The organism is Mycobacterium sp. ACS1612, from assembly GCF_001667505.1.
Lineage (GTDB): Bacteria > Actinomycetota > Actinomycetes > Mycobacteriales > Mycobacteriaceae > Mycobacterium.
Window position 1 is genome coordinate 57,672 of the sequence record NZ_LZHZ01000074.1, and the last position, 57,671, is coordinate 115,342.

A 57,671-nucleotide genomic window follows, 5' to 3' on the forward strand; every position below is an offset into this window, starting at 1 on the left:
CAGGCTGGGGTGTGACAGCAACGATCACGGCGGGCGTCATGCTCGTGTCGGCAGGAATCGCTGCGGCGGAGCCCACCCAACAGGGCAACGCGTACCAGACGATCGGCCAACTCGAGGACGAGGGCTACGACGTCATCATCGACCGCGTCGGAAATGCGCCGCTGAACCAGTGTCTGGTCACCAGTGTTCGCAATCCGCAGACCCAGACCCGGACGTTCTGGGTCGATGAGGGAAAGCGGCGTCGACTCGTGACGGTCGTCGTCAGCAGGTCCATCAACGTCACCATCAATTGCGACGTATAGACGTATAACGGACTCATGCGAGCGGCATTTCTAGCGCCGGCGCTCGCGTTGGCACTCACGCCGACCGGTGTCGCGTCGGCCGACCCAACGCCTTCAGGCGGGGCCGAAGAGACAATCGCGCGACTGGAGTCGGAAGGTTATCAGGTGATCGTCGATCGGGTCGGCGATGGAGATCTGTCACAGTGCCAGGTGACAGACGTCCGCCATCCGCAGACGCTGACCCAGACCATTGTCACCGGTCACGATCACAACCGCGACGTCGTCACCGTTGTCACAAGCAAGTCGATCCATGTGACGCTCGATTGCGGCGCCTGAGGGTGTTGGAATCAATCTGCGCGACTGCAGGTTTGGCCAGGTGTGAAGCACGGCGGATCAGCGCGTTGACTTCTGCCGCGATCGCAGGAGGGGCGTTCGTTGCGCCGGCCCTTGACCTTCCGGCGGGTGGGACGGCGGCGCCGTCGGGTATCGGTTCAACGAACTGTTGAACAACGGGTTCAAGGTCGTCCTCAACAAACTGGGCGCCGCACCGCTGGATCATTGCACGGCCGACTCGGTGCGCCCCGGTGAAAGGGTCACCCAACCGGTCTGGGAGGGCACCGCCGCGGGCGACCAGATCGTGTTTCAGATGGTTTACCTGACCGCGAGGTGCTAGCCGCTTTGCCGGGTCTGACCTGTCGATTTTGATGCGGTCGATGTTTGCCGACCGTAGGCTACGCCCGAGATTTCCAATCGACAGGAGACCCAATGTCACGTTCACTTCGGGCCGGCCTGATCGCCGTGGCGGCGATCGCAGTCGGTGTAGGGCTATCCGGCTGCGGCTCGGATACCAAATCCGAGCCCTCGTCAGTAGCGGAAACCTCCAGTTCCGCCTCGGAGACCAGCACCACCAGCAAGGCGGCACCGTCGACGTCGGCGCAGGCTGCCGGGCCGAACAAGACGATCGTGGACTACATCAAGGAAAACGGCATCGTCGAAACCCCGGTGCACCGGGGAGATGCCGGCACACCGACGATCGACCTACCGGTCCCGGCTGGGTGGGAGGACGCAGGCAACAAAGCGCCAGAGTGGGCCTACGGTGCGATGCTCGCATCCGATCCGGCGTTCGCCCAAAATCCGCCGACCATCATCGCGCTGGTGTCGAAGCTGGCAGGCAACGTCGACCCGGCGAAGATCCTGGAGTTCGCGCCGGGTGAGATCAAGAATCTGCCGAGTTACGAAGGAGCGGCAGAGGGCAGCCCGAGCACGCTCGGCGGATTCGACGCCACGCAGATCGGCGGCACGTACACCAAAGAGGGTGTCAAGCGGGCGATCGCCCAGAAGACCGTCGTGATCCCCGGTCAGGACGGGCTGTACGTGTTGCAGCTCAACGCCGATGGCACCGAGGACCAGATGGGCGCGTTGATGGATGCGACGTCCGTGATCGACGAGCAGACGACGATCACGCCTTAACCCGTCAGGCCCGTGAAACCGCCGACGCCTCTTTGATCTGGTCGGCGGTGGGCCGCACCCCGGTGTAGCGCTCGAACTGCGCCGCGGCCTGCAGCGCGATCACTTCTGCGCCGGTGACCACCTTGACGCCTGCCGCGCGAGCGGCCTTGATCAGCGGCGTCTCGGCCGGCAGCGCCACCACGTCGAAGACGACGGACGCCTTGGCGATCGTCGCATCGTGGAACGCCTGCTCGTTTTCCTCTGGGCCGCCTGCCATTCCGATCGGCGTGACGTTGACGACAATCGGTGCGGAACGGTCCGCGGCGTCGGATGTGAAATCATAGTCCAACCGGCCAGCGAGGGCGCGTCCCGCCTCGAGGTTGCGCGCCACGACGATGCCCGAATGAAAACCGCTGTCGCGGAACGCGGCTCCGACCGCGTTGGCCATGCCGCCGCTGCCGCGGATCAGCACGGTGTCGTCGGGGTTCAGCCCGTTGTCGCCGATGAGTTCCTGCACCGCAAGGTAATCGGTGTTCGACGCGGTCAACCGGCCGTTGTCGTTGACGATCGTGTTGACCGAGTGGATCGCCTGCGCGGACGGTTCCACCTCGTCGACGAGCGGTATCACCGCTTCCTTGAACGGCATCGACACCGAACAACCGCGGATACCGAGTGCGCGCACCCCGCCGATCGCCGCGGCGATGTCGGTGGTGGTAAATGCCTTGTAGATGAAGTCGAGGCCGAGTTGCTCGTACAGATGATTGTGGAACCTGGTCCCGATGTTGCTCGGCCTGGCCGCGAGCGAGATGCACAACGTGGTGTCCTTGGACAGCGGCGGTCGCATCAGCCGATCACCTTGACAACCTGTGCGGTCATGTTGCGAATCTGTCTCGTCAACTCAGGTGTGAACGGCGGATTCGGCGCCCTGGGCACGTCGATGTCGGTGGTGACGACGCCGAGGTCGTCACGGTGCCATTCGGCGCCGAAGCGGTCCAGGATCGCCCTCATCGCATAATTGTCGCTGAGCACTCGTGCGGTAAAGCGTTGCACGCCATGGTAATCCGCCGCCACCGCGAGCGCGCCCATCAAGAAGGTACCGATGCCCCTGCCCTGGTAGGCATCGCCGACGATGAACGCGACTTCCGCGGTGGTGGGGTCGACCTCATCACGCACGAAACGTGCATCGGCGACCACGGGACCATCGAAACCGTCGGTCATCACCCACACGAAGTGGTGGATGTAGTCGACCTCGAACAGGTACCGCATCAACGACTTCGTCGGGTTACGCGGCGTCTGGAAGCGGCGGTACAGCGTCTCGCTGGAGAACTCGACCTGGCCGCTGGCGGTGCGCTCGTTGTCGCCCGGCAGCACGGGCCGAAGATGCAACTGCGTGCCGTCGCGCATCCGCACCGGAATCGGCGTGATGTACGCCGCCAGACGCTGACGTCCGATGCGCAGCAGCTTGTCGAGCATGCCGGGTAGCTCGAGCATCGTGGCGAACGCGTCGCGATCGCCCACCCAACCGGTAAGCGGCTCCTTCGCGATCACGGTTGCCGTGCGGGGACCGTTGCGGAGCAACGCGATCTCCCCTGCGATCAGACCCGGCGCGATCTCGGCCACCGTGTCGTGGCCGTCGACGCCTGCGTGGGTCACCTCGGCACGTCCGGATCCGATGATCAGGAAAGAAACCGCGAGTTCGCCCTGCTGCATCAGCACCTGGCCCGCCGCCGCGACCAGCGGGCGCAATTGCGCGGCCAGCGGGACGAGAGCCTCGGTGGTGCAGCCCGCAAAGACTTCCAGCGCGGCCAGTTCGTCCGCGCGGACATCCGTCAGGCCTGACACCTCACGAGGCTACGGCGTGCGCCGCGCGACGGGCAACAGAGCGCAACCGACGGGTTTGCAGGACGAATCGTCGCTTTAATTACCCAACCGTCGAATCTGCGGATAGTGTGGCGTTGCTCGAATTCACGCCTGGCGCTGGCCAGAAGGAAGGTAACGCCCACAACCATGAGAAACTTCTCACTTCCGGCTGTCATTCGCGAGCGTGCCAGCCTGCAGCCCAATGACACCGCGTTCACCTACATCGATTACGAACGCGACTGGGACGGGTTTGCTGAGACCCTCACTTGGTTGCAGTTGTACCGGCGAACGCTCAATGTTGCGCACCAGTTGAGGTTTTGCGGCACCACTGGCGACCGGGCGGTGATCCTGGCACCGCAGGGCCTCGACTACATCGTGGCGTTCCTCGGTGCCATGGAGGCAGGGCGCATCCCCGTGCCGCTGTCGCTGCCGATGGGCGGCGCCACCGACGAGCGCGTGACTTCTGTGCTGGCCGACGCGACGCCGACCGTCGTGCTGACGACATCGGCCGTTGTCGACACCCTCGCCAGCCACATCCAGTCGGACACCGGGACGCCCGCGCCGTCGATCATCGAAGTCGACCAACTCGACACCGCGAACGCGCCGAGTCGCCGCGTCAACGGCAACGGCGATCCCAGCATCGCCTACCTGCAATACACCTCGGGTTCGACGCGGATGCCTGCGGGCGTCATGGTCACCAACGAGAACATCCGGGCGAACTTCGAGCAGATCTGCGCCGCCTACTTCCTGGAGTACGGAAAGGTCGCCCCGGCCGATACGACCTTCGTGTCGTGGCTGCCCTTCTATCACGACATGGGCCTGTTCGTCGGTGTCCTCATGCCGATCCTGACCGGACGTCCGGGTGTGCTGTTCAGCCCGGCGACGTTCCTGCAGCGGCCTGCGCGATGGGTTCAGTTGCTGGCCAAGAACACTCGCGCATTCTCGGCAGCCCCGAACTTCGCCTTCGACCTGGCGGTGCGGCGCACCACCGACGACGACATGGCCGGCCTCGACCTCGGCAACGTGTTGACCATCCTCAGCGGCAGCGAACGGGTGCAGCCCGCGACCATCCGGCGGTTCACCGAGCGGTTCAACCGCTACAACCTGCGCAGCAGCATGATCCGGCCGTCGTACGGAATGGCGGAAGCCGCCGTGTATCTGGCCTCCCGCACACCGGCGCAGCCGCCCGAAGTCGTGCACTTCGACGCGGAGAAGTTGTCGGCGGGCGAGGCGATCCGCACCGATATCACCGGCGGCGCAACACTTTTGGCTTATGGGATGCCCGATTCGCCGCTCCTGCGGATCGTCGACCCTGAGACCGGTGCCGAATGCCCACAGGGCAAGGTGGGCGAGATCTGGGCGCACGGTGAGAACATCGCCCCCGGCTACTGGGAAAGGTCCGAGGAAACCAACCGCGCGTTCGGGGCGACGATCTCGGCCCTGTCGCCCGACACTCCCGAAAAGCCCTGGCTGCGAACCGGCGACCTCGGCTTCGTGTCGGAGAACGAGCTGTTCATCATCGGCCGCATCAAGGACCTGCTGATCGTCTACGGGCGCAACCACTCCCCCGACGACATCGAAGCGACCATCAACGAGATCACCCGGGGGCGGTGCGCGGCGATATCGGTGCCTGGCGAGCGATCAGAACAGCTCGTCGCGATCATCGAGGTGAAGAACCGCGCCGAATCGTTCGACGACGGGATGGAAGCCTTCGGCATGGTCAAGCGCGAAGTGACCTCGGCGATCTCGAATTCGCACGGTCTTTCCGTCGCGGATCTCGTTCTGGTTCCCCCGGGTTCGATCCCGACGACGACCAGCGGCAAGGTCAGGCGCGCAGCGTGCGTCGAGCACTACCGGCACGGGCGCTTCGCACGCCTGGATGCATAGGCTGGGCCGGTTGGGTCCGCACCGATGAGATTCGCGCTGGCGATTCATGGCAGTCGCGGTGACGTCGAACCCGTTGCCGCGGTGGGTCAGGAGCTACAGCGCCGGGGACACGAAGTCCGGATGGCGGTGCCGCCCAATCTCGTTGGGTTCGTCGAATCGGTCGGCCTTCCTGTGGTCGAGTACGGACCCGACTCGCAGGAGCTGATCGACGACGATTTCGTGCACAACTACTGGAAGATGCAGCCGTTGCGGTTCGTGCGTGCGTTCTCCGAGTACGTCAGCCGCGGCTGGCAGGAGATGGGCGCGACGCTGAAATCGCAGGCCGATGGCGCCGATCTGGTGTTGACCGGGACGATCTATCAAGGCGTCGCCGTCAATGTCGCTGAGTACTACGGCATTCCGTTGGCGGCGCTGCACTTCTTCCCGCAGCGGGCCAACGGCCACCTGATTCCGCGCGTGCCCGCTGTCCTGACCCGGTCGGCGATTTCCGCCGTGTGGTGGTGGTACTGGCGCATGACCAAGAACGCCGACGACACGCAACGCCGGGAACTCGGCTTGCCGCCGGCCGTCGACTCGTTGTCGAAGCGGATCACCGGCAGCGGCGCGTTGGAGATTCAGGCCTACGAGCACCTGTGCTTCCCCGGCCTTGCGGCCGAATGGCAGGGCCGCTGGCCGTTCATCGGTGCCCTGACGCTGCAGTTGCCGACGGCCACGGACTCCGATGTGGTGTCGTGGATCGGTCGCGGTGACCCGCCGATCTACTTCGGCTTCGGCAGCATGCCGGTCAAGTCCGCGGCCGGTACCGTCGCGATGATCAGCGCGGCGTGCGCGGAACTCGGTGAGCGCGCGTTGATCTGCTCGGGTTGGGCGGACTTCGGCGACATTCCGGAATCCGACGATGTGAAGGTCGTGCCGTTGGTCAACCACGGCGCCGTCTTTCCGCTGTGCCGCGCCGTCGTCCATCACGGCGGCGCCGGCACCACCGCCGCGGGACTGCGGGCCGGTGTGCCTACGCTGATCCTGTGGGTGACCTCGGATCAACCGATCTGGGCCGCGCAGGTCAGTCAGTTGAAAGTCGGCCACGGACACCGCTTTTCCAGCGTCAGCAAGAAGTCGCTGGTTTCCGACCTGCGCCGGATCCTCGCACCGTCATACACGGAAAGGGCCCGCGCGATTGCCCGTGAGATGACCACACCGGCGACCAGCGTCGCCGCCGCCGCAGACCTTCTCGAAGAGTCTGTTCGGATGAAACCTGTCAACACGATGAGTGAGGCTTGAGTGGCTACACAACGCCCAATTGAACTGATGAAGCAGGGATTACAACTGCCCATGGTGCTGAAGTACCGGCTGCAGTCTTCGCCGCTGATCGGGAAGATCACGACGAAGTACCTCCTGCCGTACGGCACCCGCCAGGTCGGCAACGACGTGGTCTTCTTCAACTTCGGGTACGAGGAGGACCCGCCGATGGCGCTGTCCTTGTCGGCGTCCGACGAGCCGAACCGCTACGGCATCCAGCTCTACCACAAAACGGCCAGCCAGGTTGACCTCACCGGCAAGCGGGTGCTCGAGGTCAGTTGCGGCGCAGGCGGTGGGGCGTCGTACATCGCCCGCACGTTGGGGCCGGCGTCGTACACAGGTCTGGATTTGAACCCGGCCAGCGTCGAACTCTGCCGGAAACGACACCAGGTGCCAGGCCTGGATTTCGTGCAGGGCGACGCGCAGGACCTGCCGTTCGCCGATGAGACCTTCGACGCCGTGATCAATGTTGAAGCATCCCACCAGTATCCGGACTTCGCGCGCTTCCTCTCCGAAGTGGCCCGAGTGCTTCGGCCCGGCGGACACTTCCTCTACACCGACAACTGCAGACAGCGCTATGTCGGGATGTGGGAAGCCGCGCTGGCCGAAGCCCCGCTGCGGCGCATCTCGGAGACCGACATCAACGCCGAGGCGTTGCGCGGGTTGAAGGAGAACACGCTGCGTGCGCAGGCTCAGCTCGGCAGCCGCATGCCTGGGTTCATGGCCGGCATCCTCGGGCGCGGCTTCAACGTCATGGACTGGGACCTGCGTCGCGGCGGTGGCATCTCCTACCGGCTGTACTGCTTCACCAAGGACTGAGTCAGTTCTGCGCTAGCGCGCGGTCGGCCAGCGCCTCCAGCGCCGGTGCCAGCACCCGGGAGTACTCCAGCGTCAGGTGTCCGGCGTCGACGTAGACGAGGGTGTTGCCGATGATGACCGGGCAGCGATTCGCGGTGCAGAACAGGTCGGTCAGGTCGGCATACTGGCCGCCGCCTGCCTTGACGGCCGCCTCCTCGGCGGCGATGCCGGGTCGGTTGAACGCGGTCGACATCGGCGGTGAGCAGGCCGTCGCGTCGTCGAGGTGTTCAGACAGGCAGCCCGGCACCGATGTGTTCAGCGCAGGCAGCGGGCCGAGCACCAGCACCTTGGCGCCGGTTTCGCGCAGTTGACGCACCAGGCGGGTCAACGCGTTGTTCCACGCCGGATCGTATGACGTGAAGCCGGACAGGAATCCGTGGCTGTTGGTGGCGGTGTAAGACCGGAATACGCTCACCATGACCAACTTTGGATGTTCGGCGTTCAATCGGGCGATGATCTGGCGGCGCCAGTCCTCGCAGCGTTGCACGTATTCGACCAGTCGGCTGACAAGCCGATTGGCGATCGGCAAGTCCATCATCGGGCAGGCCGCCTTGGCCATCGCCTCCATCCGCCATGGCCGCTGCGTGCCGATCTGCTGGAACGCAGGGATCCACATCGAGGCGTGCGAGTCGCCGACGATGGCCACCGTCGCCTTGGAGGCGGTATCGCCCATCGCGCACTCGGGTTGGCCGCTCTGAAAAGGCGCCCGCAGGCACCCGTTGAACAGCATGGCCCCGACTTCGCCAGGCGCATCGGCAAGCGGCGGACTCAGGTTCGACGGAACGGCTTTCAGATCGGCAGATGCCGCGACCGCAGCCTGCACCTGGCTGAATACGTCTTGCACCGACCCCGGCCGCACGGTCAACGGCGTGGTCTGCGCGCCGCGGCTCACCGGAACAGGCAGGGGGATCGACGAAACCCACAGCAGCAGCACCACACTCACGCACGCCGCCAGCGCAGAGCAGATACCGCCGACGGCAAGACTCTTTCCTGGCGACTTGCGAAAGATCGCGGCGTATCGCAACGGGTTCTCGACGAAACGCAGTGTGAGCACCGCCAGCACGCCGGACAGACCGAGCACCACCAGGTTGCCCACCAGCCCGAGTTTGTGGCCCAACAGGATCGGCGCGAACACCAACGCAGGCCAGTGCCACAGATACCACGAGTACGACCACCGTCCGAGCGCCCGCATCGGCGCCACCGAAAGCAGCCGACCGCAACCGCGCGTCGGCGCGGCGCACCCGGCGCCGATCACCAGCGCGGTGCCCACCCACGGCAACAGCGACGCGGTGCCCGGATAGGCCACCGCTGGCGTCAGATAGGCGCAGGCGAACAGGATCAGGGCCAGCCCGGCCAGGCCGAGAACCACCGCAACCCGCTGCGGAAGGCGGCGCCATTGGCTGGCCGTGAGCGCCACCAACGCGCCGCCTGCCAACTGCCACGCCCGCGTCGGCAGCGAGAAGTATGCGGCGAGTGGCATCACGTAGGTGACCATCAGCGACAGCGCGAACGACGAGGCCGCGACCAGCGCGACGAGCACCACGTACGGCGTTTTCGACACGGGTGCATCCGTTTTCGCGCGTCGACGCATGCGCCGGACCAGCCACGCGGTGCCGACGATCATCGGCGGCCACAGCAGATAGAACTGTTCCTCGACACCCAGCGTCCAGTAGTGCTGGAACGGTGAGGCCAGCACGTTGTCGGCGAAATAGTCGACCTGTTGGCCGATGAACCAGAAGTTGGGCACATACAGCGCGCTGGCGATGCCGTCCATCAGCGCGGCCTTGGCCTGTAGTGGCGGCAGCAGCAGGGCGGCGCCGATCGCGGTGACCACGCCCACCAACGCCGATACCGGGAGCAGGCGGCGGGCCCGCTTACCGTAGAACTTGCGCAGCCCGATCGTGCCGGTGGTGCTCACCTCACGCCAGAGCTGGCCGGTGATGACGAAGCCGGAGACGAAGAAGAAGATGTCAGGGCCGACGAAACCGCCACCCAGGCCGGGCATCGCGATGTGGAACCCGAGAATCGCCAGCAGGGTGAGCCCGCGCAGGCCCTCGATGTCCGGCCGGAATCCGGTCTCCGCCGACTGCTGACCCTGCGCTGACTGTCCAGCGCTCGTGGTGCGGGTAACCGTGTCGGACTGGTGCATTCTCACCCAACTCTGTGTGTATGTGGACGCGACGACTAGTGGTCGGTGCAGAAGCGGAACAACCCGTGCTTGCGCAGCAGGTACAGCGCCGCCTTGTTGACCGAGCGTTGCCGGTTGTTCCCGCGAACGTCGACCTCGCGATGGACGACCTTGATGCTCGGATCGAAGTATCGCCTGACGCCGATGCGCTCCAACCGTATTGCCAGATCCTGGATCTCGTGTTCGCGCAGCACGGGGTCATATCCGCCGACGGCCTTGAACAGCTCCGAGCGGACAAGCATGTTTCCTTCGTGCACCCAGTACGCCGGAGCAGGCGCCGGCGGCTCGAGGATGTTCGGCCACTGGGTCACCAGCGGCGCGAGCACCTTTCGCAGTACGCGGGCCAGCTGCGGCTTCGTCGTCCTGAGGCGATCGATCATCAGCTGAACCAGCGCGGTGGAATTGCCCCACAGCGAGAACACGGCACCGTAATTGTCGAGTTCCTGGCTGCCGTCGGTCCTGCTGACCAGTCCACCGATCAACCCCACGCCGGTGTCGGCGTAGCGCGCGACGACTTCCCTGGCCACCGCAGGCGTTTCGGTCGTCTGCAGGTCCATGTCGGCGTCGATGAAGTGGATGATGGCCCCGTCCGCGACATGGTCGATGATCTGGTTACGGTTGGCGGCCGCGCCTCTGTTGTGCCTGCTGCGGACGAGTGTGACATCGCCGCCGAACGACGCCACCACGTCGGCGGTGTCGTCGGTGGAGGCGTCGTCGAGCACGAAGACGCCGTCGTAGGACTGCGCAAGCACCTGGGGCAGCAGCTTACGGAGACTGGCCGCCATGTTGTAGTTCGGAATGGCGGCCACCACGGGCGACCGGTCAACCATGGTGCTGCGAAAAGACAAACAGGCGTTGGTCTTTCCACGGCTCCTCTCGCTGCAGGACGAATCCCCGTTCGTCGAACAGCCCCCGCAGTTCGTCGGCGCAGTAGTTGTTCATCCAGCCGTGGTTGAGCCGGCCGATGGACTCGAACCTGCTGCGCAGCCGATTGCCGTTGGGTTTCGTGCAGGCATACGACAGCACGCAGAGCGGAAAGTGCCGGGTCATCCAGTCCAGCACGGACGGCACGTCGCGCACGTACTCGAGCACGCCCATGATGACGGCGACGTCGTAGGAATCCTCCCCGAGTTCGGGCAACGGCCTGTCGTTCAGATCGCACACGATCGTGCCGGGGCCGCGGTCCACCAGATCGGAGGCGGTATACGTGCACGTCGAGTCGAGATACTTCTCGAGTACGCGCCTGGCAGCACCGAATTCGATGACGCGGCTGTGGTTGGGCACCATGGCCGCAGCCATCTCGGTTCGGCTCTCCCATGACGCGTAGATGCTGCGGGGGTCCGCCCAGCGGTCGTAGTCCGTCTTCTGGCGCAGTGCGCCGGTCAATCTCAACATGTGGCTCCTAACTGATGACGAACGGCGGTGTATTCGGTGTCGAGTCGTCTTCGCAACTCGGTAACCGCAGCCTCGGTGCTGGCTCTGATCATCGACGCGTCGGCGAGCGCGCTTTCGACATGATCGACGACGGCAGCGCCGCGCAACTTGTCCGTGCGGATCAGCGATCGCTCGTTGTCGATCGATCGCGCGAAGTCCCGGCACTTCGGTAAGTATTCGAGCGCGACGACAGGCGTTGCCGAGATCGCCGCCAGGATTCCGGCGTGCAGTCTGCTGACGATCGCCACCGAGCAGCGGGCGAGCTCGCGCGCGGCGGCCTGGGCGTCGGGGGGCATGACCACTTCAGCGTCAATACCGTTGAGCGCCAATCGGGTCCAGCGTTCGTCCGCGCGATTCATCAGTATCCCGACGAAGCGATAGCCCTTCGACGACAGCGCTGTGACGGCCAGCGATATCTCCTGCGCCACGGTTGCCGGATCCTGTCCCCACAGATCATCGTCGCCGAAGCCGAGGTTCAGCCCGATCAACCCGTCCTCGACGACGACGTCGGGCCGCGGCAGCAGCAGCGCCGGATCGCCGGAGACCTCGACGTTCAGCCCGACCTCGGCCAGCAGTTCCGCGCTGCGCGGTCCGCGCACCGAGACGGTGCGGAACTCCGAGAGGATCGGCTTCCACCGCTTCAGCTCGTCGCCGTCCGAGCCGTATCTGCGCCGGTCGAAGTCCGGGTCCTCCACACCGACGCCGATGGCGTAGCTGCCGTTCTTGGTGAGTGCCATCCCGCGCTTGGCCAGTCGCCGGAAGTATTTGGTACCCACCAGCGTTCCGCCGCCCACCATCTGAACGCCGTTACGCAGTGTCCGATTCGCACCGGTTGCCGCCGCACGCAGCACCTCGTGCCGGAACCGCGGCAGGTCGACGAACGCAGCCGAGGGCAGTTGTGCACGTACCGCGTCGTAGATGGCGTCGTCACCGAGATTGCCTCGCCCATGCCAGCCGAGATAGCCGACGACGGATGTCCTGCGGGTCATGGTGATCCGATCGCCGAGTCGGTGGGTGGTGAATAGTTCTCCAGATAGGAGACGCGGCGTTTGGCACCGGGGAGCGACGGCAGCTGGAGCTTGTACGCGGGGTCTGGTTTGAACGCCGGCGCACCGAAGGCGGCCCACACGGTGGCGGCCCGACCCTTCGACGGTCGAATCCCGAAGTCGCGGAGCAGATGGGAGGCGTACGGCAGGGCTGGGCCGACGAGCATGTTGCCCGAGTGGTTCTCTCCGGTGTCCACCTGGTAGACCGCGCCTGCGAACGGCAACGGGTCGAGACGGCGGCCATGCTCCCGCCACCAGTCGAAGGCGTAACCGTGCTCGAGCAGGTTCTCGAGCCGCTCGCCGAAGGCCGCCGCGATCTCCTGCTGGGTGGCCGACACGGTCAGGTCGGTCGGCACCTCGTAGGCGTCGAACGGGACGATGAACGACGTCCCGCAGATCCGGAAGAACTTCCGCCGCAGCGCGTATGCGTTTCTAGCCCGCGAATACACCCAGCCGCGGGTCACCACCCACCCGAGGCCGCCGCGGTGAGAATCCGTGAATCCCGCGATGTCGCGGTGGACGAAATCGTCGGCGTCGAATGGCATCACGTAGTCCGGTTCGTACTCACGCGCCGCGATCAGGCCGACCGCCGTCTTGGTGCCTTTGTCCCAGATGACCGATGCACGGCCGGTTTGCGGACCCTTGACCGCCGACGGTGGCGCGAAGTCGACCTCGACGAAGTGTGCGCGCTCCGGCAGTCCGAACGCCGGACGTCGATTGCCGACGATGATCACCACATACTCGTCCGAGGTCTGCCGACTGATCGACGCGAGCGTGTCCTGCAACAGCGATTCGACGCGACCGTAGTCCGCGGAGTTCTGCGGGTGACGCAATGTGGTGATGAACGCCAGCATGCTTCGATTGCCCCGCTAGCGGCACTCGGCCAGGCCGAGTCGGTTCTGGAACTCGACGGCTCCGGCCACCTGTGGTGAGCGCGCGATCTCCAACCAGGCTTCGCGCATGCCCTGCCCGTAGCTGATGTCGTCGAACAGCACCAACCCGCCTGGCGACATGCGCGGTTGCAGGATCTGCCACTGCTTCATCACGAAGTCGTAGGTGTGGATGCCGTCGACAAGGGCCATGTCGATCTGCCCCGGGACGTCGCCCACATGATCTTCGAAAGCGCCGCGGGTCAACGTGAACCGGTCGGAGATTTCCGCGATGGCGCCTGCGGCGACCTGCGCCCACTCGTCGTTGATCTCGAAGCTGTACAGGTGACCCCATCGGACTTCTTCGAGGCCCGCGGTGAAGTACATGCCGGACACCCCGAACCCGGAGCCGAACTCGACGATCGTCGTGGGCCGACGCTGCGCCACCAGCCACGCGTACAGATCTCCCTGCATCGGTGGCGAACTCACGTCCCGCACCGTGAATTTCATACCGGGAAGGTCGTATTCGTTCGCCAACGTCTGCGGTCCAAGCCGGTCGTGGTTGGCGGCGGCAAGCGCCTCGATCCGGTCCTTGTGCGGCGCGCGGGGAAAGCGGCGGGGTAGGTCGGTGATCGAACCGCCGCGCGACACCCATTTCATCTGGCGGTTGAGCACGTTAGCGAGCATGACGCGGCCCTGCCTTCTTCGCATTGTCGGTTTTGCCTGTGGCCGCCTTGGCGGACTCGCCGGAGCGCGCGTGGCGGGGTCGGTGCTTGACGTCACCGTCCTTGGTGGGCGACTTCGTGGCGGTGTCGGCCTTCTCGGTGGCGGGCTTGTCGGCGGTGGCGTCTTTGCCTCCGGTCGTATCGCCCGGCTTCGGGTCGATGGCAGAGGTCTTGTCCGTATCGGTCTCAGGTACAGCCGCGCCGGGCTTCTCGGCGTCCACAGGCTCTGCCGCCGAGGTCCTTTCGCTCGTCGACTCGGTGGTCGTGGTCTTCAACGTGTCTGCCTTGTCAGTTGTTTTCTCGGTCGTCTTGTCGGTCGTATTCAGGGCCGTCTTCGCAGCGGTCTTCTCGGCTGTCTCGGTCGTCTCGGTTGTTGGCGTGTTGTCCGTGCCGGTGGTCGGAACCGGGGCGTCGGTCTCGGTGACGGCGGGACCGCCGACACCGTACGGCCCTGGCCGCACCGTGCCGAAGGGCCGGATGCCGATGGTGTCCTCGAACGCGTTGTCCAGCCCGGTCGGAATGGCGACGAGGAAGTCGGCCGTCAGCTTGACGGGGTTGGGCATGTAGAGCGGATTGAACGGGACCGGTTGGCCGGGGCTGACGGTCCGGTTGTATCCGGCCTCGACGAGCACCCGCAGGGGCGCGTCGAGCGCGTCTGCCAACGGATTTCCGACCACGGGCAGCGCTTGCACCGACGACAGCAGCGGCAGGATCGGCTGCGGAATCATGTAGTAGTGGGTGTCGCCGTGCTGTCCCTGATCGATGATGCCCGAGTCGTCGAGGCTGGTGTTGGCGTAGTTGTAGTGCACGTAGCTCGAGTACCAGTTGGCCACGGCGAACAGGTTGAGCGGGTTGACCGGGACGTCCGCCCAGACGTCGTACTGCTCGGCGATGTCGACTGTTTGGTATTGGGTGTTCGTCGGCGTCGAGCCGTTGAAAGTGGCACCGCCGAAGATCACCCCCATCGGCATGGTGAAGCCCACGGGCCCGCGGGCCAGAAAGCCGCCGTTGGGTCGGTTACCGTTGCCGATCATCACGAAGGAGACGTTGGGTCCCCCGCCGTTAGGGTATTCCGCTGCCAGGGCGCGCTTCTCGAGCGTCGCGATGGTGGCGCTCTGCGAGTAACCGAAGACCACGAAGTTGTCGTCCGCAGCGGGTGCGGCGGAACCGACCTCGGGGTTGTAGTCACAGTCGGCGCCCTTGATGCAGTTGTCGAGGTTCGCCGTGCCGATGGCGATGGACTGGTCGAGCGACAGGGTGCCGTGTTGGGGCGCCCACTCTTCCGGGGTGATGACCGCGACGGCGTTGTACGACTCGCCCGGCGGCGGCGTCGCGACGCCCGACGGAGCGATGTAGTTGTCGACGGCCATGCCCAGGTACTTTTTGACGTCAGAGAGCGTGTCCTTGTCGGGAGACAACGGACTACCGGTGCCGCCCATGATCAACGCGGTGGTGGCAGCGATCGCGGTGGCGGCGATGATCGACGTCATCGTCGACGTCACCATCATCAACACGACAGCGACCAACGCGAACACCGCCGCCGTTGTTGTCCGAGCCAATCTCCTCACGCCAACCCCTCTCATCATCTGTCACCCACACCTAGTCGCGTGTCACCTATACCTAATTGCGTTCTAACGGAGTTGTATTCACTGCGCAGTCGGTGCCGCAGCCGCTCCACTGCGGCTTGTTTCTTGACCCTGATGGCTTCCGCGTTCGCCAGCGCGTCCTGCACAGCGTCGACGATCGCACCACTGCGCAGATTGTCGGTGCGAAGCAGTGACCGCTCGTCCTCGATGGACAGTGCGAAGTCTCGACACTTCGGTTGGTATTCCAGTGACAGCACTGGCGTGCCGGAAAGGGCCGCCAGGATTCCCGCGTGCAACCGGGTGACGACGGCGACCGAGCAGCGGGCGAGTTCGCGCGCCGCCGCCGCCGCATCGGAGGGCGCGACGATATCGGCGGTGATGCCGGTGAGAACCGCCTCGGTCCAACGCCTGTCGGAGGAATTCATCAGTATGCCGACGAACCGATACCCGTGAGCCGAAAGACGTTGGACCGCCCTCGACAGCTCGTCGACCACCTGTTGCGGATCGTGGCCCCAGAGGTCGTCTCCGAACCCGAGGTTCACTCCGATCAAGCCTTCTTCGGGGGCGACCGAAGGCGACGGCAGGACAAGCGCCGGATCCCCGGATACCTCTACGGTGAGTCCGAGATCAGCCAACAGCTCAGCGCTTCTGGGACCCCGCACCGACACGGACCGAAACTGCGAAAGTACTGGGGCCCAGCGCTTTAGCTCGTCCTTGTGCGAGCCGCTTCTTCGCCCGATGAAGACGGGGTCCTCGACGCCGACACCGATGGCGAAGCTTCCGTTCTCCTCGGTGAGCGCCAAGCCGCGGTTGACCCAGCGCCTCCAGTCGCGTCGCCCGACGAGCGTGCCGCCGCCCAAGACCTGTGTGCTGCGGCGCAGCGACTGATTCAGACCCGTCGCGGCGGCCCGAATTCGCTCGTGGGCAAACCGCGGGAGGTCCACGAAGGTGGCGGAGGGCAGTTGCGTCCTTACCGCGTCGTAGATGGCATCGTCGCCGAGGTTTCCTCGTCCATGCCAACCCAGATAGGCAACCACCGGTCGCGTCTTGTCGATCACGTCGACGCTCGAAGACTCACGCATTGCCGAGACCGGCTCCCACCAGCAGGAGGCCTCCCACCGCGAAGATGACCGCGAAGATGGGCCTTGCGCGCGCACGCACCCAGTCGTGCCATTGGAGCATCAACATCTGGCTTCTCGCAGGTGTTGCCAGACAGCTGAGAAGCGGAATCTCGATGGCTGCCAATGCGACAACGACGAAGATCAGCGCCGCACCGACCTGCATCCCGATCTCGGCTCCTGAACCGAGAATGGCGACGAGGACCACGAGGTATTCGATGGGTGGCGTCGCCGTCACGGTGCCCGCAACGAACGCCACCCAGAACGCTCGATCCGACCGGCCGTTCTCGGCCAGCGAGGTCAGTCGCGCGACGGCGGGCGGAGCAGGCGGTCCGCCCAACGGGGCGCCCGGGGCGTCTGGGACCCCGACGATCGCCATCGATCGCTGTCGCGGGAAGACGCCCCTGGCGACGCAGACAGCAAGCGGCAACGCGAGAAGGCCAAGGGCGATCTGGACATAACCCGCCGTGGAACTCGTGGTGATGGCGGCGACATGGTCGGCGAGCACCGGTGTCAGCTTCCGCAGCACGGTCAGCAGGACGACGGCGGTGACGAGTCCCGATGTAATGGCGCCAAGCCAGTACGCCGACAGGCAACGCATCGGCCGTCGCTGCGATATCAGGACGAAGGCGATGCCGAGACGCATCGGGTCCAACGCCGCGATCATCGCCAGCGCCAATACAAAGCCCCACATGCCGGTCCCGCTACCTTGTCGTCGCTGATTGTGTTGTGCCGCTGGGCTGTGCCGCCTTCTCGAGGAGATCGGCGGCCATCCCGATGGCAGCGTCTGGTCTGGTCATCCGACGCGCGATCTCGTCTGCCCGTCGCTGGTACCCCGGTTCGAGGACGGTGCGCAGGTCGGCGACGAGTGTGCGCCGGTTCGAGGTGGAGAACCGCCGCGCGGCGCCCACTTTCAGACGTTTGACAGCAGCGGCCCAGATCGGCTGATCGGCGACGTCCCACAGGATCACCGTCGGCCTACCTGCCCGAAAACCCGCAGCGGTCGTACCTGCTCCGCCGTGGTGCACGACCGCCCGGCACAGCGGGAAGATGGTCGCATAGTTCACCGGTCCCACGAGCTTGACATGGTCGGGCGCCTGGATGCCGTCGAAGTCCCCTGCGCCGCAATAGATCAGCGCACGTTCGCCCAGTTCCGCGCATGCCGCGCCGATCATGGCGACGGTTTCCGCAGGCGACAGTACCGGCGTGCTGCCGAAGCTGAAATAGATCGGCGCGGTGCCTTCCGCGCACCAGGACGCCACGTCGTCGTCGGCGTCGGTGGCCAACTGCATCGTCAGCGCACCGACGAATGGCCTCCGTTCCCCCCACTCCGCGGCGAGGCCGGGGAAGCACACCTCGTCGTAGGCCTGGATCTCGAGCGCGCCCTGCGCTGCCATCCGCTCTGCTGACGGGGCCGCTGTCCGCGGCAGGCCGAGTTCGCGCCGCTGCGCATCTTCGGCGCTCTTGGTGATCTGCCAATACAGCCACCACGACGCCTTCATCATCGACCGGGTGAGCGGCGGCAACGCCGGCAGCGATGCGACACCGAGTTGGCCGTTGACCCGTACCGGGAAGTAGTGCAGTGCGGCCAGCGGAATGCCGTGGTATTCAGCGACATTCGACGCGACACCCTGATATGTGTGTCCGGTGAACAGCAGGTCGGCGCCCTCGGCGAGAGCGGTCAACGTGGTGCCCATCTCCGCCCAACCCTGCGCATAGATGTCGGTGATGGCGCGCACGATGTTGCGTGGATGCTGGATCCTCGCGACATTGCGGATGAAGTCCGACGCCGCCCCCAACTGCTCCTGTGAGTCCGGCCCGTACGGGACGGCGGCCAGACCCGCCGACCGCACGAAGCCCACCATGTTGGGGGCGACGGCCATCTGCACGTCGTGGCCGCGGCGTTGCAACGCCAGACCAGCCGCCGCGCATGGCTCGACATCGCCCCTGGTGCCGTGGACGGCAAGGACAAACCTCATCGGCGCACCTCGACGTGTTGCAGTGACTCGATGGCAGGAAAGTCCGGTTCGTCGCGATGGTCCTCACACCAGGCGATCGAGGTGATGTCGTCCTCGTCGTCGAACTTGTCCATGCGGCGGCCGTGATGCCCGTTGCGCGTGTCCGGCAGGTCACCGAACACCTCGTCGATGACCGGATCGTTGACTTCCCGACGATGTCTTTTGACACGCCGGGCGCGCAACCGCTGGACCCACGACTGGGGCAGCCACCGGTTCGGCCACCAGTTGGCCTTGCCGACGATCACCGCCATGGCGGGCACGGTGACAGTGCGCACCACGAACGTATCGAGAAGAATGCCAACGCCTATCACGAATCCGGCCTGCAGCATCGTCGTGATGCTGGCGAACATCAGACCGAGCATGGATGCCGCGAAGATGAGGCCCGCCGAGGTGATGACGCCGCCGGTCGAGGCCACCGTGCGGATCACTCCGATCCGGATGCCGTGCGGCGACTCGTCGCGGATCCTGGAGATGAGCAGCAGGTTGTAGTCGGCACCGACGGCCACCAACAGGATGAAGGTCAGCCCCGGCACGCTCCAGTGCAGTTCCTGCCCTAGAAGTTCCTGAAAGACAAGGACTCCCAGGCCCAGCGCCGAGAAATACGAGATCAACACCGAACCGATGAGGTACAGCGGCGCGACGATGGCACGCAACAGACAGATCATGATCAGCAGCACGATCATGATGGTCGCGACGATGAAGAACTGGAAATCGTTGTGGTAGTAGTCGCGGGTGTCCCGAAGGATCGTCGAGACGCCCGCCATCGAGATCTTGGCGTCCGACAGCGTCGTGTTCGGTTGGGCGCTGCGCGCGGCGGCCTCGATGGCGTTGGTCTGGTCCATCGCAGCCGTGCTGAACGGGTCGAGGTTGGTCTGTACCAGATACCGGATCGAATGTCCGTCTGCCGAAACGAAAGACGCGGCCGCCTTCTTGAACGTGTCCTCGGTCAACAGTTGCGGCGGCACATAGAAGCCGGCCATCGACGGGGCCTGGGCGTCATTCTTCATCGCGAGCAGGAAGTCCGAAGCCTGGCTCAGGCCTGACCCCAGCGTCCTGGTCTGGTCGACAAGGACCTGGACACCTTCTGCCAGTTTCTGGCTGCCGTCGGCGAGGGCGTCCGCACCTTGTTGCAGTTGGGCCAGCCGGTTCTGCAGCCCACCGGGCTGATCCAGTCCCATCTTCTGCACGGCCTGGGTGGCGGTGTCGAGCACGCCATGCAGACGCGTCACGGTGGAGTCGAGAGTCTGACTCTGCTGCGTCGACTGCAACGCCTGCGCGAGGTCGGCGAACCTGTCGAATGTTCCGTCGTTCATCGCAGTGACGATGCGCCGCAACTCTTCCCGTGAATTACGGCACGATGGGTCGAGGTTGCATGTCAGACTGCCGTCGAGCGCGGTCAACACCGGAGGGGCCCAGTCGAAGCTGTCTTTGAGGTTCGCGAAATTCAGGCCGATCGCGCCGCCGAGCGAGCGCATACCGTCGATGAGCTTGGCCGCGTTGTCGAGATCCTGCAGTGTCGTCCCGCCGCCCAGTTCGGTCTGTACCGAGGTGAGCGCGTCGACAAGGACCTTGGCGGTGGCCATCGCCGAGGTGACCTGACCTCTGACCTGGCCGAGGCTGTCGGCGAGGGTGTGAGCACCGCCGGTGAGAGTGTTGAGGTCGTCGTTGTGTTGCTCGATCAGTTGGGAGCCCTCGTTGAGCTTGCTGCCCACCTCACCGGCTTGATACGTCGCCTTCGCCTGTTCGAAGGGTTCGCCCGTCGGTCGGGTGATGCCCCGAACGAGGCCGACGTCGGGGACTTGGCTTACCCGCCTTGCCATCTGTTCGAGGTCGGCGAGGGCTTGCGGTGACCGCAGATCGTGTGACGACTGGATGAACAGGAACTGCGGCATCAGCGAATCCAGCGGGAAATGCCGGGCCATCGCGTTGTATCCGATGACACTTTCCACGTCGGTGGGAAGTGTTTTGCGGTCGTCGTAGTTGTAGCGGACGAAGCTCGCGGAGGAGGCCAGGAAGATGAGCAGCAGCAGGCTGACGGCCAGGTGAAGTTTCGGGCGACGCACGATGCGGATGCCCGAGCGACGCCAGAAATTATTGGTCAGAGCACGTCTTGGCTTGATCCAGCCACGCGGCCCGGCCAGCACGATGATGGCGGGCAGCAGCGTCACCGCGGCGCAGAACCCTATCGCGATGGACAGCGAGATCGCGGGGCCCACCGTGGTGAACACCGGCAGTTTGGCGAGGACCATCGCAAGGAAGGTGACCGCCACGGTGGCGGCAGACGCGGCGATCACTTTGCCGATGGAGGTCATGGCTCGCGCCACGGCTTCCTTCGACTCGATCCCCTGCCGGACGTAGTCGTGGTAGCGGCTGATCAGGAAGACCGCGTAATCGACTCCCGCGCCGATCATCACGACGCTCATCAAGATCAGCGTCTGCGGCGAGATGCGCAGCCCCGCCTCGGCCAGACCGGCCAGCACCCCCTGTGCTGTACACAGCGAGATGACGATCGTGATCAGCGGCAACAACATCGTGATCACGTTCCGGTAGACGACCAGCAGGATCAGCAGGACCAGGAACGCGGTCCCCATTTCGATGAAGTGCAGATCGTGCTCGCCGACGGCGGCCATGTCGCTGACGGTCGCGGCGGGCCCTGTGACGTTCGCGGTCAGGGTCGAACCGGCGACCGTCTTCTTGACCACATCGGCGACGTGGTAGTACGCGACGCGGCCCTCGGGCGACCCCATCGAGCCGACGAGGGTGACGGGCAGGCTCCAGGCCTTGTTGTCCTTGCTCTGCAACACTTCCCGCAGGGGCGGGGTGCTCAGGAAATCCTGAACCGACTTGACGTCGGCCTTGTCCTCCTGAAGCTTGCCGATGAGCGTCCGGTACGTCGCCTCATCCGCAGGCCCCAAACCCTTTTCGTTGGTCAGGACGACCAGCACGATGTTGTCCGAACCAGCCTCGTGATAGGCGTCGGTCATCGCCTTGGCCGTGACCATCACCGGCGCGTCGTCGGGCAGCTGGGCTACCTGCTGGCGCGCGGTGATCTCCGCCAGTGGCGGAAAGGTCACCAGCGGAATGATCGCGAACCCAATCCACATCCCGATCACGAGCAGCGGCCATCGCACGACCACGCTCGCTAGCCGCTGGAAAATCCCTTCTCCACCGGCTATCTCAGTCTTGGCCATCCGCGACGCGCCTCAATCCCTTGATCGGCTCCCTCTCTCTTTCCTGCGGCTGTACGTCTCTAGACGACGTTGCGCAGCGGCGCCACCACGTCGTAGCCCTCGGCGGCGCGGACGAACACGGACTTCAGCACCTCGACATAGCGGAGCACCGATTCGCGCGCGACCGGATTGTTGGGGAACGACACCATCAGCGAAACCTCGTCGAAGAGACGGATGAACGAGGAGTACAGGAAAGCCGGTGTCCTGCCGTCGATATAGGCGGTCGCATTCGCATCCCGCAACGCGGACGCGACGACGGCCGACAGCGGAGGAAGCCCCGCGTCCATGTAGTTCATCATCGTGTACTGCGGTCCGTACCTGCGCAGCCACGGCGCGAGCTCCAACACGTGATCGAACGGCACGTGCGCCAGTTCTGCGTTGTCGTCGAACGAAGCCTGCGTCGCCCGTGCGGTCTCTTCGAAGGAGGTCGGATCGATCGGCACGGTGATCGGGACGATCCCGGTGAACCAGCCCATCGTCGTGTACTCCTCGGGAGTACTGCGCTTGTCGATCGGTGTGAGCCCGTAGTAGGTGTCGGCGCCCGTCAGCTCGAAATGGGCGATCGCGGCGCACGCGAACAACCCGCCACTGAACCGCACACCGGCTTCCGCACAGCGGATTTCGAACTTCTCCGTCTGCTCCGGGTCGAGGAACCTCTCGACAACCAGGTCACCGCCACAGGCGATCGACTGGTCACCGAGTGGCAACGGGAAGTCGGGCAGCGTGCCGCCGTTGCGCTCCGCGAACTCGATCCACTTCTTCACCTGCGGGGAATCGACGGTCAGGTTTGCCGTGTATTGGCGTTCACGCACGCAGAAAGCGTCGTGGCTGCCCGTCGGCGGCAGCGGCACAGGGGCGCCGCCCGCCACCAGAGCGCGGTACATCGCCACGATCTCTGCGTACAGTCCGGTGATCAGGGCGGGATCGCAGTGCAGGTGATCGACGATCACGTAGAACGCGAAATGCGTGTCGTACTGAATGACGCCGAAGCTGAAGCAATCCCACTGCAGCGGATCGGGCGTCGACATCAGCAGTTCATGCCACTGCGTCGGGGTCAACTGGCCGTGCCTGGTGGGCACGAACTCGATGTCGCGCGGATCGGCGATCGTGTGGCGAACGATGTTCTTGTAGTCGACGTATTCGAACCAGCTGCGATAAGTCTCGTGCCGGCGCAGGTGCGAGTTGATGACATAGGTCATCGTGCGGATGTCGCAGCGGCCAGGGACATCCCACGATCCCATCACCACCCGCGAGTAGTCGACTCCGCGTTCGGCGAACTCAACGAAGCCACGCAGGTGCCCGGCTTGCATGTACCCGATCGGTACCTGGCTCACCGGGGCGTGTCGCGCCTTCTCGCGCGAAGCGGCTGAGCCGTGCCACGACACGACGGATCCGCTGCCCGGATCCCAGTCCTCTAATCTGCCGGTGACCAGGCCGACGCCCGCCGATCCGCCTCCTATGAACATTGCCTCTCCTCCACTCGAATACCTGGATCCACCGGACATTTCGACGTCAGGACCGCGCTGGAGCGGTGGGGGAAGACGCCAATTTCTCGCACAACAGTGAGGCCAAGCCCTGGATGGTGGTGATGTCCGCGGACGTGATGCGGACTCCCGTCTCGGCTTTGATGTGAGTACGCAGCTCGAGGTTTCCCAGCGAGTCGAGCCCGTATTCGGAAAGGGGGCGGTCCGGGTCGATGGAGCGACGCAGTATCACGCCGACCTGGTCAGACACCAAGCGCCGCAGCCGGATTGGCCATTCCTCCTTCGGCATCGAGTTCAGTTCGTCGAGCACTCTACTTGTGTCCGTTGAACTTTGACTGGCCACCTGCAGCCGCTCGGCGAACCGGCTGCGTTTGGCGAGCGCGGTGAACCAGGGCGAACCCGAAAGCGGCGCATATCCCGTGTAGGGCCGGTCGTGGCGCAGCAACGCCTGGAACGCGTAGGCGCCCTCCTCCGGGGTGATCGCCGTTTCCTCAGCTTCAGCCACCGCGGTGGCACGTCCTACCTCGGCCCACGCGCCCCACGCAATCGCCGTACCCGGGAGACCTTGCGCCCGGCGCCATTTGCTGAACGCATCGAGCCAGCTGTTCGCTGCAGCGTAGGCACCCTGTCCTGGCGAACCAACCAGCGCGGCCGCCGAGGAGAAGGAACAGAACCAGTCGAGCGGCTGCGAGGCCGTCGCCCGATGCAGGTGCCACGCCCCGTAGACCTTCGGTGCCCAGTCGCGTTCGATCAGTTCGTCGGTGATGTTCTGCAGCGTTGCGTCCTCGACGACGGCGGCCGCATGTAGCACGCCGCGCAACGGGAGTCCGGTCGCGGTCGCCGCCGCCACCAATCGCTTAGCGGTGCCGGGCGCGGTGATGTCACCACACTCGACGACGATGTCCGCACCCATCGCCCGGATGAGATCAATTGTCTCCAGCGCCTTGTCACTTGGCTGCGACCGTGACGTCAAGACGATACGACCCGCGCCTGCCGCTGCCATCTTCTCCGCGAGGAACAGGCCAAGCCCGCCGAGCCCACCGGTGATGATGTAGGAACCGTCGTTGCGCAAAATCTGCGCTTGCTCAGGCGGCACCACCACGCTGGCCTGGCCGGCCCGCGGGATGTCGAGCACGAGCTTGCCGGTGTGCTGGGCACCGCCGATCACGCGGATCGCGGTGGCGGCGTCGGCAAGCGGATAGTGCGTGCTCTCCGGCTTGGGAAGCGAGCCTTCCGCGGTGAGCCTGTACACCTTCTTCAGCAGGTTGCGCACCTGTTGCGGATGACTGACCGACATCAGCGCCAGGTCGACACCGAAGAAAGCGAGGTTGCGGCGGAACGGGAACAGCCCAAGCTTGCTGTCGCCGTAGATGTCGCGCTTGCCGATCTCGACGAAGCGTCCGCCGAGCGCCAGTAGCTCGATCCCGGCCCGTTGCGCGGCACCGGTGACCGAGTTCAGCACGATGTCGACGCCGCCGCCCTCGGTGTCCCTGCGAATCTCGTCGGCGAAAGCCGTGCTGCGTGAGTCGTAGACGTGCTCGATACCCATGTCGCGCAACAGTTGACGGCGCTCTTCGCTGCCCGCGGTGGCGAAGATCTCGGCGCCGACCGCACGGGCTATCGCGATGGCCGCCTGCCCCACCCCGCCCGTCGCGGAGTGGATCAGCACCCGATCGCCGCTGCGGATTCTGGCCAGATCGTGCAGGCCGTACCAGGCGGTGGCGTGCGCGGTCGTGGTCGCGGCCGCTTCACCTTCCGTCAGGCCGGGCGGCAACGTGACGGCGAGGTTGGCGTCGCAGGTGACGAAGGTGCTCCAGCAGCCGTTTCCGGAGAGGCCACCGACGCGGTCACCGACCTTGTGGTCCGTCACACCGGGGCCCACTGCTGTCACCACGCCCGCGAAGTCGGTACCCAACTCCGGCAGCCTGCCCTCGAAGGTCGGGTAGCGGCCGAACGCGATGAGGACGTCGGCGAAGTTGATACTCGACGCGCTCACAGCGACTTCGATCTGACCGGGGCCGGGCGAAACCCGCTCGAAGGCAACGAGTTCCATCGACTCGAGATCACCGGGTGTGCGTATCTGAAGCCGGACGCCGTGACGTTCGTAATCGACGTCTGCGGTCTGCCGCTCGTCGGCACGCAGCGGAGTGGCGGTCAGGCGCGCCACGTACCACTGGCCGTCGCGCCACGCGGTCTCGTCCTCGTCGGACCGCGCCAGCAGTTGCTGTGCGAGTTGCTCACCACCGGTGCGGTCGTCGATGTCGATCTGCGTGCCGCGAAGTTGCGGATGCTCGGTGCCGAGCACCCTCATCAGACCGCGCAGCCCCGCCTGTTCCAGGTTCGCTTGCTCGCCGTCGCGGACGGTCTGCGCGTCACTGGTGATCAGGTACAGGCGTGGTTCACCGGGCACCTCCGGCAGTTCGCGGACGATCCGCACGACGTGGCGCACGTACTCGCCGCCGCGGACCGCGAGTTCGTCGTCGAGGCTGCCGTTCCTGGGACCCGTCAGCACGACCACACCGTCGAAGCCGTCAGTGGCGAGATGCTCGCGCAGCAGTTCGGTGTTGCGCTGATGGTCGGCGCGCTGCGACCAGGACATCGACGTGCACTGCGCACCAGCGGCTTTCAGCGCGTCGGCCAGACTCGCGGCACCCGACTCCGCTGTCGCCGAGGTGCTGATGACCAGCCAGGCGCCCGGATGGGCGTCGGCGACCTCCGGCAGTTCACGCTGCTCCCATTCGATGGTGAGCAACCGCTCGCCGAGCACCCGATCGCGCTCGCTGGCCTGCGACACCCCGGTGCCCATCTTCAGCCCGCGAACGGTGATCAGCGTGAGCCCGTCCTCGTCCAGGACGTCGATGTCGGCCTCGACGCCCGCGGCGCCCGCCTCGGTCACCTGCGCGTAGCAGTACCGCGCACGGTTGGCGGGACCGTAGGCGCGGAGGTGGCGGACCCCCAACGGCAACAGCATGCCGCCGTTGGCGACTTCGCCGACGCTCGGATGTGCAGCCACCGACTGGAAGCACGCGTCCAACAAGGCCGGGTGGACAAGGTATCCGGCCTGTTCGGAACGAATCGAGGCGGGCAGCGCCACTTCCGCGAGCACCGTCGCGCCACTGCCTTCGGCGGTGTAGGCGACGGCCAACCCGGCGAACGCGGGACCGAACACCAGCCCTCGCTTCGCCATCCACTGCCGGATCTGCTCCCCGTCGACTCGGCAGGGGTGAGCCGCCAGCAGGTCGACGATGTCGCGCGACGCCGGACCCTCGACGTCGTCGACAGCGCGCAGGACCGCACTGGCGTGGCGCGCGTTTTCGCCGTCCTCCGCGGACTCGACCGCGAACTTGGCGATGTCGCGGCCCTCCACGGTGGCGACGGCGCCGACAGGAGCCTGCTCGTCGAGCAGCAGCATCTGCTCGAAGGTGATGTCGCGGACCTCGGACGCGTTGCCGTACACCGCATTCGCCGCGGACAGGGCCATCTCGCAGTACGCGGCGCCGGGAAGCGCTGCCGCGTTGTGGATCTGGTGATCGCCCAACCACGGATGCGCCTCGGTTCCGACCTCGGCCTGCCAGACGTGGCGTTCAGGCTCCTCGTTCAGGCGCACGTGCGCACCCATCAGCGGATGCGCGGGGACGGTGCACCGGCCCTGCGTCCGGGAGTCGCGCGCATCCCGCGACACCAGCAGCGGACGGCGCGTCCAAGTCGGCAGCGGCGCGTCGACCAACTCGCCTGCCGGATACAGGACAGAGAAATCGACTGCGGCGCCTGCGTTGTGCAGATCGGCAACGAAGTCGAGCAGCCCGTGCGGCAGTTCCTGTTCGCGTCGCATGGCGGCGAGCGCCGCCAGCGGAATGCCAAGGCTGCGGCCGTTCTGACCGACGGCGTGGGTCAGCAGCGGATGCGGCGACAGTTCGGCGAACACGCGGTAGCCGTCCTCCAACGCGGCCTGCATCGCTGCCGCGAAGCGCACCGTGTGCCGGAGGTTGTCCACCCAGTAGTACGCGTCGCACACCGGATTTTCGCGGGGATCGAACGAGGTGGCCGAGTAGTACGGGATTTCCGGGGTCAACGGGTTGATCTCGGCGAGCGCATCCGTCAACTCGTCGAGAATCGGATCGACCTGCGGCGAGTGCGATGCGACGTCGACGGCCACTTCGCGCGCCATCACGTCACGCTGCTCCCATTCGGCCACCAAGTCGCGAACGGTCTGCGTGTCGCCACCGATCACCGTGGACTCCGGCGAGGCGACGACGGCCACCACGACGTCGCTGATGCCGCGTGACATCAACTCGGAAATCACCTGCGGAGCAGGAAGTTCGACCGACGCCATGGCTCCGGAGCCTGCGATCTTCGACATCAGCCGCGAGCGTCGGCAGATGACGCGGACCCCGTCCTGAAGGGACAGCGCGCCCGACACCACCGCCGCAGCGGCCTCACCCATCGAGTGGCCGATCACCCCACCGGGCGCCACCCCGTACGCCTTCATCGTGGCGGCCAGCGCGACCTGCATCGTGAAGATGGCCGGCTGAACCTGGTCGATGGCGGTCACCGTCTCGGGCGCCGCGATCGCTTCGGTCACCGAGAAGCCGGCTTCCTTCGCGATCAGCGGTTCCAGTTCCGCCACGGTCGCAGCGAAAACCGGTTCGGTGGCAAGCAATTGGGCACCCATCGCGGCCCATTGCGAGCCCTGGCCGGAGAACACCCACACCGGTCCGCGATCGTCGCGGCCCACGGCGGGCTGGTACGGCGCGTCGCCGTCGGCGACCTCCCGCAACGCGGCGATCAATCCCTTGGAATCGCTGGCGACAACGGCGGTCCGGACCGGGCGATGCGCGCGCCTGCGCGCCAGCGTGTAACCCAGGTCCTGCAGCGCCACGCGACTGTCGCGCGACTCGAGCCAGTTGGCCAGTTGACCGGAGGTCTGGCGCAGTTCGTCGGCAGATGTCGACGAGAGTGCGAACAGCAGCGACCCGCCCGAGGTGGGCGCGTCTTCGTGCGCGGTCGTGGTCTCGGGCGCCTGTTCGACGATGGCGTGCACGTTGGTGCCTGACATGCCGTAGGACGAGACCGCCGCCCGGCGCGGATGCTGACCGGTTATCGGCCACGGGGTGTTCGCCTGCGGCACAAAGAGGTTCGTGTCGATCTCGGCCATCTGGTCGGGCAGCCGGTTGAAGTGCAGATTCTGCGGAACCATACCGTGCTGCACAGCGAGCACGGCCTTCATGAGCCCGAACGCTCCAGCGGCGGACTGCGTGTGCCCGATGTTGCTCTTGACCGACCCCAACGCGCAGGAGCCCGCCACCCCGTAAAGGGTCGCCAGGCTCGCGTACTCGATGGGATCGCCCATCGGAGTGCCGGGCCCGTGGGCCTCGACCATGCCGATTGTGTTCGGGTCGACGTCGGCGCGCGCCAACGCCGCCCGGTACACCGCCGTCTGCGCGCTCATCGACGGCGTCGTGATGGTCTCGGTGCGGCCGTCCTGGTTCGCGGCCGTGCCCTGCAACACCGCGAGAATCCGGTCGCCGTCCCGTTGCGCGTCGGCCAACCGCTTGAGTAGCACGATCGCAACACCCTCGCCGGGCGCGAACCCGTCGGCCGCGACGTCGAAGGCGTGGCAGCGTCCGGTGGGCGACAGCATCCCCGCCGCAGAGCCGCCCGCGAACCGTCGCGGATCCAGCATGACGTTGGCGCCGCCCGCGAGGGCGAGGTCGCTCTCGCCGTCAATCAGGCTGCGGCAGGCCATGTGAACGGTGAGCAGACCCGACGAGCACGCGGTGTCGATGGTGATCGCGGGCCCGTGGAGGCCGAGCGCGTGCGCGATGCGCCCCGACGCGATGCTGAAATTCGCGCCGGTGACCCCGTACGGCCCTTCCAGCACATCGGTGTTGGCTGTCAGCAATTCGTAGTCGTTTACTGTCAGACCGACAAACACGCCTGTCAGCGAACCGGCCATGGCCTCAGGCGTCACGCCGGCGTGCTCCATCGCCTCCCACGACGCTTCGAGCATGAGGCGGTGTTGCGGATCCATCGCAGTCGCTTCCCGCTCGCTGATCCCGAAGAACTCAGGATCGAAGCCGGCGACGTCGTCCAGGAACCCGCCCCACTTGCAGGGCGACCTGCCCGGCACACCCGGTTCGGGGTCGTAGAACTCGTCGACGTCCCACCGGTCCGAGGGGATCTCCGTGACGAGGTCCGCACCGCCTATCAGCGCGTCCCACAGCTGCTCGGGGGAATTGACTCCCCCAGGCAGCCTGCAGGCCATTCCGATGACAGCAATGGGATGTTGATCCACGTCAGAGTTACCTCTCGTCAGCGTCTGGCTTGGCAGACCCGGGTTCGAATTTTTGCAGGCCTGCGTTTCTATTTGCGGGAAAACGGGAAATTCTGTGGCTCAAGCGTGAGGCCAAATGAGGGCGACGGCAAGTCGACAGCGGCTCCGCAGGCTATGCAGATACGCGTCTGGAATTGCGACTGCTGAAAACCAATGTTGTCGTCCTTGCCACCCACAGCTGCCTAGTCCACGCACGTGCAGTAGGTCTCTACCGGCCGCCACGACTCCTCCTGAGACGTGGTCCAGCGATGGTGTAACCGCCGGTTCGGCAAAGTCTGCCGCTACGTCGACAGTCACAATAACCCCCTGTGATCGTCAGGCCTGCGCGTGCCCCCTTGGACAAGTCACCGCAAACATGCGGGTCAACGTATCAGTCGTTTCCCAGTTATGGGAAACGACTCCCAGCCACGTGATGCTTGTCTCGTTCGCCGGATGGATGGCGCTCATCGCCAGCACACAGTTGGTGCATCTTTGGCAAACTTGGTTTCACACCGTCCTGGACGCCTGCTGCCTTCCCACCGCATGGAACCATTGATATGGCAACGATGCCGCTTACCAGTGGCAATTACCCGACACTGGCTCCGCCGGCGAACTGTCGAGACTATTTAATGAAAACGCCAGTGGTCAAATTCGGCAAAAGAATTGTCCAAGGTTGAGAATTTGCTCTCGAAACCCGGGAGCGACCGGCGGCTAATTTTCGCGCCGGAGCGACGCGAGCAACATTTTGCTCGACATCACCATATGTTTCGAACTATTTACGTCGTGACGTTTCCCATTGATGCGAATAGGTATCCAGAATGATTTAGGGCAAAAGCACCAGGCGGCCCAATCTCTTGGTTTCCCTCGCAACTACGCAGAGATCTGCCGATCCGGCAAATCGTCGACGATTGGCTGACGTCGCCCGAGCCGGAGCGGCGGTCGTCGCCGCCAGCCGGTGTTCTGTCGTCACCCTGCAGAACCAGCGAAGAACGGGGCGCCGGATTGAGTTGGCGGAGTTGAGAAGACAGGCCGAGGTTCTACCGTTTCGGCGCACTGGCCGTCGGCCGCGTGCGAGCCATGACGAGGCGGACGGCGTAGGCGATCGCGCTGAGACCGAACATGGCCGCGGTGAGCAGCAGCCAGCGGCCGAGGAACGGATCCTGCGTCTGACCGGTGGCCGCCCAGTAGGTGAACGCACCTTGCTTGATGATGCCCGGCAGGAACACCAACAGTGTCAGCGCAGCGCCGATGGCTGGCACTCGCACGTAGTTGAGTACCGGCACGTGCGTGGGCGCTGCGCGCGGTGTGCGATGTCGAAGGCGCGCGGCGTACAACAGCCGGTCGACCGTCGCATATATCGGAAACAGCACGAGGTCATGGGCGATGATCGCCGCCGCGAACCACACAAGGATCGACTGCCACCACACGTGGCGGTTCCACAATGCCGACGGTCCGATGGTGATCACGACATAGCCGGCCAACGCGAAGCCGGCGATCAACACCAGCAAGTGAAGTGGGTGCGCCCCGTAGCCATTGCGGAACCACGTGATGGCGTTACGCATCGTCGCGCGCCCGGAAAGTGATAGCCGAGACCCACTTGGTGTTGTGGACACCGGGCAGGGCGGGGACGATGATCCGCGCGGGGTAGCCATGGTCGGGTGAAAGCTCGGCGCCGTTGACCCGTAACGCAAGTAGTGCGTCGGAGTCGCCTACCTGGCTGCCCTGCAACGTTGCCCGGTTGAACGCCCCGAAGCGTTCGAGCGACGTCACGTGCGCCGAGGCCGGCGTCGCCACACCGGCCAGCGCAGCCAACTCAGACAGCCGTACCCCGCTCCATGTTTGTGTTGTCGACCAACCCTCGACGCACGCGATCGGCAGTCGGGCGCTGTGCTGCGGCATGGCCAGTAAGGCCGCCCAGTCGAGTACGACGTCGTGGGGGCCGCCTTTCAGGGTGAGCCGCCAACGCTGGCCGGTGAGCGCCGGCGTGATGCCTGCCAGCAGCGCAGTCCTGTTGACTTGGAAGTCGTTGGGCCCGTCACCGCGGGTTCGGCCGCGGGGCAACAGCAATGCAGCACGACGGGTGAACCCGCCCACCGTCTGTCCCGCGGTGATGACCGCCATGAACACCGCGCCCCCACCGATCAGCGCAAGTGCGCCGCGTCGGCTCATGGTCGCCGGGGCCGGGTCGGCGGCCGCCAGCCCGTCGGGTTCGTATGCTTCAGGCCTGGTGTGCGCCACGTCGGTGCGCAACACCTCTCGCCATGACAGTGACCGCAGCCCGACCCACATGCGCGGGATCTTGATCGCGATGTGGACCACGAATCCCGCGATGAACACCCACGCGCCGTAGTAGTGAGCGGTGTAGAAGCTGAACCCGAAGATGTAGTCGTATTGGATGTTTAGAACGCCTGTGATGATCTCGAAGAGAATCCCGCCGACCAGCATCACCAGCGAAACCCGTTCCAGGAGTTGGGCTATCGAGCGTATTGGCGGCCACGCGAACAACTTCGGTATGACCGACCACAACTTGGCCAGAACGATCGGGATGAGGATGAGCCCCAGCCCGACGTGCAGACCTTGCGTCAATCGGTACAGCCACGACGGCCTGGTGGGCCAGTCGAATGTGGGCAGTTTGAGCCAGCCGACGTCACCGGGGATGGCCTGCCCGAACTGAGGACCGTAGGCGATGTAGGACAGCAGCCCGGTGATGATCACCACCGGCAACGCCACCAACAGGACCGAGCCCAACGTCGACGTCAACCACAGTCCGCGCAGCGGGCTGCGCCATCGCTGGAGCAGTTTGACTCCCGGCGGGGGATGCGCGGCCAGTGAGCCCCACAATCGGGCCGTAAATGCATATCGGCCGCCGCCGTCGGATGCGTTCACATCTTCGAGATCGGGTTCATCCATCGCTTTCGCCTGTGTCAGTCGCCGGTTCTCATATCCAAGCTTGCCTGGCTGCCGGACCGCCCGTGCGATCTATCGACGTAGCCTATGGTCGCGATAACTGCTACGAATGAGCTGGAAGGCGCGATCACAGCACGACCGCTGAGCGTGACGTGGCAGAGACGATTGGTCGCCGATGTCACCTCCTCGCCAGCCGCTGGATGGCGTCGGCGACTTCTCCGGGAAAGTCCTCCGGCACGAAATGTTTGGCAGGCAGCATCGTTGACTGCTTCACGCGGGCGGTGCGCTCGAGCGCGACGCCGTGTCGTCGCCACGGCAGCATGGTGTCTTTCGAACCCCAGACGATCTGAATGGGATACCTTGCGGCGCCCAACATCTGCCCGTAGAGATCACGTTTGGCGGTGGTGAGTTCGAAGCCGCGCATGATCTTCAGGAAGGCACGCCCGTTGTCATCGCCGAACAGCAGGGGCACCCAGCATTCGAGTTCGGCAGTGGGGATCTGCCTGCTGACTCCGACCAACCGCATGATCGACGTGAACGTGTACGGAAGGCGCAGCGATGCCAGCCACGCCTCGCCAATCAGTTTGTGCGCGAACGGTTCCATCGGCCACGGGCGATGGAAGCTCGCCACGTCGCCGATCGTGTTGAGCAGCGTCATCGACAACACCCGGTCGGGAAGGGCATTGGCCACCTCGAAACCGACGGGACCGCCGATGTCGTGCAGCAGCAGGTGGCACCGTTCGAGTGCGAGTTCGTCGATGGCCGCTGTCAGCCAACGCCCCAGTCCGCTCCACGTGTAGTCCGCATCCACAGGCCGGTCCGCGAGGCCCAACCCCGGCAGGTCCACCGCGACGCCGCGCAGACCCCGGCTGGCCAGTTCGGGCACCACCTTGCGGTACAGAAACGACGACGCGGGCACCCCATGCACGCAGAGCACCGGCGGACCGTCGCCCGCTTCCAGAGCGAACGACCTGATGCCGTCGGCCACGAAGAACCGCCCAGCCCGTCGATGCGCCGCCAGGATCTCGTCGACCTCCGCCTTCACCACTTGTGCCTCCATCCGCCTAGCCCCGTTGACCGACGCCTCGCGCTTTCCCATACCAACGGATCGGCGCAATCGGTGGTTCAGCGCTTCGCGGCGGTCTTGCGTGGTCTGGCCTTCTTCTTGGGACGACGGGTCAGGGTCTCGATGTGGGTCAGCGCCATGTCGAGCGCGGTGGCCATTGGGGTGACGTCGTGATCGGCCTGCGCCAGCAGGTAACCACCCTGCAGTGCGGCCATCAGCCCGGTGGCCAGGGCGTCGGGATCGGCCGTTGCTACCAGGGTCCCGTCGTCCTGCATGCGCCGAAATCCGGCAGCCAGGAGCCCTTGCCAGGCCGCGAAGTGCGCTGACAGGGAGGTGCGCGCGTGCTCGTCTTGATCGGAAAGCTCGACCACCAGATTGCCAAGCGCGCAACCGTAGGCACCGCCCCGCAGGGCAGCGGCCTGAATCAGGGCGTCGCGCCATCGCCGCAGACCGCTCATCGACTTCAACCGCTCCAAGCGCTGTTCTTCGCGCGCCAGGATTTGCTCAGCGCGCCACGCCACCACTTCGCGCACGAGGTCGGGTTTGCCGCCCGGGAAATGTTTGTACAGCTGGGACTTGCTGGTGCCGGTCGCAGCGCGCACGTCGTCGAGAGTGACAGCATTGACGCCGCGGATGTACATCAGATCGGCGGCCGAGGAGATGATCCGGACGCGGGTGGCTTCCCCGCGCGCGGTCGTTCGGCGTCGGGTGGGACGCTCCCCGCTGGTCACCGGCGTGACACTACCGGTTGCGCTGTGTCAGTTGTGGACGATTGGGTCCATCGCTGCGCAGCTCAGAAGTTGATCATTTTGCCTGTGAGGCCGTGGAAGGTTTCCTGCAAGGCTTCTGACAAGGTCGGGTGGGTGTGAACGTTGCGGACCAGTTCCTCGACGGTGAGATCCCAGCGTTGGGCCAAGGTGAGTTCGGGCAGCAGTTCGGCGACGTCGGCGCCGACCAGGTGTGCGCCGAGCAGTTCCCCGTGCGCGCGGTCGGCGATGACTTTGGCGAATCCGGTGGCGTCGCCGTAACCGTGGGCTTTACCGTTGGCCCTGAAGGGGAACTTGGCCACCGCGATGTCGCTACCACGTGCCGCGGCGTCGGCTCGCGCCTGCACTTCCGTCAGGCCGAAACTGGCGACTTGGGGTTGACAGAACGTAACACGCGGCATCATCGCGTAGTCGGATAACCCCAATGTCGGTGTGCCCGCGATAGTTTCGGCGGCAATGATGCCCTGAGCTTCCGCCACATGAGCGAGCATCAGCTTGGCGGTGACATCGCCGATGGCGTATACCCCCGACGCGGTGGTTCGCATGACGTCGTCGACGACGATGCCGCCGGTGCGCGGGTCGGTCGCGACGCCCAGGTTCTCGAGCCCGTAGCCCGCGGTCCTGGGCGCGAACCCGATGGCCTGCAACACCACGTCGACAGTCAGGCTGTCCGCCTCGGCTGCACCGGGGCTACGGTGGGTGAGGGTGACGGCATCGCCGGTTTCGGTCAGCTCCTCGATGCGCGTACCGACCAGGACGCTGACGTCGAGGTTGCGGTAGGCCTTGGCGATCTCTTTGGACACGTCGGCGTCTTCGTTGGGCAGCACCCGGGGCAGCGCCTCGATCACGGTCACGTCGACGCCGTAATTGGCGAGCAGATAGGCGAATTCCATGCCGATGGGACCCGCGCCGATAATGGCGATCGAGGTCGGCACTTCGCGCGACATGATCTGTTCGGTGTAGGTGCGCACCCTGGGCCCGCGGGTCGTGCCGGGCAGCAGTCGCGGCGTGGCGCCGGTGGCGATGATCACCGAGTCGAAGCCGATCCGGGTGTCGACGTCCTGGCCAGTAACGCGCATGGTGTGCCGGTCGACGAACGTTCCCTTGCCTTCGAATTCGTCGATCTTGTTCTTGCGCATGAGAAATCTCAGTCCGCGCACCCTCTCCACCGCGACCTGGCGGGAGCGGTCAAAGGCTGCGTCGTAGCGCATCTTCGTGTCGCCTTCGATACCGAACTTCTCGGCGTCAGTCCGCAGCAGGTGTGCGATTTCGGCGTTGCGCAACAGCGCCTTGGATGGGATGCACCCGACGTTCAGGCACACCCCGCCCCAGTACTGGGCTTCGACTATGGCCACCGACAAACCCAGTTGTGCGGCACGGATGGCGGCGACGTAGCCGCCTGAACCCGCGCCGAGCACCACGACGTCGTATTTCATACTGGGAACGTGGCCGCGAGCGCCCAGAGGTTCTCGGCTGCAGCAGAATCCGTGAACGCGAGTCCGCTCACCACCACATCCGTGGCCCCGGCATCCAGATAGCGTTGCAACTGACGCCTGACCGATTCGGCCGAACCAACCGCGGCAAGGTCTGCTGCGCCCGCGATTCCCTCGCGCGCAATCACCTTTTGGTAGGACGGGATGGTATCGAAAAAGCTCAACCGCTGCGCTGCGAAATCCTTTGCCGCGTCCACGTCGTCCGACACGATGACAGGCACCTGCGCGATGATCCTGGGTTTCTGCCGGCCGGCGTCCGCGGCGGACTTCGCGATGGTCGGTTCGATGAACTCTGCGATGGTCCGCGGACCGGCGAGGTACGGCATCGTGCCATCGGCCAGTTCGCCGGTGACCTGCAATGCTTTTGGACCCATTGCGGCTACGTACACCGGGACGGGCGTACCCCCGGCGACGCTCACCGGCCATGTGGGCTGTGCGGTGATCTCGTTGCCGCTGAAGTTCACTGCTCCTGTGTCGAAGACCGACCTCAGCACCATCAGGTGCTCGCGAAGACGGTTGATCGCGTTCGGCCATGACGTCCCGAACGCCTGCCGCTCCGGTTCGTGCCCGCCCAAACCGAGGCCGAGACTGAATTTCCCGTGCGAGGCGGCCTGTGCCGTCTGCGCGAGTGACGCGATGATGAGCGGGTGTCGTGGATTGATGGGCACCACCGATGTGCCAACACCGAGTCCCGGCACGGCCGCACCCACCACGGCGGCCAGCGCGATCGCATCGTGGTCGTTGTTCTGGCTCAACCAGACGTGGCGGACCCCGACGTCGTGCGCGCGGGTGGCCTGTGCCACCATCTCATCGACGTGATTGGGTGCTTGTGGGTTGGGAAACAACACGATTCCTGTCGGCATGGTGCTTTATCTCCTTGCGTGTGGTTGGGTGTCTGGCGATGTAGGGCGGGCCGACATACGGGAACACGTCGAGTACTCGCGAAACGTCTGAAGCCGCCGCGTCCCCGAATGACCTTCCGGCCGCCAGGCTGGCCATCACGCCGAACGCATCGTTATCCAGCGGGCGGCCGTTGATGGCTTCGGTGGTGAACGTCGCAGCCGATCCCAGCCTGAAGGGCAGCACCGCCGGGATCAGTCGCGCCGCAACCCCGATGGCGTAGGGTTCGCTGAGCCGCCCCAGTCCCGCGAGCGCTGAGAATTCCGCGACAAAGCGGCGAACGGGTCCGGCGAACAATTTGATGTCGTGCAGAGGACCGACCTGGTTGTAGCGGTCGACGAGAGGCTGACGCCATGCCGACAGAAACAATTGACTGAAAAAGGGTGTCCCACAACGCGATACTTGCGCTCTGACCGTTCGTCCGCACAGGCTGATCGACGACCACATCGCTACCTGACCATCGCCTATCAATGCGTTCGGCACTTCCAACGCGATCGCCATGACGTTGCGCCGACTGAAGTGGTTACGCCGCGCCGCGTACGCGGCGTCGTCGAAGCACCGTTCCTCGTAGAACGCATTGAGCAGGGCCGACACCGCAGAGCGGTCGGCGGCCCACGTATCGCCGACCAGGCCGGCGAAACCGTCGACCGTCCCGACGCGCCGGACAGTGTTCAATTCCGAGGAGTACACCGGTTTCCCGGTGACGAGATGGGCGGGTTCGGCGGCGAGATCGGCGCCGGTCACATAGTGCACCGTGAACTCTTGACGTCCAGGTTCGCTTCCGTCGACCGGGTCGGTGAAGCGAACTTGAAACGCGGTGTCGTCGCGGCCATTGCCGGTGGTGTCGAATCGGAATTCGTACAGCGCGGCCGGATGGAATGCCGCAGAAGCCGACAGCGTAGCCTCGGTGCAACAGGTCATCACCATCGCCGTGCGATCCGGCGCGGCGTCGAACAGATAGACGTCTGCGATGTTGAGTCGAGGGTCGCGGACCGCACGACGAATATCGAAGTGATGCGATGTCAAAGGCGCACGCCCGCAGCGAGTTCAGGATAGTCCAGATCGGCGGCGGTGAGTCGATAGATCTGTAGGGTGAGGCCGTAGTACTTGTCGGTCTCGCCGACCCACTCCATTCCGACGCGCCGTGCGGTGGCGACGCCGCGGCTGTTGCCCGGTCGAACGACGGCGAACACCTCGGATATCCCGTTGGCGAAAGCCTGATGCGCCACCGCATGACCCGCTTCCGCTCCGTAGCCATGCCCCCAGGCCGCCGGTGCGAGCTGCCAGCCGATTTCCAGGTCGGTGCAGCCGGGTGGCAATGGCAGCAGGGAGACCGCTCCGATGATGCGGCCATCCTCACGCCTCTCGACCGCCCAGTGCCCCAATGAACGTCCCGCTTCGTCGTGTTCGGTGATCCAACGTGCCAGCAGCCGCCGCATATCGTCGCGATCGACCACCCGCGGAATCGCCGGGGTGAGCCAGCGCGCGACTTCCTGGCTGCCGAAGATCGTCAAAGCGGCGTCGGTGTCGTCACCCGTCCATGGGCGCAGTCGCAGGCGGTTGGTGATCAGCTCGTCGGATCCCGGCACCATCTGGACGTGGGCGCCCTGCGTCGTCATATTTCTTCACCGGGGAACTTCACGTCGAAGCGTTCGCATAGTGCGGGAACACTGTGTACATCCATCTCGAGTGCGTATTTGGCACAGAGTTCGTCGAGGGCCCCGGTCGGTATCTTCTCCACGCCGCCGAAGGCGGCAAGCTCGTCGAAGAACCGCTCAAAGCCTGCGGGGGAGATGATTTCGAGAATGCGGGCGGGTTCGTCGCCTGCATTCCAGAACGTATGCCACTGCCCCCGTGGCTTGAAGATGAAGTCGCCTGGTCCGCCGTAGATCACCTGGTCGCCGAGCAGGGCGCCGACCCGTCCCTCGATGATCCAGCTGTACTCGTCTTCGTTACGGTGGCGATGAAGCGCCGACGCCAGCGCGCGCGGTGACATCGGATGCTCCAGCACGGAGAAGCGCCCCTCTGCCGCAACGTTGTCGAGGATGTGGCGCACCCCGATCGTCCCGAGGAACACCGACTTTCCTTCGTCTCGGCCGACTGACTTGGCGGGCGGGCCGCCCGCACGCAAAATATCGTGTGCCATCGTGATTCCTCCGTCAGTCAGTTCCGGCCTGCCATCACACCGCCGTCGACATTGAGGATCGCGCCGGTGATCCAACTTGCTTGCTCGGACAGCAGGAAGGTGATGGCATTGGCGACGTCGGCCGGTGTGCCGATTCGTCCGAGGGGATGAAGCGGTGCGAACGTCTCGAGCGTGGCGTCGATCTCGTCCTTCGGAATCCATTTCTCGACAGCGGGCGTCTTGACGGCCGCAGGCGCCACCGCGTTGACGCGGATCTTGTGCTTGGCAAGCTCGATGGCGAGGTTGTGGGTGAGCGCGTGCAGCCCTGCTTTTTGCATCGAGTGCCCGACTGACGGGGTCACGCCGATGGCCTGATGGGCCCACATGCTGCCGATGTTGACGATGGAACCGCCTTCGCCGCGGGCGATCATGCCCTCGACGACGGACTGTGTGAGGACGAACAGGGCATAGTTGATCTCCATGTAGGAGTCGTAGTCCTTGGCGTCGTATTCGAGAAACGCTTTGGGGATGAAGAATCCCGCCGCGTTGACCAGCAGGGTTGCGTCGCGGTGTTGCTCTGTGAGGGTGCGTCGTACATCGGCGACGGCTTTGCGGTCGGTCAGTTCGGCGGCGATCCCCCACGCTTGACCCCGCCGGTCAGTCAGCTCGGCCACGGTGTCGTCGACACGGTCGATCGAGCTGCCGATGATCACCGCGCTGCCACCGTGATCGACGACATCGATCGCGACCTGTCGTCCCATGCCGGCACTCCCGCCGACCACGATGACCTTCTTGGCCTGAAAACGCATGTGTAGCTTCCTGTTCGGAGGGGTCAGGCGCCAGGAGCGATCGCGCAGGCTGCGACACAGACCCAGCCGCCGTCACGCTTCTGATAGGTGTCCGTATACAGCGCTTCCTGATGAACGCCGTCGGCGAGCATGGTGTATGTGGCGCGAGCGTGGATCAATGCAACGTCACTGAGGATGCGGATGTTGACGTCGTGCACCGCGAGATCCTTGAAGGGACGGGGCTTTGCGATGTAGGAGAGGTACTCTTCGCGATTCCGGGTGACGCCAGGCGTTTGGATGAGGAAGTCTTCAGCGAGGAACTCACTGAAACGCTTGACATCGCTGAATTGGTCGGAGTGGATGTAGTCCTCGTTGAGCTTCGTGAGTATCGCTAGATCCTCTGTGGTCTGCATGGTTTCGGTCATAGCCGGCTCCTTCTTACGACGACGCGTGCGTGGCGTCATGAGCCTGCAGCCTCGCGGGGTGAGCTGTCGTCACCCCGATCACCGAATCACCCGGGTGAGGACGGCATTTCGGCGTTACGCGTCCGCCGTCTCAGGGCAGCAGTCGAATCAGGGCATCCAAGGCTGCCGACCATGCGCTTGGCGCGGGCGCAGCGAACCCGACCACCAAGCCGTTCCGGTTGCTGCAGGCATCGGGATGGCGATACCGATGAAGCCCCTCCACGCCGAGCCGTCGCCACGCGCGCTCGCGACACAACGCGCTCTCCTCCGCGTCAGCGAGTTCGAGCATCACCTGCAGACCGGCGGGCATTCCCGCCACGGAAGTCGTTGGTGACGACCGGGCCACTACGGAGACGAGTTGCTCACGGCGGCGGCGGTATTGGGCGCGCATGGTGCGGATGTGTCTGTCATAGCAACCGGAGGAGATGAACTCGGCCATCGTCAACTGGTCGACGAAGCTGCACGTCTCCTCGAATTCGCCCCTCTGCCGAAGCACCGCATCAACGAGTCTGTCCGGCAACACGAGCCATCCGAGTCGAAGCCCCGGCGCCAGCGACTTACTCGCCGTCCCCATGTAGATGACGCGGCCGGGATCGATGCCCTGCAGAGCGCCAACGGGGCTGCGGTCGTAGCGGAATTCGCCGTCGTAGTCGTCCTCGATGATCACACTGCCGGTGCGTCGCGCCCAATCGACGACCGCAGCACGGCGCTCGGAATGCAGCGGTACGCCAAGCGGAAACTGATGCGACGGCGTGAGCAGCACCCCGCCCGCGTCGGCCATCTCGTCGAGCGCCGTCACGTCAGCGCCATGGCCGTCCACTGGCAGTGGCGGACAGCGTAATCCCGCGCGGGCCAGCGACGGCCATTGGGTGAACAGGCCGAAGGCCTCGACGGCAACGGCAGCGACGCCGTCGTCTGCCAGTGCGCGTGCCACGAGGCTCAATCCTTCAGCGGCGCCGCTGGAGATGACGATGTTGGACGGTCGGGCCCGGACCCCTCGAGCGCGGGCAAGATAATCGGCGAGGGCGTTGCGAAGTTCTGACCGGCCCTGCGGGTCGGTATACCCAAACGCCTCGAACGGGGCAACGTTCAACGCGCGCTTGACCGCACGACTCCACTCGGTGCGGGGAAACGAGGACAGGTCCGGATGCCCCGGACGCAGATCGTGGTCCAACTGGGGCTGCTTCCAGCGCGTCCGCGGCGCAGCGGCGGGAGGCAGCACTGCGGCCGCACGCGGGGCTACCAATGTGCACGAACCGTACTGTGATGTCAGCCAGCCCTCGGCGATAAGTTCGGCGTAGGCACTGGCGACGGTGTTTCTCGCGACACCGAGGTCGGCGGCCAGCGCGCGACTCGACGGCAACTGGATGCCCGGCACCAGTCGTCCCGAACGGATCGCGTCGCGAATCGCGTCCATCACACCCTCACGCACCCGCCCACCCGGGCGATCCAGGTGCAGATCCAATCCCACGACCGAGTCCTGGGATCCGCTCTTCGCGTCCATGTCAGTGCTCGTGATCGCTACCCGCGTCGGCGCTGCCGTTCATCGCGTCATCTCCCTGAAAAAGCGCTATCAAGACTACGCCGCAGCATCGCCGCAGGTAGTTGCTGTTGTTACGGCTTGGTGAAGTCGACATAAGGGGTGTTCGGGGTGCTCCCGGCGATCAGGAAGGTGGCGAATCGCTGCCCGAACGCCGCCGCGGTGGCCAGGTCCGCCGGTGACATGGCCTTCGGGTCGTCGAACGGGTTGGTGGCCATCGCCCCGCCGTAGCCACCGATGTAGTTCATGCTTTCGCGGGGCGCGGCCTTGTCGTATGCGAGGGCGGGTTTCATGCCGGAGCCGATCCACACCATGCCCTGCTGCATCGCCAACGTCCAGAGGTAGGTCAACGTCGAGAACTTGTCGCCACTCATGCCGGTCGAGTTGGTGAAGCCGCCTGCAAGTTTGTCGCGCCAGGCGGTGTCCCGCCATACCCGGAGCGAGGTGTCGGCGAAGCGTTTGAACTGCCAGGACGGTCCGCCCATGTGTGTGGGGCAGCCGAAGATGACGCCGTCGACGGCGGCCAGCGCAGTCCAGCCGGTCTCGTCGACAGTTCCATCCTCGTCAATCCGAATGGGATACACCCGCGCGTCAGCGGTGCGCACACCGTCGCAGACCGCCTCGGCCATGCGCCAGGTGTGTCCCGCACGTGAATGCGCGACGACGGCCACAGTTGCCACGTTGAGTCGTCCTTTCGCTGGAGCTATCACGGCTACGTCTCGATGATGTGCGGTCAAGATCGGACCCCAACACCATAAAGGACGGATTAGTCCTCACAGTTCTGCCATCGTGATTAGCAACGAGCAGGCCTAGATCGGGGACAGTTAAGCCGGTAGCGCGGAGTCCGCACCGCCGCAGCCCGCCGTCCAGGGATAGCCTGAGGGACTAAAAAGTCCGTGCTTTGCGTCAATTCCGAGTGGACGGCACGAAAACGGGACCGGACGGCATTGACAACAGGTAGAGACGCGGCCCACCCGCAGGGCGCGCGTAAACGTCAGGAGCATCATGATCGACGGCGATTACGACGACATCAGGCCGGATGGCACGTTGGGGCCCAGCGAATCCCTGGATTCCGACGAGGTGCGCAACGACGACGGGGACATCGTGGTCGACGCGCCGCTGCGCTGGATCTCCCCTGATGACAACCTGACGCTGGACAGCCGCCTCGCCGCCGAGGAGCCCGAGGTCGGCTACACCGAGGATCCCCCGCTGTTGCCCAGGCGGCACCGCGGTCAGATCAGCGGCAGCCCCCACGACGGAACGTCGTTCTACAGGGTGGCCCGTGAGGAATTGGACGTCGACAGCGATTGACCCGCGGTTCTGCCCTCACCCGGGTGAATTGGATGCCCGGGTGATGACGACTCACCCGCACTCGGCGAATGCTGGCTCGACAGAGCGAGCGGAGGGTAAGTGCAGCCGACCATGTACCAGATCTGCATTCGAGGGCGTGTGAGCGAGCGACTTGGATCCGCTCTTGAAGGTATGCACCTCGAGTCCCGCGCGGGGGAAACTGTGTTCACCGGCGAAATCCGCGACCAGTCACAGCTCTACGGACTGCTCGACCGGGTGCGCGATCTGGGCCTGGAACTCGTCAGCGTCCAGCCGCAATCCGAGGCCGAGCCTGCGGCCGCCGAGTGAAGGGAAACAACCGACAGATGACCTTGAAGACACTACTCGCCGCGATGGTCGCGGGCGGGATACTCGCTCCTGCCGCCTCGGCCGAGCCGGCGCCTCCGAACCCTGGTCAAAGCCCCGTTGTCCGTGCGGTTTTCGAGCAGCCGACCAACATTCCCGGCAAATCGCTTCAAGCGGTAACGGTCAGTTATCCGCCCGGTGGGAAGAGCGCCGCGCACCACCACGCGCCGTCGGCGTTCATCATGGCCTACGTGATCTCCGGAGCGATCCGCAGCCAACTCGAGGGTGAACCCGCTCGTGTCTATCACGCCGGCGAGACCTGGAGCGAAGCCCCCGGCGCGCACCACACGATCAGTGAGAACGCCAGCGCCACCGAACCCGCTGAACTGCTCGCGGTTTTCCTGATCGACACCGGCGACAGTCCGCTTACCACCGACGACACCGCCGACAATGAGCCGCACCGCTAACGACGAGAAACGTCGGGGCAAACTTGAATCGATCGCGGTAGTCCGGACAGCACTTCGGCTGTCACTCGCGGCGGCGTTTCTGTCCGCTGTCGCCGACCGATTCGGTTGGTGGAAGCCGTTCGGGCAGGGCAGCTGGGGCAGCATGGGCGCGTTTGCCGACTATGCCCACCAACTTGTTCCGTTCGCTTCCGGATGGTTGTTGACTGTCATCGTGTGGGTTGCCACCGCCACCGAGACGATCCTGGCGGTCCTGCTTCTGACCGGCTGGCGACCGGAACTCGTCGGCGCGGCGACATGCCTGGTGCTCATCGTGTTCGGCACAGCGATGGCTGTATCCCTCGGCGCGGAATCACCGCTCAGTTACAGCGTCTTCTCCGCAGCCAGCGCGGCCGCAGCCTATGCCGTCCTAGGTCCGAGTCAAATCCAACCTTTGAAGGGTTCCTCATGAAGATCGTGGTCATTGGCGGTCGCGGGCTCATCGGCTCCAAAGTCGCGGCCATTCTGAACGCGCAGGACCACAACGTGATCCGATCCTCGCGCCGGTCGGGTGTCGATTCACTCACCGGCGAAGGCCTTGCCACCGCCCTCGCAGGCGCCGATGTCGTGGTCGACGTCGCCGATTCACCGGTATTCGACGACGAACCCGTGATGCACTTCTTCACCACGACGACCAAAAACCTGCTTGCCGCCGAATGGAACGCGGGAGTCAAACACCACGTCGCGCTGTCGGTGGTCGGCGCGCAGATCATGCCGGACAGCGGTTACAACACAGCCAAAGCCGCCCAGGAGAACCTCATCACGAAGTCGGGCCAGCCCTATTCGATTGTGCGCGCAACTCCGTTCTATGAATTCGCGATCGGCTTGGCCGATTCCGCGACAGACGGAGACATCGTCAGGTTGCCGCACGCGTTGTTCCGCCCGATCGCCGCCGACGATGTCGCCGCCGCCGTCGCCAGCGCAGCAGTCGGGCAGCCCACCAACGGAGTCACAGAAGTCGCCGGCCCCGAAGCCATCGGGATGGACGACTTCGTCCGCACCGCGCTCGCCGCCAACGCCGATCCCCGTCGGGTCGTCACCGACGCCCGGGCGCCATACTTCGGTGCGGTGATCGATGATCACACCCTCGCCCCCGACGAGAACGCCACCATCTACACCACGCGGTACGCGGACTGGATCGCCGCGCAACATGCCTGAGTCACAATCGGAATCAAGTATCAGCGTCGTGCAGGACGTGCGACCACCGTGGATTCCTGCGGATGCTCATGTGCTGACCGTTCTCATCGAACATCCGCCCGGCTCCCCCGGCTATCCCCCACATCGGGTTCGCAGCGGTCCGGCTTTCGGCTACATGATTGACGGTGAGATGCTGTTCGAACTCGAAGGGCAGGCGCCACGCGTCCTGCGCGCGGGAGACGCGTTCTGGGCGCCGGGCGGCGACCTGATCCACTATCGGGACGCGAACAACCGCGACGACATCGCCTGTAGCTTCGTCCTCACGATGTTCCGCGCACCCGGGCAACAGTTGCTCGAACCTGTGCCCGAAGCGGAACTCGAGGATCGAAAGGAACTGCACGCCAAACGGTTCGAAGACACCGTTGCCCACCGATGGCGTGAACAAACCCGTGAGCTCGTCCTGACGGGGGCCACCACGACAGTGGCTGCCCACCCGGCCCAGTCGGGCGGCGAGATCTCGATCACCCTGACAGGCAAGGCGCTGTCGAACGACCTCCTACTCGCCGACAGCGGCAACATCGCACTGAGTTCCGTCGCCGAAGGCAGCCACCCGATGAGGGTGGTGCCGATGCGACTCGACATGCTCAGCGAGCTGCCGACCATCCGTGTGGTGGGACTGGGCATCACCGAGCCGACGGAACTGCGGCTAGTGGTCGAGTTGACGGCGCGCAACTCGGATACCGGCGGCACATCAGCGATAACGTGCGAATGTGATGCCGTTCCCCTCGACCCGCACATGCCGGTCGCGCTACTGGACTTCCAGTTAAAGCAGTAACCAACCAGTCAACCGGCTGGAGGATGGACTGTTCGGTCCTCTCCTCGCGGCAATGGGGCGACTGGCCCAATGTCGACGCACTCAACTGGCCCACGACCGGCGAGATGCCGCGATTAGCGTTTTTAAACATGCTAGTCGGTGGCAGCACGAAGACTACTGATCTACCGTGCGTCACCGCCGCTGATGGCGGCGATCCGGCGGTGCTGCTTGCCGCCAAATCGTCGCCCCCTGCCATCCGTGCTCAGCTCATCGAACGAGCAGCCCTCATCGAGAAGCTTTCTGCGGACCCGTCCCCCAAGCTGACGTTGCTCAGTGCACCGGCGGGCTGGGGTAAGACGACGCTTCTGGCGCAATGGGTGAACAGCGCCGATGATCGCCCTCGGTGCGGCTGGGTGTCCCTCGATGCTTCCGACAACGACCCGGCCCGATTCTGGGCCTGTGCGGTCACGGCGCTGAACAAAGCCAACCCGAGCGTGGCTCCGCGTGCGGTCGAGCTCATCACGATGGGCGCCGACCTTCGACGGGTGGTTCTGCCCACCCTGCTCGACGAGCTGGCGGCCATCGACAACGAAATCGCGTTGATCCTGGACGACTATCACGTTGTCGAGGATCGGACCGTGCACGAGCAGGTGGGCTTCGTCGTCGAACGGATGCCGCAGGTACTCCGACTCGTGATTGCCACCCGCTCGGATCCCGTTCTGCCGTTGGCGCGGCTTCGGGCCCGCGGGCAGCTGCTGGAGCTACGTGCCGAAGAGCTGCGTTTTCACGAAGGCGAAGCCGCGGATCTGCTCGACGGTGTGCTCGGTTTCAAATTGTCCGACGCGCAGATCGAACTCCTGTTCCGCCGTACGGAGGGATGGGCGGCCGGCCTATACCTCGCAGGCCTCTCGTTGGCAGGCCGCGCCGATGCAGCAGCGTTCATCGAGGACTTCGCCGGCGACAATCGTCACATCGTCGACTACTTCGTCGCCGAGGTACTCGACGGCAAACCACCTCACATCCGCGATTTTCTGCTGCGGACCTCGCTGCTGAACAGGTTGAGTGGGCCGCTGTGTGACACGGTGCTGCAAACGAGTGGCTGCGCGTCGGTGCTGGAAACCATCGAGCGGGACAACCTGTTCCTGATGCCCTTGGATGTCTCACGGCGCTGGTACCGATATCACCAACTGTTCAACGACTTGCTGCGGACCGAATTACGTTGTAGCGAGCCGACTTTGATCCCGATCCTGCATCAACGGGCCGCAGCTTGGTTCGCAGACGAGGGCCTCATCGACGAGGCCGTACAGCACCTCGTGGCTGCCGGTGACATGCCCGGCGCGGCAGACCTGATCGCCACCAATTGGGCCACCACGTTCAACATCGGCCGTCTGTCGACGGTGTCGAGCTGGCTGGACGCGCTGCCGGTCGGAACCGTGTCAGGTAACGCGCAGTTGAGCATGGCCAGGGCATGGATCGCGTTGGGCTGGGGCCGCGTCGAGGACGCGGGCCGTTGGATCGACGCGGTGCAGGCCCTGCGCGCGGGCGATACCACTGATGTCGACAACGTCGATGCAAAGCTCGTCGTGCTGCGCGCGCTGCACCGTTTCAAGTCCGGTGACCTTGCTGCAGCCCTCGATACAGCGCGACGGGGCGCCAGCCTCGACCTCGGCGATGCGCCGGTGGATGGGCCGATTGCGTATTGCGTATACGGAGCTTCGCTGTATTACTCAGGCTGCACGCACGACGCCCAGGCGGCATTCCGCGCAGCGGCGTCACTGGCCGAGAAATTCGGTCATCAGCTCGCGCACCGCTACGCGGTGGGCTATCTCGCCATGATCTCGGCCCGCCAAGGGCAGCTGGCCGATGCCGAAGACCTAATCCGCCGTACGACCGGCAGCACCAAGGATCTGGCCGCCGAGGAGCACTTCGCGGACATGATGGCGTCGCTTGTCACAGCCATCATCCTCGATGTGCGTGGCGACGCGGACGCAGCCGCTGAAGCCGCCGACATCGCCGTCCGGTTGGCCCGGCGCGGCGCAGGAGTCCTCGAAGTGGCCAACGCGCTGTTGATCCGGGCCGAGATTCTCGGACGCCGCGGCGAGCATGCGAAACGCCGAGCCAGTCGCAACGAGGCGGCCATGCTACTGCGCGGCTGTGCCGACGGCGGCATCGTTGCCAAGTCACTCAGCGCGGCGCGCCGCCCGAAGGCGGTCGAGACGAGCCCGCGTAACGGCGCCACGCTCGCAGAGGAGCTGACCGCCAAAGAGCATGAGGTGCTCGGGCTGCTGGCGACCAAGTTGTCGCGCCGCGAAATCGGTCAGCGGCTTTACGTGTCGCTGAACACCGTGAAAACCCACCAGCGCGCCGTCTACCGCAAACTGGGCGTCGAGAGCCGCAGCGCGGCGGTGATCCGAGCCCGCGAGCTTGGCTTGCACTAACCCGGGTGAACATGCGGGTGGGGTGATGACCGGCGCGGAAGGTTGAGCCACAGTGAGATACGGCTGATCCGAACCGGAAGGATGAATGTGAGCGACACGGAACTCGACGTCATCGTCATCGGCGACGGGGTCGGCGGGGTGGCCGCCGTGCGGAAGCTCGCATCGTCCGGGCTTGCCGTAGCACTCGTCGAGGATCGTCTGGTCGGCGGTGAGTGCCATTACTGGGGCTGCAATCCGAGTAAGTCACTGCTGCGCTCGATCGAGGTGTTGAATCTCGCGAAGGCCGTTCCCGGTGTGCGAGAGGCGATCTCGGATGACTGCTTCGACGTGTCCGCTGTTTTCGCCAAACGCGACTGGCTCATCGAGCATCTCTCGGACCAAGACCGAACGGCGTCACTGCGCCAATCCGGGGTAGCCGTGTTTCATGGGATCGGCCGATTGCGCGGCAAACGAACAGTGCACGTGACGCAAGCCGATCACAGTGAGACCATCTTGGTTGCGCGCCACGCGGTGGTCGTGGCGACCGGCACGCGTCCGTATATGCCGGAGATACCTGGGCTGGTGCAGGCACGCCCGTGGACCAATCGGGACCTGGTCACCATGACACGAGTGCCGCCCCGCGCGCTGGTTGTCGGTGGCGGCCCGGTCAGCGTCGAATTCGCGACCATACTGCGCGGTTTCGGCTCGGCTGTAACGCATCTCGTACGCGACGATGCGCTGTTGGACGGCTGCGAACCCGAGGCTCGTGAACTCGTCGCGGAGTCGCTGCGAAGCCAAGGGGTCGAAATACACTTTCAGACACAGTTGTCGTCGGTCGCCCGCCCAGTGGCGGGCGGGCCCGTCACGGCGACGTTCAACGACAGGACTATCGAGGTGGACGAGATCGTCCTGGCCGCCGGACGGTGCGTCAACACCGACGATATCGGACTGGAGTCCGTTGGTCTGCAAAGCGGCCAGCCAATTCAGGTGAATGATCACCTTCAGGCGGTCGGCGTCACCGGCGGTTGGCTCTACGCCCTTGGTGACACCACGGGGCGCGCGAGACTGTCGCACATCTCGACCTACCACGGCCGTCTGGTCGCCGAGATCATCGCGTCCGTGGCGGCCGGGCTACACCTCGACGAGGACAAGTTGGTGGCCCGTGATGCGGGCAATATCGCGCAAGTGATCTTCACCGAACCGCAATTGGTCAGGGTCGGCCTCACCGAAAGTCAGGCTCGTGTGCAGGGATTCAGGGTACGGACGCGGATTGCTGGTTATCCCGGCACCCTGCGGTTTCTGGCCCTCTACCGCGATGGCTTCGAAGGATGGGCCAAGGTGGTCATCGACGCCGACACCGACACACTGCTCGGTGCGACGTTCGTCGGTCCGCAGTTCTCGGAACTGGCCCAAGCCGCCACCCTGGCCGTCGTTGCGAAGATTCCGGTCAGTCTGCTCCGCCATGTTGTCGCGCCGCATCCGACGGTCAACCAGGTTTGGGATCTGCTGCTGGCCGAGGAGTCCTTCGCGGCCGTCGCTCCTGGAGCGGTCCCATGCGGGTAGCGGGAATCCGCGCGTTAGGCGCCCAGGTGGAGATCCTCGAAGTGGAGGAGCCGCGACCGTTGGCAGCGGACGAGGCACTCATCGAGGTCCGTAGCGCCGGGATCGGCAACTGGGACAACATCGTTCGCACCGGCGATTGGGACGTTGGCGTTTCGCCGCCGATGGCGCTCGGCGTCGAGGCGGCCGGAGTCGTCAAGGCCATCGGTGCCCGCTCGAACGACTTCAGTACGGACGACGAGGTGCTGTGTCACGTCGCGCCCCTGCGCGACCAAGGAACGTGGGCGCCGTTTGTCATCGCGCCGGTCGAAGCGCTGGCCCACAAACCCTCCGCGGTCTCGTGGGACACTGCGGCAGTCTTTCCGGTGCCCGCGTTGACCGCCGGACAAGTGGTCGACGAGGCGTTGGCTCTTTGCGGCGGAGAAACGTTGCTTGTTCACGGCGCCGGCGGCATCACCGGTGGCCTCATTGTCCAACTGGCTGCGCTGCGCGGGGTCGACGTGCTCGCCACCGCCGGTCCGCGCAGCGCGGACCGGGTCCGGGGGTATGGCGCACGCGAGATCTTCGACTACCGCGATCCGATGTGGCCGCAACACGCAAAGGTGTTGGCGGAGGGACATATCGACGCTGTCGCGAACGCCGCCCGCGGGGGCGCTGCCAACGCAATGACCGCGCTTGCCGATGGTGGCCGGCTGGCGACCATCACCCCCGACCCACCCGAATCCACCCGCGGCATCAACGTCACGGCTGTTTACGTCCGTTCCGACGGTGCTCGACTCGATTCCTTGGCCGCGCTGCTCTACGAACAGCGGCTACACGTGCCGACCCCGCGGACGTACGGACTGGCTCACGCTGCCTCAGCCCTGGCACAAGTCGTCGCGGGCCGCGAGCCCAGCGGGGCGGTCATCAGGACCGACAGCTGACGAGGTGGCCGTCGGCTAGATCAGATTCACCCGGGTGAGGGTGATGACCATCCACCCGGGTTGACGGAAACCTCGGATCGGGCAGCCCCAAGTCCGTAGAGGAGACAGACCCTTCGTGAGTTCAGTCATGCGAATCACCGATAACGAAGCCGAGAGCTGCTACGAGGGCGTCGTCGACGATCGGGTAGTCGGAGTCGTGGTGTACAAGCGGATTCGGGGCCGCGTCGTCATCCGTCACACGGCGATCGAGCCCGCATTCCGCGGCAAGGGCCTCGGTGCGCAGTTGGTCCGCAGCGTCCTCGATGATCTGCGTAGGCGCGGCGACAAAATCTCGAACTATTGCGGATTCGTCGCCGACTTCATCGCCGACAACCCCGAATACCACGACGTCGTCGACGCCGACCGTCCCGGCGTGACCGCGCCCCGCGATCTGCGCGTTTCTGAGAGGGTCGAGCCGGCGCCCTATCAGTAACCACGACCGGGCAATGAAAGTCCGCGACGCCGCGCCGGCAAGCCGTGTGATGGTGGTGACGGTGTCGATGGTGGCCTTCGTCGACAGCACCGTGGTGAACTTGGCGGTTCCTGCCATGACACGCGACCTCGACGGCGGATTGGACCTTCATCAGTGGGTCATTGATCGCATTCGTTCGGTGGCAGCGCCGCGCACAGCACGCCATGTTGCCCTTGCGCCTATTCAGCAACCGCGCCTTCGCGGGCGGCAACCTCGCCACCGCATTCGTCTACGGAGGGCTGGCGCTGAGCTCGGTTGGCCGTCACGCTCTACACCCAAGAGATCGTCGGCTATTCGGCTACCGCGGCCGGGTTGACCACCGCGCCCATCCCCGTTCTTTCGTTTCTTTTCGCCCGCCCCGTCGGCAGCGCTGCCGCCCGCATCGGGCCGCGGATCTTCCTGATCGCCGGCCCGATGATCGCCGGGGTCGGGTTGCTGATGAGCCGGCCCACCGCGCGCGATTTCCATGTGATGTCACAGATGTTGCCCGGAATGACGCTGTTGGCAACGGGATTGGTACTCACGGTCATGCCGTTGGATTGCGGTGGCGTGTATGGGGCTGGTCGCCGCAGCACGCTGAATGACGCCAGCTTTCTTCGGCTTGTTCAGGTCAGCGCGGTGTTGTTCTTTTTGGGCGCGGCGGTCTGCGCCGTCACGATCACCAATCCGGCCGGCCCGGCCGAACCGGTGCCGTGTGACGTTGCCGCGCTGTGCCGCGATCGTGCCGGCGCGCAACCCGACCTTTCCAGTCACCCGGGTGAACAGCGCTGCGGGTGAAGACAGCTCACCCCAAGCGTAACGAAGCTTGAGCTCCAACAGACCGGCTATTCATCCTTCGAAGGGAACCATTGATGAGCACAGAGTTCAGCGGCAAGAAGATCGTTGTCGTCGGCGGCAGTGCGGGCATGGGGCGCCAGGTCGCGCTCGACGTCATCGATCGCGGCGGCAGCGCGGTGATCATCGGACGTTCAAAGGGCCGCGTCGATGACACCGTCGCTGAGCTCGCCGACCGGCGCGGTCAAGCCTGGGGCATCGCTGCCGAACTGACCGACCGAACCGCAGTCAGCGATATCCAGCGTGTACTGTCTGAACAACACGGCGACGCGACACTGATGGTCAACGCGGCCGGCTTCTTCATCCCAAAGTCGTTCCTGGACTACGACGCTCAGACCTACGATTCCTACCTCGATCTGAACTATGCTCTATTCTTCCTCACGAAGACCGTGGTCGCGGGCATGATTGCCAACGGTGGGGGCGGCTCGATCGTCAATATCGGCTCCATGTGGGCGCATCAGGCCATCGGCGCCACCCCATCGTCGGGTTACTCCATGCAGAAGGCGGGGCTGCACGCGCTCACCCACAACCTGGCCATCGAACTGGCCGACCACCAGATCCGCGTCAATGCCGTCGCACCGGCAGTCGTGAAAACTCCTCTCTACGAACGCTTTGTCGCCAAGGACGAGATCGACGCCACACTTGCGACGTTCGCGCCCCTGCACCCACTGGGCCGCGTCGGCACTCCGGTCGACTTGGCCAACGCGATCACGTTCCTGCTCTCCGAGCAAGCTAGCTGGATCACCGGCGCGATTCTCAACGTCGACGGCGGCATCATGGCCGGCCGCAATTGAGCGCAAGGAACACATCGATGCACGACTATCAGAAGAATCCAGCAGCGCTCGCGGCGTTGAGCCTCGAGCAGTACTACGTCACCCAAGAAAGTGGCACCGAACGCCCTTTCACCGGTGAGTACCTCGACAACCACGAGCCAGGCATTTACGTCGACGTGGTGTCGGGTGAGCCGCTGTTCGCCTCGGTCGACAAGTTCGACAGCGGTACGGGATGGCCGAGCTTCACCAGACCCATCGACACCGACAACATCGTCGAGAAGTCCGACCACCGACACATCATGGTGCGCACCGAAGTGCGCTCGCGCCACGGCGACAGCCACCTCGGGCATGTCTTCACCGACGGACCGCCGTCCGAAGGCGGGTTGCGCTACTGCATCAATTCCGCGGCGCTGCGCTTCATCCACCGCGACAACCTCGAAGCCGAGGGCTACGGCGAGTACTCAGTTCTCTTCGGCAAGGCGCACCAGGCAGATCCCGAACTCACAGAGCCGCGGCAATGACGACGAAAACCGCAATTCTCGCAGGCGGATGCTTCTGGGGTATGCAGGACCTGTTTCGCCACTTACCGGGTGTCCAGTCCACGAGGGTCGGATATACCGGCGGCCGAAACGAGCGCCCCACTTATCGCAACCACCCCGGACACGCCGAGGCGATCGAGATCACCTACGACTCCGCGAAAACGGATTACCGCGCCCTGCTCGAGTTCTTCTTTCAAATCCATGACCCGACGACAAAAAACCGTCAAGGCAACGACGTCGGCACCAGCTACCGCTCGGCGGTCTTCTACTCCGACGACGATCAGAAGCGCATCGCGTGCGACACCATCGCCGACGTCGACGCATCGGGGCGGTGGCCTGCTCCGGTGGTCACCGAGGTGACGCCGGCCGGCGTCTTCTGGGAAGCCGAACCCGAACACCAGGACTATCTCCAGCGCTACCCCGGCGGCTACACCTGCCACTACGTGCGTCCAGAGTGGAAACTGCCGTCCCGCAGCGGATCTGATGACTGACTGCAAACGCGTGAAGCGTTACGGGATGTCGGCGCGCGATCGGGAGATGCTGGCCGCGGCATACTCGCCGGTTATCGCGTTCGCGGCGGGATTGATCGCTGCGCGAGTTTCGAAGCTGGGTCGACATTCGTCCCAGGCGGCTGCTCGATGACGCAGAACCCCATTCTCAGCGCGCTGTCGGCGGCGGGAGTGTCAGTCTGGCTGGACCACCTGTCCCGCGACCGCCTGGTGTCGGGCAATCTACAGCGACTGATCGACACCAGAAGCGTCGTGGGCGTCACCACCAACCCGTCGATCTTTTCGCAGGCGATCTCCCAAAGCCAGTCCTACACCAAACAACTCACGCAGTTGGCCGAACGGGGCACCGACGCCGACTCAGCGATCCGCACGGTCATCACCGACGATGTGCGGGTGGCGTGCGACGTCCTACGCCCGCAGTGGGAGACCTCTCTCGGCGTCGACGGACGGGTATCGATCGAGGTCGATCCACTGCTGGCCCATGACACCGAGGCGACCGTCAGCCAGGCCGCGGAGCTGTGGAAGATCGTCGACCGGCCGAACCTATTCATCAAGATCCCCGCTACGCCGGCCGGGATGCCAGCCATCACCGGCGCAGTCGCTGAAGGCATTTCAGTCAACGTGACACTCATCTTCTCGGTCGAGCGCCACCGTCAGGCGATGAATGCGTATCTGGCCGGACTGGAGGCCGCACAACGCGCCGGACGGGACCTCTCCGGAATCCATTCCGTGGCTTCACTGTTCGTCTCCAGGGTCGACACCGAGATTGATCGACGTCTGGAGGCGATAGGCACCGACGCCGCAAAGGCGCTCCGTGGACGGGCCGCTATCGCCAATGCCCGTCTGGCGTATGCGGCCTACCAGGACGTGTTCGAAGCGGGAACACGTTATGCCGCACTCAGTTCTGCAGGCGCCCATGTGCAGCGACCGCTGTGGGCATCCACCGGGGTGAAAAACCCGTCCTATCCCGACACCATGTATGTCACCGAGCTGATCGCACCGCACACCGTCAGCACCATTCCTGAACACACTCTCGAGGCCGTCGCTGACCACGGCGTCGTCGTCGGCGACTCGGTCACCGGCACAGCGAGTTCGGCCCAAGTGGTGCTCGACGACGTCAGCGCGGTCGGCGTCGACCTCGCCGACGTCTTCGCGGTGCTCGAGAACGACGGCGTCGCCAAGTTCGCAGCGTCCTGGCGCCAACTGCTCGCCGCTTACGGGGAATCGGACCGTTGACGACCCAAGCGCGCGCCATTGAAGATCTGCCCGCTCGGCGGCCATTCCCCGCGCGGATGGCCCCCAAAGGCGCGCTCGTCTACAAGCTGATCACCACCACCGATCACAAGTTGATCGGCATCATGTACTGCGTCGCCTGCTTCGCGTTTTTCTTCGTCGGCGGGTTGATGGCGCTGTTGATCCGTACCGAACTGGCCGCGCCGGGCCTACAGTTCTTGTCCAACGAGCAGTACAACCAACTGTTCACCATGCACGGCACGGTGATGCTGCTGTTCTACGCGACCCCGATCGTGTTCGGGTTCGCCAACCTGGTGCTGCCGCTGCAGATCGGTGCCCCCGACGTGGCCTTCCCACGCCTGAACGCGTTGTCGTTCTGGCTGTTTCTGTTCGGCGCCCTGATCGCACTGGGCGGCTTTCTCAGTCCCGGCGGGCCTGCAGACTTCGGTTGGACCGCCTACACCCCGCTGTCGAACGCCATCCACTCCCCCAGGGCGGGTGGGGATCTGTGGATTCTGGGCCTGATCGTCGGCGGTCTTGGCACCATTCTGGGCGCGGTGAACATGATCACCACCGTCACGTGCATGCGCGCCCCCGGGATGACGATGTTCCGGATGCCGATCTTCACCTGGAACATCTTGGTGACCAGCGTCATCGTGCTCGTCGCGTTTCCGCTGCTGACCTCGGCGCTGTTCGGGCTGGCCGCCGACCGGCGCCTCGGCGCGCACATCTTTGACCCGGCCAACGGGGGCGTGTTGTTGTGGCAACACCTGTTCTGGTTCTTCGGCCACCCCGAGGTGTACATCATCGCGCTGCCGTTCTTCGGCATCGTCACCGAGATCATTCCGGTGTTCTCCCGCAAGCCGATCTTCGGCTACACCACGCTGATCTACGCGACGCTGTCGATCGCCGCGCTGTCGATCGCGGTGTGGGCACATCACCTGTATGCCACCGGGGCGGTGCTGTTGCCGTTCTTCAGCTTCATGACGTTTTTGATCGCGGTACCGACGGGCATCAAGTTCTTCAACTGGATCGGCACGATGTGGAAGGGCCAGTTGACCTTCGAGACACCGATGCTGTTCTCGGTCGGCTTTTTGATCACCTTCCTGCTGGGTGGTCTGTCGGGTGTGCTGCTGGCCAGCCCGCCAATCGACTTCCACGTCACCGACTCCTACTTCGTGGTGGCGCACTTCCACTACGTGCTGTTCGGCACCATCGTGTTCGCTAGCTACGCCGGCGTGTATTTCTGGTTCCCGAAGATGACCGGGCGGTTATTGGACGAGCGGCTGGGCAAGCTGCACTTCTGGTTGACGTTCATCGGCTTTCACACCACGTTCCTGGTGCAGCACTGGCTGGGCGCCGCCGGCATGCCGCGCCGCTACGCCGATTATCTGCCCACCGACGGCTTCACCACGCTCAACGTCGTGTCGACGATTGGCGCGCTCATCCTCGGGGCGTCGATGCTGCCGTTCGTGTGGAACGTGTTCAAGAGTTGGCGCTACGGCGAGCCGGTTCTGGTCGACGACCCGTGGGGTTACGGCAACTCACTGGAGTGGGCCACCAGCTGCCCGCCGCCGCGGCACAACTTCACCGAGCTGCCCCGGATCCGTTCGGTACGACCGGCCTTCGAGCTGCACTATCCCCACATGGTGGATCGGCTACATGACGAAGCCCACGTACGGCGTACTCGCCGCGCGACGCCCGGAGCGACCGCGCGATGACGGATCAGGTCAACTGGGCCGTGCATGCCCTCATCGGTGATCTCCCGACTGTTGGTGGCGTTGCGCTCAAAACCGCGGCGCTGTTTCTGACCGCGGCGATCCTGTTTCGCTTCACCGAACGACGCATCCTGGCGGAATTCGCGCCGTTCGACTGGATCGCCGCTGTGGCCGCCGGCGCCATCGTCGGTCGTGCGGCCACTGCGACCGACACGGGGTGGCTGCAGGCGACCACCGCGCTGCTGTGCCTCCTGGCCGCCCACGCACTCCTCACGCGTCTGCGCTTGATTCCCGCCCTCCGCCGGTTCATCGATCCGCCGCTGATGGTCCTGATCACCGAAGGTGAAGTGAACCGACGCAACCTGCGCCGTTCCGGTCTGACGACAGCGGATCTGAAGGCGCTGCTGCGCGAGCACGGGCACCTCAACGCCGACGGTGTTCACCTGGCCGTCCTCGAAGCAAAAGGGGCCATATCCATTCTGGATGGGAGATGTCGTGACGAAAAAGCTTGATCGCGTCCGCCTGATGCGTGCCGCGGCGGGCGCGGCGATTCTTGCCGGGGTGGCGGCATCGATAGCCAGTTGCGGCGGTAACGGATCCAACGAGCCGTCGACCACCAAATCGCCGACCACGACGACAACTACCACCACGCGGACCGCGCCCCCGGATGCGCCACCACCCGCACCGACGGAAAAGAGCATCAACCCCACCGGAGGAAACCGGTTCACACCGACGGTCCACGCACCGACGGCGCCCACGGCGATCCCCGGAAACCGCGAGAACACCGGATAAGGAGCACCAATGACTGTTGTCAACAAAGGGTTTCGTGGGCGCCGCACAGATTCGGCTCGGCCGCTGCCGCCCGGTCAGCAC

At 65.0% G+C, this 57,671-nt stretch carries 53 protein-coding genes and 1 pseudogene (2 of these 54 cut by a window edge); 26 read left to right on the forward strand and 28 right to left on the reverse strand.

The genetic code is table 11. The annotated features are described in order from the left end of the window. The 4 genes from A5724_RS31510 to A5724_RS31520 form a co-directional block, all read left to right on the forward strand. A protein-coding gene (locus tag A5724_RS31510) for a hypothetical protein (protein ID WP_067812027.1) crosses the window boundary here: on the forward strand, window positions 1–302 show its 3' portion. It extends 7 nt beyond the left edge of the window; 302 of the gene's 309 nt are visible here — the last part of the coding sequence; its start codon lies beyond the left edge, outside the window; it ends in the stop codon at window positions 300–302. Between the two features lie 15 nt (window positions 303–317). After that, a complete protein-coding gene (locus A5724_RS31515; RefSeq protein WP_067811845.1) occupies window positions 318–617 on the forward strand; it encodes a hypothetical protein in 300 nt (99 codons plus the stop codon). Window positions 618–783: 166 nt separating this feature from the next. Beyond that, the gene (locus tag A5724_RS34850; RefSeq protein WP_232005039.1) at window positions 784–954 is read left to right on the forward strand and encodes a hypothetical protein; all 171 of its coding nucleotides are present in this window, start codon (window positions 784–786) and stop codon (window positions 952–954) included. A 92-nt stretch (window positions 955–1,046) separates the two neighbouring features. Further along, window positions 1,047–1,751: an LpqN/LpqT family lipoprotein gene (locus tag A5724_RS31520; protein ID WP_067811847.1), complete on the forward strand. Its 705-nt coding sequence runs from the start codon at window positions 1,047–1,049 to the stop codon at window positions 1,749–1,751. 4 nt (window positions 1,752–1,755) lie between these two features. Here A5724_RS31520 and A5724_RS31525 read toward each other — a convergent pair whose 3' ends face one another. Both A5724_RS31525 and A5724_RS31530 read right to left on the reverse strand, forming a co-directional pair. Further along, window positions 1,756–2,574: a shikimate 5-dehydrogenase gene (locus A5724_RS31525; protein WP_197518868.1), complete on the reverse strand. Its 819-nt coding sequence runs from the start codon at window positions 2,572–2,574 to the stop codon at window positions 1,756–1,758. Continuing rightward, a complete protein-coding gene (locus tag A5724_RS31530) occupies window positions 2,574–3,572 on the reverse strand; it encodes a GNAT family N-acetyltransferase (RefSeq protein ID WP_067811851.1) in 999 nt (332 codons plus the stop codon). Before A5724_RS31530 ends, A5724_RS31525 begins: the two co-directional genes overlap by 1 nt. A gap of 165 nt (window positions 3,573–3,737) precedes the next feature. Between A5724_RS31530 and A5724_RS31535 the strand changes: the two genes are divergently transcribed. From A5724_RS31535 to A5724_RS31545, 3 genes are read left to right on the forward strand one after another with little or no spacing between them, the layout of a single operon-like run. Beyond that, window positions 3,738–5,477 (forward strand): AMP-binding protein, encoded by a 1,740-nt coding sequence (locus tag A5724_RS31535; protein ID WP_067811853.1) that lies wholly within the window; start codon window positions 3,738–3,740, stop codon window positions 5,475–5,477. A gap of 24 nt (window positions 5,478–5,501) precedes the next feature. Continuing rightward, window positions 5,502–6,755: a glycosyltransferase gene (locus tag A5724_RS31540; RefSeq protein ID WP_067811855.1), complete on the forward strand. Its 1,254-nt coding sequence runs from the start codon at window positions 5,502–5,504 to the stop codon at window positions 6,753–6,755. A 51-nt stretch (window positions 6,756–6,806) separates the two neighbouring features. Continuing rightward, window positions 6,807–7,592 (forward strand): phthiotriol/phenolphthiotriol dimycocerosates methyltransferase, encoded by a 786-nt coding sequence (locus tag A5724_RS31545; RefSeq protein ID WP_067812029.1) that lies wholly within the window; start codon window positions 6,807–6,809, stop codon window positions 7,590–7,592. A 1-nt stretch (window position 7,593) separates the two neighbouring features. On the opposite strand, the gene A5724_RS31550 is transcribed toward A5724_RS31545, so the two are convergent. The 26 genes from A5724_RS31550 to A5724_RS31675 all read right to left on the reverse strand — a co-directional run bounded on the left by A5724_RS31550 (window position 7,594) and on the right by A5724_RS31675 (window position 42,372). Further along, window positions 7,594–9,780 carry an acyltransferase family protein gene (locus A5724_RS31550; protein ID WP_067811857.1) on the reverse strand — a complete coding sequence of 729 codons (2,187 nt, stop codon included), beginning with the start codon at window positions 9,778–9,780 and terminating at the stop codon, window positions 7,594–7,596. 35 nt (window positions 9,781–9,815) lie between these two features. Next, on the reverse strand, window positions 9,816–10,649 hold the full coding sequence (locus tag A5724_RS31555; protein ID WP_232005041.1) for a glycosyltransferase family 2 protein: 834 nt from the start codon (window positions 10,647–10,649) through the stop codon (window positions 9,816–9,818). Beyond that, window positions 10,642–11,214, reverse strand: coding sequence for a methyltransferase domain-containing protein (locus A5724_RS31560; protein WP_067811859.1), 573 nt, complete (start codon window positions 11,212–11,214; stop codon window positions 10,642–10,644). The genes A5724_RS31555 and A5724_RS31560 overlap by 8 nt, the downstream gene beginning before the upstream one ends. Further along, complete coding sequence (locus A5724_RS31565) at window positions 11,208–12,242, reverse strand: polysaccharide pyruvyl transferase family protein (protein ID WP_156752538.1); 1,035 nt, start codon at window positions 12,240–12,242, stop codon at window positions 11,208–11,210. Before A5724_RS31565 ends, A5724_RS31560 begins: the two co-directional genes overlap by 7 nt. After that, a complete protein-coding gene (locus A5724_RS31570; RefSeq protein WP_067811861.1) occupies window positions 12,239–13,153 on the reverse strand; it encodes a hypothetical protein in 915 nt (304 codons plus the stop codon). The genes A5724_RS31565 and A5724_RS31570 overlap by 4 nt, the downstream gene beginning before the upstream one ends. Window positions 13,154–13,168: 15 nt before the next feature. Beyond that, complete coding sequence (locus tag A5724_RS31575; protein WP_067811863.1) at window positions 13,169–13,855, reverse strand: O-methyltransferase; 687 nt, start codon at window positions 13,853–13,855, stop codon at window positions 13,169–13,171. Beyond that, on the reverse strand, window positions 13,845–15,461 hold the full coding sequence (locus tag A5724_RS31580) for a PE-PPE domain-containing protein (RefSeq protein ID WP_156752539.1): 1,617 nt from the start codon (window positions 15,459–15,461) through the stop codon (window positions 13,845–13,847). The genes A5724_RS31575 and A5724_RS31580 overlap by 11 nt, the downstream gene beginning before the upstream one ends. A gap of 14 nt (window positions 15,462–15,475) precedes the next feature. Then, window positions 15,476–16,561: a polysaccharide pyruvyl transferase family protein gene (locus tag A5724_RS31585; RefSeq protein ID WP_067811867.1), complete on the reverse strand. Its 1,086-nt coding sequence runs from the start codon at window positions 16,559–16,561 to the stop codon at window positions 15,476–15,478. Beyond that, window positions 16,554–17,291 carry a GAP family protein gene (locus A5724_RS31590; protein WP_067811869.1) on the reverse strand — a complete coding sequence of 246 codons (738 nt, stop codon included), beginning with the start codon at window positions 17,289–17,291 and terminating at the stop codon, window positions 16,554–16,556. Before A5724_RS31590 ends, A5724_RS31585 begins: the two co-directional genes overlap by 8 nt. Window positions 17,292–17,301: 10 nt before the next feature. After that, on the reverse strand, window positions 17,302–18,576 hold the full coding sequence (locus tag A5724_RS31595; RefSeq protein ID WP_067811871.1) for a glycosyltransferase: 1,275 nt from the start codon (window positions 18,574–18,576) through the stop codon (window positions 17,302–17,304). After that, complete coding sequence (locus A5724_RS31600) at window positions 18,573–21,806, reverse strand: RND family transporter (RefSeq protein WP_082965379.1); 3,234 nt, start codon at window positions 21,804–21,806, stop codon at window positions 18,573–18,575. The genes A5724_RS31595 and A5724_RS31600 overlap by 4 nt, the downstream gene beginning before the upstream one ends. Window positions 21,807–21,865: 59 nt before the next feature. Beyond that, on the reverse strand, window positions 21,866–23,311 hold the full coding sequence (locus tag A5724_RS31605; protein WP_067811875.1) for a condensation domain-containing protein: 1,446 nt from the start codon (window positions 23,309–23,311) through the stop codon (window positions 21,866–21,868). Between the two features lie 46 nt (window positions 23,312–23,357). Continuing rightward, entirely contained in the window at window positions 23,358–29,660 is a 6,303-nt protein-coding gene (gene pks2, locus A5724_RS31610; protein WP_067811877.1) for a type I polyketide synthase, read from the reverse strand. A gap of 1,019 nt (window positions 29,661–30,679) precedes the next feature. Further along, the gene (locus A5724_RS31615; protein ID WP_067811878.1) at window positions 30,680–31,204 is read right to left on the reverse strand and encodes a hypothetical protein; all 525 of its coding nucleotides are present in this window, start codon (window positions 31,202–31,204) and stop codon (window positions 30,680–30,682) included. Further along, the gene (locus A5724_RS31620; protein WP_082965381.1) at window positions 31,197–32,552 is read right to left on the reverse strand and encodes a molybdopterin-dependent oxidoreductase; all 1,356 of its coding nucleotides are present in this window, start codon (window positions 32,550–32,552) and stop codon (window positions 31,197–31,199) included. Before A5724_RS31620 ends, A5724_RS31615 begins: the two co-directional genes overlap by 8 nt. Before the next feature lie 175 nt (window positions 32,553–32,727). After that, window positions 32,728–33,597 carry an alpha/beta fold hydrolase gene (locus A5724_RS31625; RefSeq protein ID WP_067812040.1) on the reverse strand — a complete coding sequence of 290 codons (870 nt, stop codon included), beginning with the start codon at window positions 33,595–33,597 and terminating at the stop codon, window positions 32,728–32,730. 77 nt (window positions 33,598–33,674) lie between these two features. Beyond that, on the reverse strand, window positions 33,675–34,346 hold the full coding sequence (locus tag A5724_RS31630) for a TetR/AcrR family transcriptional regulator (protein ID WP_067811880.1): 672 nt from the start codon (window positions 34,344–34,346) through the stop codon (window positions 33,675–33,677). 62 nt (window positions 34,347–34,408) lie between these two features. Continuing rightward, window positions 34,409–35,818, reverse strand: coding sequence for a dihydrolipoyl dehydrogenase (lpdA, locus tag A5724_RS31635; RefSeq protein ID WP_067811882.1), 1,410 nt, complete (start codon window positions 35,816–35,818; stop codon window positions 34,409–34,411). Further along, entirely contained in the window at window positions 35,815–36,738 is a 924-nt protein-coding gene (locus A5724_RS31640) for an LLM class F420-dependent oxidoreductase (RefSeq protein WP_067811885.1), read from the reverse strand. The genes lpdA and A5724_RS31640 overlap by 4 nt, the downstream gene beginning before the upstream one ends. Then, the gene (locus tag A5724_RS31645; protein WP_067811887.1) at window positions 36,683–37,801 is read right to left on the reverse strand and encodes a DUF4331 family protein; all 1,119 of its coding nucleotides are present in this window, start codon (window positions 37,799–37,801) and stop codon (window positions 36,683–36,685) included. Before A5724_RS31645 ends, A5724_RS31640 begins: the two co-directional genes overlap by 56 nt. After that, the gene (locus A5724_RS31650; protein WP_067811888.1) at window positions 37,798–38,394 is read right to left on the reverse strand and encodes a GNAT family N-acetyltransferase; all 597 of its coding nucleotides are present in this window, start codon (window positions 38,392–38,394) and stop codon (window positions 37,798–37,800) included. Before A5724_RS31650 ends, A5724_RS31645 begins: the two co-directional genes overlap by 4 nt. Continuing rightward, a complete protein-coding gene (locus tag A5724_RS31655; RefSeq protein ID WP_232005042.1) occupies window positions 38,391–38,921 on the reverse strand; it encodes a cupin domain-containing protein in 531 nt (176 codons plus the stop codon). The genes A5724_RS31650 and A5724_RS31655 overlap by 4 nt, the downstream gene beginning before the upstream one ends. Before the next feature lie 17 nt (window positions 38,922–38,938). Continuing rightward, window positions 38,939–39,709 carry an SDR family NAD(P)-dependent oxidoreductase gene (locus tag A5724_RS31660; protein WP_067811889.1) on the reverse strand — a complete coding sequence of 257 codons (771 nt, stop codon included), beginning with the start codon at window positions 39,707–39,709 and terminating at the stop codon, window positions 38,939–38,941. A 23-nt stretch (window positions 39,710–39,732) separates the two neighbouring features. Next, window positions 39,733–40,113, reverse strand: coding sequence for a nuclear transport factor 2 family protein (locus A5724_RS31665; RefSeq protein ID WP_082965382.1), 381 nt, complete (start codon window positions 40,111–40,113; stop codon window positions 39,733–39,735). A 130-nt stretch (window positions 40,114–40,243) separates the two neighbouring features. Next, on the reverse strand, window positions 40,244–41,656 hold the full coding sequence (locus A5724_RS31670; protein WP_067811891.1) for a PLP-dependent aminotransferase family protein: 1,413 nt from the start codon (window positions 41,654–41,656) through the stop codon (window positions 40,244–40,246). Between the two features lie 110 nt (window positions 41,657–41,766). Then, window positions 41,767–42,372 carry a flavodoxin family protein gene (locus A5724_RS31675; RefSeq protein ID WP_067811893.1) on the reverse strand — a complete coding sequence of 202 codons (606 nt, stop codon included), beginning with the start codon at window positions 42,370–42,372 and terminating at the stop codon, window positions 41,767–41,769. Between the two features lie 325 nt (window positions 42,373–42,697). Here A5724_RS31675 and A5724_RS31680 point away from each other — a divergent pair, with 325 nt between their 5' ends. From A5724_RS31680 to A5724_RS31770, 19 genes and pseudogenes are all read left to right on the forward strand, one after another. Further along, a complete protein-coding gene (locus A5724_RS31680) occupies window positions 42,698–43,003 on the forward strand; it encodes a hypothetical protein (RefSeq protein ID WP_067811895.1) in 306 nt (101 codons plus the stop codon). Window positions 43,004–43,174: 171 nt separating this feature from the next. After that, entirely contained in the window at window positions 43,175–43,330 is a 156-nt protein-coding gene (locus tag A5724_RS31685; protein ID WP_232005043.1) for a hypothetical protein, read from the forward strand. Window positions 43,331–43,347: 17 nt separating this feature from the next. After that, window positions 43,348–43,794 carry a cupin domain-containing protein gene (locus tag A5724_RS31690; RefSeq protein ID WP_067812047.1) on the forward strand — a complete coding sequence of 149 codons (447 nt, stop codon included), beginning with the start codon at window positions 43,348–43,350 and terminating at the stop codon, window positions 43,792–43,794. Then, entirely contained in the window at window positions 43,778–44,242 is a 465-nt protein-coding gene (locus tag A5724_RS31695; protein ID WP_067811902.1) for a hypothetical protein, read from the forward strand. Before A5724_RS31690 ends, A5724_RS31695 begins: the two co-directional genes overlap by 17 nt. Next, window positions 44,239–44,988: an SDR family oxidoreductase gene (locus A5724_RS31700; RefSeq protein WP_067811904.1), complete on the forward strand. Its 750-nt coding sequence runs from the start codon at window positions 44,239–44,241 to the stop codon at window positions 44,986–44,988. Before A5724_RS31695 ends, A5724_RS31700 begins: the two co-directional genes overlap by 4 nt. Then, window positions 44,981–45,364, forward strand: a pseudogene (locus A5724_RS34855) (cupin domain-containing protein); the annotation flags it as partial. The gene A5724_RS31700 and the pseudogene A5724_RS34855, both read left to right, overlap by 8 nt. Before the next feature lie 566 nt (window positions 45,365–45,930). Next, on the forward strand, window positions 45,931–48,219 hold the full coding sequence (locus tag A5724_RS31710) for a LuxR C-terminal-related transcriptional regulator (protein ID WP_067812049.1): 2,289 nt from the start codon (window positions 45,931–45,933) through the stop codon (window positions 48,217–48,219). Between the two features lie 87 nt (window positions 48,220–48,306). After that, window positions 48,307–49,761, forward strand: a complete 1,455-nt coding sequence (locus tag A5724_RS31715) for an NAD(P)/FAD-dependent oxidoreductase (RefSeq protein WP_369830689.1) — start codon at window positions 48,307–48,309, stop codon at window positions 49,759–49,761. Continuing rightward, window positions 49,752–50,681, forward strand: a complete 930-nt coding sequence (locus A5724_RS31720) for an NADP-dependent oxidoreductase (RefSeq protein ID WP_067811911.1) — start codon at window positions 49,752–49,754, stop codon at window positions 50,679–50,681. Before A5724_RS31715 ends, A5724_RS31720 begins: the two co-directional genes overlap by 10 nt. Before the next feature lie 115 nt (window positions 50,682–50,796). Further along, window positions 50,797–51,153 (forward strand): GNAT family N-acetyltransferase, encoded by a 357-nt coding sequence (locus A5724_RS33480; RefSeq protein WP_156752540.1) that lies wholly within the window; start codon window positions 50,797–50,799, stop codon window positions 51,151–51,153. Window positions 51,154–51,447: 294 nt separating this feature from the next. Beyond that, on the forward strand, window positions 51,448–51,969 hold the full coding sequence (locus A5724_RS31730) for a hypothetical protein (protein WP_067811915.1): 522 nt from the start codon (window positions 51,448–51,450) through the stop codon (window positions 51,967–51,969). Between the two features lie 74 nt (window positions 51,970–52,043). Next, a complete protein-coding gene (locus A5724_RS31735; protein WP_067811917.1) occupies window positions 52,044–52,820 on the forward strand; it encodes an SDR family NAD(P)-dependent oxidoreductase in 777 nt (258 codons plus the stop codon). A 17-nt stretch (window positions 52,821–52,837) separates the two neighbouring features. Beyond that, complete coding sequence (gene msrB, locus A5724_RS31740) at window positions 52,838–53,320, forward strand: peptide-methionine (R)-S-oxide reductase MsrB (RefSeq protein ID WP_067811924.1); 483 nt, start codon at window positions 52,838–52,840, stop codon at window positions 53,318–53,320. Then, window positions 53,317–53,829 carry a peptide-methionine (S)-S-oxide reductase MsrA gene (msrA, locus tag A5724_RS31745; protein ID WP_067811926.1) on the forward strand — a complete coding sequence of 171 codons (513 nt, stop codon included), beginning with the start codon at window positions 53,317–53,319 and terminating at the stop codon, window positions 53,827–53,829. Before msrB ends, msrA begins: the two co-directional genes overlap by 4 nt. Before the next feature lie 147 nt (window positions 53,830–53,976). Continuing rightward, the gene (gene tal / locus A5724_RS31750) at window positions 53,977–55,083 is read left to right on the forward strand and encodes a transaldolase (protein ID WP_067811928.1); all 1,107 of its coding nucleotides are present in this window, start codon (window positions 53,977–53,979) and stop codon (window positions 55,081–55,083) included. Between the two features lie 56 nt (window positions 55,084–55,139). Further along, window positions 55,140–56,801: a cytochrome c oxidase subunit I gene (ctaD, locus tag A5724_RS31755; RefSeq protein ID WP_369830691.1), complete on the forward strand. Its 1,662-nt coding sequence runs from the start codon at window positions 55,140–55,142 to the stop codon at window positions 56,799–56,801. Then, window positions 56,798–57,310 carry a YetF domain-containing protein gene (locus A5724_RS31760; protein ID WP_067811932.1) on the forward strand — a complete coding sequence of 171 codons (513 nt, stop codon included), beginning with the start codon at window positions 56,798–56,800 and terminating at the stop codon, window positions 57,308–57,310. The genes ctaD and A5724_RS31760 overlap by 4 nt, the downstream gene beginning before the upstream one ends. Beyond that, window positions 57,294–57,590, forward strand: a complete 297-nt coding sequence (locus A5724_RS31765; protein WP_156752541.1) for a hypothetical protein — start codon at window positions 57,294–57,296, stop codon at window positions 57,588–57,590. The genes A5724_RS31760 and A5724_RS31765 overlap by 17 nt, the downstream gene beginning before the upstream one ends. Before the next feature lie 9 nt (window positions 57,591–57,599). Further along, on the forward strand, window positions 57,600–57,671 hold the start of the coding sequence (locus A5724_RS31770; RefSeq protein ID WP_067811936.1) for a sulfite oxidase-like oxidoreductase. Its footprint extends 528 nt past the window's final position; 72 of the gene's 600 nt are visible here — the first part of the coding sequence; its start codon is at window positions 57,600–57,602; the stop codon falls past the right edge of the window.

Excerpts from the sequence above, each read along its gene's own strand:
- A5724_RS31515 (WP_067811845.1), top strand. The coding sequence starts at position 318 with ATGCGAGCGGCATTTCTAGCGCCGGCGCTCGCGTTGGCACTCACGCCG.
- A5724_RS31520 (WP_067811847.1), top strand. The coding sequence starts at position 1,047 with ATGTCACGTTCACTTCGGGCCGGCCTGATCGCCGTGGCGGCGATCGCA.
- A5724_RS31525 (WP_197518868.1), bottom strand. The coding sequence starts at position 2,574 with ATGCGACCGCCGCTGTCCAAGGACACCACGTTGTGCATCTCGCTCGCG.
- A5724_RS31535 (WP_067811853.1), top strand. The coding sequence starts at position 3,738 with ATGAGAAACTTCTCACTTCCGGCTGTCATTCGCGAGCGTGCCAGCCTG.
- A5724_RS31540 (WP_067811855.1), top strand. The coding sequence starts at position 5,502 with ATGAGATTCGCGCTGGCGATTCATGGCAGTCGCGGTGACGTCGAACCC.
- A5724_RS31545 (WP_067812029.1), top strand. The coding sequence starts at position 6,807 with ATGGTGCTGAAGTACCGGCTGCAGTCTTCGCCGCTGATCGGGAAGATC.
- A5724_RS31550 (WP_067811857.1), bottom strand. The coding sequence starts at position 9,780 with ATGCACCAGTCCGACACGGTTACCCGCACCACGAGCGCTGGACAGTCA.
- A5724_RS31555 (WP_232005041.1), bottom strand. The coding sequence starts at position 10,649 with ATGGTTGACCGGTCGCCCGTGGTGGCCGCCATTCCGAACTACAACATG.
- A5724_RS31560 (WP_067811859.1), bottom strand. The coding sequence starts at position 11,214 with ATGTTGAGATTGACCGGCGCACTGCGCCAGAAGACGGACTACGACCGC.
- A5724_RS31565 (WP_156752538.1), bottom strand. The coding sequence starts at position 12,242 with ATGACCCGCAGGACATCCGTCGTCGGCTATCTCGGCTGGCATGGGCGA.
- A5724_RS31570 (WP_067811861.1), bottom strand. The coding sequence starts at position 13,153 with ATGCTGGCGTTCATCACCACATTGCGTCACCCGCAGAACTCCGCGGAC.
- A5724_RS31575 (WP_067811863.1), bottom strand. The coding sequence starts at position 13,855 with ATGCTCGCTAACGTGCTCAACCGCCAGATGAAATGGGTGTCGCGCGGC.
- A5724_RS31585 (WP_067811867.1), bottom strand. The coding sequence starts at position 16,561 with ATGCGTGAGTCTTCGAGCGTCGACGTGATCGACAAGACGCGACCGGTG.
- A5724_RS31590 (WP_067811869.1), bottom strand. The coding sequence starts at position 17,291 with ATGTGGGGCTTTGTATTGGCGCTGGCGATGATCGCGGCGTTGGACCCG.
- A5724_RS31595 (WP_067811871.1), bottom strand. The coding sequence starts at position 18,576 with ATGAGGTTTGTCCTTGCCGTCCACGGCACCAGGGGCGATGTCGAGCCA.
- A5724_RS31600 (WP_082965379.1), bottom strand. The coding sequence starts at position 21,806 with ATGGCCAAGACTGAGATAGCCGGTGGAGAAGGGATTTTCCAGCGGCTA.
- A5724_RS31605 (WP_067811875.1), bottom strand. The coding sequence starts at position 23,311 with ATGTTCATAGGAGGCGGATCGGCGGGCGTCGGCCTGGTCACCGGCAGA.
- A5724_RS31615 (WP_067811878.1), bottom strand. The coding sequence starts at position 31,204 with ATGCGTAACGCCATCACGTGGTTCCGCAATGGCTACGGGGCGCACCCA.
- A5724_RS31620 (WP_082965381.1), bottom strand. The coding sequence starts at position 32,552 with ATGGATGAACCCGATCTCGAAGATGTGAACGCATCCGACGGCGGCGGC.
- lpdA (WP_067811882.1), bottom strand. The coding sequence starts at position 35,818 with ATGAAATACGACGTCGTGGTGCTCGGCGCGGGTTCAGGCGGCTACGTC.
- A5724_RS31640 (WP_067811885.1), bottom strand. The coding sequence starts at position 36,738 with ATGCCGACAGGAATCGTGTTGTTTCCCAACCCACAAGCACCCAATCAC.
- A5724_RS31650 (WP_067811888.1), bottom strand. The coding sequence starts at position 38,394 with ATGACGACGCAGGGCGCCCACGTCCAGATGGTGCCGGGATCCGACGAG.
- A5724_RS31655 (WP_232005042.1), bottom strand. The coding sequence starts at position 38,921 with ATGGCACACGATATTTTGCGTGCGGGCGGCCCGCCCGCCAAGTCAGTC.
- A5724_RS31660 (WP_067811889.1), bottom strand. The coding sequence starts at position 39,709 with ATGCGTTTTCAGGCCAAGAAGGTCATCGTGGTCGGCGGGAGTGCCGGC.
- A5724_RS31665 (WP_082965382.1), bottom strand. The coding sequence starts at position 40,113 with ATGACCGAAACCATGCAGACCACAGAGGATCTAGCGATACTCACGAAG.
- A5724_RS31670 (WP_067811891.1), bottom strand. The coding sequence starts at position 41,656 with ATGGACGCGAAGAGCGGATCCCAGGACTCGGTCGTGGGATTGGATCTG.
- A5724_RS31680 (WP_067811895.1), top strand. The coding sequence starts at position 42,698 with ATGATCGACGGCGATTACGACGACATCAGGCCGGATGGCACGTTGGGG.
- A5724_RS31685 (WP_232005043.1), top strand. The coding sequence starts at position 43,175 with ATGCACCTCGAGTCCCGCGCGGGGGAAACTGTGTTCACCGGCGAAATC.
- A5724_RS31690 (WP_067812047.1), top strand. The coding sequence starts at position 43,348 with ATGACCTTGAAGACACTACTCGCCGCGATGGTCGCGGGCGGGATACTC.
- A5724_RS31695 (WP_067811902.1), top strand. The coding sequence starts at position 43,778 with ATGAGCCGCACCGCTAACGACGAGAAACGTCGGGGCAAACTTGAATCG.
- A5724_RS31700 (WP_067811904.1), top strand. The coding sequence starts at position 44,239 with ATGAAGATCGTGGTCATTGGCGGTCGCGGGCTCATCGGCTCCAAAGTC.
- A5724_RS31710 (WP_067812049.1), top strand. The coding sequence starts at position 45,931 with ATGCTAGTCGGTGGCAGCACGAAGACTACTGATCTACCGTGCGTCACC.
- A5724_RS31720 (WP_067811911.1), top strand. The coding sequence starts at position 49,752 with ATGCGGGTAGCGGGAATCCGCGCGTTAGGCGCCCAGGTGGAGATCCTC.
- A5724_RS31735 (WP_067811917.1), top strand. The coding sequence starts at position 52,044 with ATGAGCACAGAGTTCAGCGGCAAGAAGATCGTTGTCGTCGGCGGCAGT.
- msrB (WP_067811924.1), top strand. The coding sequence starts at position 52,838 with ATGCACGACTATCAGAAGAATCCAGCAGCGCTCGCGGCGTTGAGCCTC.
- msrA (WP_067811926.1), top strand. The coding sequence starts at position 53,317 with ATGACGACGAAAACCGCAATTCTCGCAGGCGGATGCTTCTGGGGTATG.
- tal (WP_067811928.1), top strand. The coding sequence starts at position 53,977 with ATGACGCAGAACCCCATTCTCAGCGCGCTGTCGGCGGCGGGAGTGTCA.
- ctaD (WP_369830691.1), top strand. The coding sequence starts at position 55,140 with ATGGCCCCCAAAGGCGCGCTCGTCTACAAGCTGATCACCACCACCGAT.
- A5724_RS31760 (WP_067811932.1), top strand. The coding sequence starts at position 56,798 with ATGACGGATCAGGTCAACTGGGCCGTGCATGCCCTCATCGGTGATCTC.